At 71.1% G+C, this 57671-nt stretch carries 42 protein-coding genes and 2 pseudogenes (2 of these 44 cut by a window edge); 19 read left to right on the forward strand and 25 right to left on the reverse strand.

All coding sequences use genetic code 11. The annotated features are described in order from the left end of the window. The 9 genes from ABZ899_RS25825 to eccD form a co-directional block, all read right to left on the reverse strand. A protein-coding gene (locus ABZ899_RS25825; RefSeq protein ID WP_361350390.1) for a hypothetical protein crosses the window boundary here: on the reverse strand, positions 1–3571 show its start. The gene continues 15068 nt to the left of window position 1, outside the view; only the first 3571 of its 18639 coding nucleotides appear in the window; the start codon lies at positions 3569–3571; the stop codon falls past the left edge of the window. A gap of 72 nt (positions 3572–3643) precedes the next feature. Beyond that, positions 3644–4018: a hypothetical protein gene (locus ABZ899_RS25830; RefSeq protein ID WP_361350392.1), complete on the reverse strand. Its 375-nt coding sequence runs from the start codon at positions 4016–4018 to the stop codon at positions 3644–3646. After that, positions 4018–4473: a YbaB/EbfC family nucleoid-associated protein gene (locus tag ABZ899_RS25835; protein ID WP_361350394.1), complete on the reverse strand. Its 456-nt coding sequence runs from the start codon at positions 4471–4473 to the stop codon at positions 4018–4020. The genes ABZ899_RS25830 and ABZ899_RS25835 overlap by 1 nt, the downstream gene beginning before the upstream one ends. A 179-nt stretch (positions 4474–4652) precedes the next feature. Further along, positions 4653–7907, reverse strand: a complete 3255-nt coding sequence (locus ABZ899_RS25840; protein WP_361350396.1) for an AAWKG family protein — start codon at positions 7905–7907, stop codon at positions 4653–4655. Between the two features lie 27 nt (positions 7908–7934). Next, positions 7935–8405 carry a type VII secretion system-associated protein gene (locus ABZ899_RS25845; protein ID WP_361350398.1) on the reverse strand — a complete coding sequence of 157 codons (471 nt, stop codon included), beginning with the start codon at positions 8403–8405 and terminating at the stop codon, positions 7935–7937. A 122-nt stretch (positions 8406–8527) separates the two neighbouring features. Continuing rightward, positions 8528–8836, reverse strand: coding sequence for a WXG100 family type VII secretion target (locus ABZ899_RS25850; RefSeq protein ID WP_062672674.1), 309 nt, complete (start codon positions 8834–8836; stop codon positions 8528–8530). An 88-nt stretch (positions 8837–8924) separates the two neighbouring features. Beyond that, the gene (locus tag ABZ899_RS25855) at positions 8925–9260 is read right to left on the reverse strand and encodes a hypothetical protein (RefSeq protein ID WP_055620470.1); all 336 of its coding nucleotides are present in this window, start codon (positions 9258–9260) and stop codon (positions 8925–8927) included. 476 nt (positions 9261–9736) lie between these two features. Then, a complete protein-coding gene (gene eccB / locus ABZ899_RS25860) occupies positions 9737–11302 on the reverse strand; it encodes a type VII secretion protein EccB (RefSeq protein WP_361350401.1) in 1566 nt (521 codons plus the stop codon). Positions 11303–11342: 40 nt separating this feature from the next. Next, positions 11343–12749 carry a type VII secretion integral membrane protein EccD gene (gene eccD / locus ABZ899_RS25865; RefSeq protein WP_361350403.1) on the reverse strand — a complete coding sequence of 469 codons (1407 nt, stop codon included), beginning with the start codon at positions 12747–12749 and terminating at the stop codon, positions 11343–11345. A 449-nt stretch (positions 12750–13198) separates the two neighbouring features. Here eccD and eccCa point away from each other — a divergent pair, with 449 nt between their 5' ends. Continuing rightward, entirely contained in the window at positions 13199–17185 is a 3987-nt protein-coding gene (eccCa, locus tag ABZ899_RS25870; protein ID WP_361350405.1) for a type VII secretion protein EccCa, read from the forward strand. Between the two features lie 64 nt (positions 17186–17249). Here the strand turns inward: eccCa and ABZ899_RS25875 are convergent, their stop codons facing one another. From ABZ899_RS25875 to ABZ899_RS25890, 4 genes are all read right to left on the reverse strand, one after another. Next, positions 17250–18473, reverse strand: coding sequence for a S8 family serine peptidase (locus tag ABZ899_RS25875; RefSeq protein ID WP_361350406.1), 1224 nt, complete (start codon positions 18471–18473; stop codon positions 17250–17252). Beyond that, positions 18470–21784, reverse strand: coding sequence for a right-handed parallel beta-helix repeat-containing protein (locus ABZ899_RS25880; RefSeq protein WP_361350408.1), 3315 nt, complete (start codon positions 21782–21784; stop codon positions 18470–18472). The genes ABZ899_RS25875 and ABZ899_RS25880 overlap by 4 nt, the downstream gene beginning before the upstream one ends. Positions 21785–21934: 150 nt before the next feature. Next, on the reverse strand, positions 21935–23155 hold the full coding sequence (locus ABZ899_RS25885) for a ricin-type beta-trefoil lectin domain protein (RefSeq protein WP_361350410.1): 1221 nt from the start codon (positions 23153–23155) through the stop codon (positions 21935–21937). Further along, a complete protein-coding gene (locus tag ABZ899_RS25890; protein ID WP_361350412.1) occupies positions 23152–23898 on the reverse strand; it encodes a type VII secretion system-associated protein in 747 nt (248 codons plus the stop codon). The genes ABZ899_RS25885 and ABZ899_RS25890 overlap by 4 nt, the downstream gene beginning before the upstream one ends. Before the next feature lie 478 nt (positions 23899–24376). Here ABZ899_RS25890 and ABZ899_RS25895 point away from each other — a divergent pair, with 478 nt between their 5' ends. The 3 genes from ABZ899_RS25895 (at position 24377) to ppk2 (ending at position 27332) form a co-directional block, all read left to right on the forward strand. Further along, positions 24377–25639 (forward strand): mannose-binding protein, encoded by a 1263-nt coding sequence (locus ABZ899_RS25895; RefSeq protein ID WP_361350414.1) that lies wholly within the window; start codon positions 24377–24379, stop codon positions 25637–25639. 440 nt (positions 25640–26079) lie between these two features. Then, positions 26080–26322, forward strand: coding sequence for a DUF6411 family protein (locus tag ABZ899_RS25900; protein ID WP_283288574.1), 243 nt, complete (start codon positions 26080–26082; stop codon positions 26320–26322). Between the two features lie 44 nt (positions 26323–26366). Next, positions 26367–27332 carry a polyphosphate kinase 2 gene (gene ppk2 / locus ABZ899_RS25905; RefSeq protein WP_361350416.1) on the forward strand — a complete coding sequence of 322 codons (966 nt, stop codon included), beginning with the start codon at positions 26367–26369 and terminating at the stop codon, positions 27330–27332. A gap of 187 nt (positions 27333–27519) precedes the next feature. Here ppk2 and ABZ899_RS25910 read toward each other — a convergent pair whose 3' ends face one another. Then, on the reverse strand, positions 27520–31341 hold the full coding sequence (locus tag ABZ899_RS25910; RefSeq protein ID WP_361350418.1) for an ATP-binding protein: 3822 nt from the start codon (positions 31339–31341) through the stop codon (positions 27520–27522). 573 nt (positions 31342–31914) lie between these two features. After that, positions 31915–32460 carry a GNAT family N-acetyltransferase gene (locus tag ABZ899_RS25915; RefSeq protein WP_361350420.1) on the reverse strand — a complete coding sequence of 182 codons (546 nt, stop codon included), beginning with the start codon at positions 32458–32460 and terminating at the stop codon, positions 31915–31917. A gap of 129 nt (positions 32461–32589) precedes the next feature. Here ABZ899_RS25915 and ABZ899_RS25920 point away from each other — a divergent pair, with 129 nt between their 5' ends. The 7 genes and pseudogenes from ABZ899_RS25920 to ABZ899_RS25950 all read left to right on the forward strand — a co-directional run bounded on the left by ABZ899_RS25920 (position 32590) and on the right by ABZ899_RS25950 (position 40598). After that, positions 32590–33846: an ATP-grasp domain-containing protein gene (locus ABZ899_RS25920; protein ID WP_361350492.1), complete on the forward strand. Its 1257-nt coding sequence runs from the start codon at positions 32590–32592 to the stop codon at positions 33844–33846. Further along, positions 33843–34736, forward strand: a complete 894-nt coding sequence (locus tag ABZ899_RS25925) for a DUF364 domain-containing protein (protein WP_361350422.1) — start codon at positions 33843–33845, stop codon at positions 34734–34736. The genes ABZ899_RS25920 and ABZ899_RS25925 overlap by 4 nt, the downstream gene beginning before the upstream one ends. After that, positions 34715–35809 carry a cysteine synthase family protein gene (locus ABZ899_RS25930; protein ID WP_361350424.1) on the forward strand — a complete coding sequence of 365 codons (1095 nt, stop codon included), beginning with the start codon at positions 34715–34717 and terminating at the stop codon, positions 35807–35809. Before ABZ899_RS25925 ends, ABZ899_RS25930 begins: the two co-directional genes overlap by 22 nt. Before the next feature lie 53 nt (positions 35810–35862). Beyond that, on the forward strand, positions 35863–36912 hold the full coding sequence (locus tag ABZ899_RS25935; protein ID WP_361350426.1) for a dipeptide epimerase: 1050 nt from the start codon (positions 35863–35865) through the stop codon (positions 36910–36912). Further along, positions 36909–38124 (forward strand): annotated as a pseudogene (locus ABZ899_RS25940) (MFS transporter); the annotation flags it as partial. The gene ABZ899_RS25935 and the pseudogene ABZ899_RS25940, both read left to right, overlap by 4 nt. A gap of 102 nt (positions 38125–38226) precedes the next feature. Further along, positions 38227–38976 carry an ABC transporter permease subunit gene (locus tag ABZ899_RS25945; RefSeq protein WP_361350493.1) on the forward strand — a complete coding sequence of 250 codons (750 nt, stop codon included), beginning with the start codon at positions 38227–38229 and terminating at the stop codon, positions 38974–38976. Beyond that, positions 38973–40598, forward strand: a complete 1626-nt coding sequence (locus ABZ899_RS25950) for an ATP-binding cassette domain-containing protein (protein WP_361350428.1) — start codon at positions 38973–38975, stop codon at positions 40596–40598. The genes ABZ899_RS25945 and ABZ899_RS25950 overlap by 4 nt, the downstream gene beginning before the upstream one ends. Before the next feature lie 36 nt (positions 40599–40634). On the opposite strand, the gene ABZ899_RS25955 is transcribed toward ABZ899_RS25950, so the two are convergent. Continuing rightward, complete coding sequence (locus ABZ899_RS25955; RefSeq protein WP_361350430.1) at positions 40635–41006, reverse strand: helix-turn-helix domain-containing protein; 372 nt, start codon at positions 41004–41006, stop codon at positions 40635–40637. A gap of 76 nt (positions 41007–41082) precedes the next feature. Here ABZ899_RS25955 and ABZ899_RS25960 point away from each other — a divergent pair, with 76 nt between their 5' ends. Next, the gene (locus ABZ899_RS25960; protein WP_361350432.1) at positions 41083–41493 is read left to right on the forward strand and encodes a RidA family protein; all 411 of its coding nucleotides are present in this window, start codon (positions 41083–41085) and stop codon (positions 41491–41493) included. A 303-nt stretch (positions 41494–41796) separates the two neighbouring features. On the opposite strand, the gene ABZ899_RS25965 is transcribed toward ABZ899_RS25960, so the two are convergent. Continuing rightward, complete coding sequence (locus tag ABZ899_RS25965) at positions 41797–41982, reverse strand: hypothetical protein (protein WP_361350434.1); 186 nt, start codon at positions 41980–41982, stop codon at positions 41797–41799. A gap of 207 nt (positions 41983–42189) precedes the next feature. Further along, a pseudogene (locus ABZ899_RS25970) lies at positions 42190–42270 on the reverse strand (hypothetical protein); the annotation flags it as partial. A 242-nt stretch (positions 42271–42512) separates the two neighbouring features. Here ABZ899_RS25970 and ABZ899_RS25975 point away from each other — a divergent pair. Then, positions 42513–43868 (forward strand): MFS transporter, encoded by a 1356-nt coding sequence (locus ABZ899_RS25975; RefSeq protein ID WP_361350436.1) that lies wholly within the window; start codon positions 42513–42515, stop codon positions 43866–43868. 234 nt (positions 43869–44102) lie between these two features. Next, complete coding sequence (locus tag ABZ899_RS25980; protein ID WP_361350438.1) at positions 44103–44663, forward strand: NAD(P)H-dependent oxidoreductase; 561 nt, start codon at positions 44103–44105, stop codon at positions 44661–44663. Between the two features lie 420 nt (positions 44664–45083). Here the strand turns inward: ABZ899_RS25980 and secY are convergent, their stop codons facing one another. Continuing rightward, a complete protein-coding gene (secY, locus tag ABZ899_RS25985; RefSeq protein ID WP_361350440.1) occupies positions 45084–46391 on the reverse strand; it encodes a preprotein translocase subunit SecY in 1308 nt (435 codons plus the stop codon). Between the two features lie 712 nt (positions 46392–47103). Here secY and ABZ899_RS25990 point away from each other — a divergent pair. From ABZ899_RS25990 to ABZ899_RS26000, 3 genes are all read left to right on the forward strand, one after another. Then, positions 47104–47721, forward strand: a complete 618-nt coding sequence (locus ABZ899_RS25990; protein ID WP_361350442.1) for a TetR/AcrR family transcriptional regulator — start codon at positions 47104–47106, stop codon at positions 47719–47721. A 508-nt stretch (positions 47722–48229) separates the two neighbouring features. Beyond that, positions 48230–48808, forward strand: a complete 579-nt coding sequence (locus ABZ899_RS25995; RefSeq protein ID WP_361350444.1) for a TetR family transcriptional regulator — start codon at positions 48230–48232, stop codon at positions 48806–48808. Between the two features lie 363 nt (positions 48809–49171). After that, a complete protein-coding gene (locus tag ABZ899_RS26000) occupies positions 49172–49627 on the forward strand; it encodes a MarR family transcriptional regulator (RefSeq protein WP_361350446.1) in 456 nt (151 codons plus the stop codon). Positions 49628–49740: 113 nt separating this feature from the next. On the opposite strand, the gene ABZ899_RS26005 is transcribed toward ABZ899_RS26000, so the two are convergent. The 4 genes from ABZ899_RS26005 to ABZ899_RS26020 form a co-directional block, all read right to left on the reverse strand. Then, positions 49741–49935, reverse strand: a complete 195-nt coding sequence (locus tag ABZ899_RS26005) for a hypothetical protein (RefSeq protein WP_361350448.1) — start codon at positions 49933–49935, stop codon at positions 49741–49743. Between the two features lie 467 nt (positions 49936–50402). After that, complete coding sequence (locus tag ABZ899_RS26010; RefSeq protein ID WP_361350450.1) at positions 50403–50990, reverse strand: MarR family winged helix-turn-helix transcriptional regulator; 588 nt, start codon at positions 50988–50990, stop codon at positions 50403–50405. A 271-nt stretch (positions 50991–51261) separates the two neighbouring features. Beyond that, positions 51262–52287 carry an alcohol dehydrogenase gene (locus ABZ899_RS26015; protein WP_361350452.1) on the reverse strand — a complete coding sequence of 342 codons (1026 nt, stop codon included), beginning with the start codon at positions 52285–52287 and terminating at the stop codon, positions 51262–51264. 210 nt (positions 52288–52497) lie between these two features. After that, positions 52498–53100, reverse strand: a complete 603-nt coding sequence (locus ABZ899_RS26020; RefSeq protein WP_361350453.1) for a GPP34 family phosphoprotein — start codon at positions 53098–53100, stop codon at positions 52498–52500. A gap of 332 nt (positions 53101–53432) precedes the next feature. Between ABZ899_RS26020 and ABZ899_RS26025 the strand changes: the two genes are divergently transcribed. Then, positions 53433–53996 (forward strand): ABATE domain-containing protein, encoded by a 564-nt coding sequence (locus ABZ899_RS26025; RefSeq protein WP_361350455.1) that lies wholly within the window; start codon positions 53433–53435, stop codon positions 53994–53996. Positions 53997–54354: 358 nt separating this feature from the next. On the opposite strand, the gene ABZ899_RS26030 is transcribed toward ABZ899_RS26025, so the two are convergent. Beyond that, on the reverse strand, positions 54355–54648 hold the full coding sequence (locus ABZ899_RS26030; protein WP_361350457.1) for a muconolactone Delta-isomerase family protein: 294 nt from the start codon (positions 54646–54648) through the stop codon (positions 54355–54357). A gap of 348 nt (positions 54649–54996) precedes the next feature. Beyond that, positions 54997–55512, reverse strand: coding sequence for an NUDIX domain-containing protein (locus ABZ899_RS26035; protein ID WP_361350459.1), 516 nt, complete (start codon positions 55510–55512; stop codon positions 54997–54999). Positions 55513–55724: 212 nt separating this feature from the next. Here ABZ899_RS26035 and ABZ899_RS26040 point away from each other — a divergent pair, with 212 nt between their 5' ends. After that, a protein-coding gene (locus ABZ899_RS26040) for a glycoside hydrolase family 97 catalytic domain-containing protein (protein WP_361350461.1) crosses the window boundary here: on the forward strand, positions 55725–57671 show its 5' portion. Its footprint extends 663 nt past the window's final position; the window shows 1947 of its 2610 coding nt (coding positions 1–1947); the start codon lies at positions 55725–55727; its stop codon lies beyond the right edge, outside the window.

Genomic DNA, 57671 nt, shown 5'->3' on the forward strand with positions numbered 1-57671 from the left:
CGCAGGAGAACAGCACGAGGGGCCGCGACCGGTCACCGTCCCGCGCCCAGGACCGGAGCACCTCCCCGAGCTGCACACCGCTGACCTTCACGGCGGGGCGTGCGGCGTCGTCGGTGCCGAGTGTGACGGTACGCGGGGTGCCGTGCCCCACGAAGTAGTCGGCGCCCTCGTCGGTGCCCGCGCCGGGCAGGGCGGTCGGTGGGCCGGTGAACACCGTGCGGGTCGGACCGGACGGGGTCGGACCCGACGTGGTGCGCACCCCGCGGAAGGTGTCCAGGTCGAGCAGCGCCCGACGGCCCGTGCCGCGCGGCGTCCCGTCGTCGGCGGGGTCCTGCGAGACGGTCAGCGTCCGTACGGCACGTCCCGGTCGCGGTTTCGCGGCGGTCTCCGACACCCAGCGGCGCAGCTGGGCGAGCGGGACCGTGTGGCCGTCCAGGGTGGTGACCACGGCTTCACGGGCCGGGGTGCCGCCGTCGTCGGTGGCCTCCGCGTGTCCGGCGCCTTCCGCGGGCCGCACGATGACGCGTCCTCCCGGTGGCGGGGCCGCGGATGTGTCCGGTGTCGTGAGTGGAGGCGGGGGCGGGGTGCCTCCGGCGCCGGGGCCGCGTCCGCCACCGGGGCCGGGTGCGTCACCGCCGATTCCGTCGCTCTGCCCCGACTCCAGGTGCAGGTCGGTGACCGTGTCCGTCCAGGGGCGGGACAAGGTGGCGAACTTGGCCGCGGCGGGGACACCGGCAACGCCGCCGGGATCGAGGGTGGTTCCCGTGCCGCGCGGAGGCGTGGAGGACTCCGTGAGCACCTTCTCGGGGGGTGGAGCGGTGGTGGTGCTCACCGGGCCGCTGCTGTCGGTCGTGGCGGTCGTGGCGGTGCTCTGGGTGGCGGGGCGGGGTACCGGGCCGAGCGCGTCGGCGAGCGGCAGGAGGACGTCGGCTGCGGGAAAGGCCGTCTCCGTGGTGACCGCGCTCGCGGTGCGGCCGTCCGGCGTCGGCGGGGAGCTCGTGAGCGGACGGACGCGGACCGGAGCGCCCGGCCCCTCCCGCGTCAGCTCGACAGCGGTGCGGGTCGGCCGCCCCGCTCCGTCGGGCGTGACCGCCGGCCCCAGTACCACGGCGCGGTCGGCCCCGGCGCGGTTCAACAGACCGGCCGCCTCCGGCGAACCCGCCCCGGGCGGCGGCACCTCCGAGACGACGATCGTCACCGGCGGAGCCTGGGACACGTCGCCGGTGCCGGCGTAGGACCCGGTGGTGCTCACCTTCGGCGGGACGCCGGCGACGTCGGCGTCCGGGGTCAGGAGGTGATCGGAGGAAGAGGGCGGCCCGGCCGGGAACGCGACCTCAAGGGAGGAGGCGCTCTCCGGGGAGACGGTGCTGACCGGGACGGACGTCGTCTCCCCGGAGGCGGAGATATCCGAGGTCACGGCGGAGACGGAGGTTTCCGAGGTCACGGAGGGCCGTGCGGAGCCGTCCTGCGCGTGGTGCGGGCCGTCCTGCACCGCCGTGCTGTCCTGAGTGGCGCTTTGACCGTCCGACACCGTCGTTGTGTCCGAGGTGCGCGCGCCCTGGGACTGGGAGCCGGAGGGAGTCTGAGGGCCGGGGGCGGTCTGGGAGCCGGGGGCGGTCTGGGTGCCTCCTGCCGCGGGCGCACCACCGGGCCGGGCGCCACCGGTGCCTGGAGCGGGCGCCTGCTGGGAGCCGTTGGACGCGACGGGGCTGCCGCCGGCCCGGCCCGGCACCTCCTGCCCGGCCGGACCGTCGGCGTCACTCTGGACAGTCCCGTTCGAACCGCGGTTGACGTCGATGCCCGGCGACCCCGTCCCGCCGACCGCGTCCTCCACCGTCGTCGCCGTGCCGAAGCCGTCCAGGGCCCGCCGGACCTCGTCGGCGGCGACCTGGACCGCGGGCCCCTCCCCGAGGGGCACCACCCGGACCTCGGGCACCTGCGAGAGGGCACCGTGGAGGGTGTCGCGGACGTCGATCTCCGTGCTGCCGGGCGGTTGGGCGCCGCGCAGGGCGGCGATCTCGTGCAGGGCCTGTTCGCGGACGTCGGCGGGGCCGTTGTGGACCTGCTGCCACAGGGCGTTCTCGGCGGCCGTCGTGGGCAGCGGGCCCGGGGAGTACGCCGGGGGGTTCTGGGCGGCGTAGGGCGGAGGGTCCACGCTCGTGTACGGCGGCGGGCCGTCCGCGGTGCGGACCGGCGGGGGCGTGCGCGTGGAGCCGCTGTCGCCGGTGAGGTCCGTGTCCGGGGCGCCGCCGGCAGGGCCCGGCCCGTCACCGTCCCGGGTGCCGGAGGAGTCGGCGGTGCCCCGGGTGCCGGTGTCCCGGGTGTCGCCGTCGCCGGTGGAGACGGTGGGCGGCTGATGACGCAACTTGTCGATGACGTGGCGCAGTTCGGCACCGCTGTTGAGGGCGGTGTCGGTGAGCGTGGCCTCGACCTGGCTGCTGATGCCCGCGCCGACGAAGGTGGACCAGCTGGTGGACCAGTCGCCGTCGAAGGCGCCCTTGATCAGGATCTCCGCGAGCGCCTCACCGGCGCCGGCCGCCAGGAAGTCGGACGTGCCCTTGATGCCGTAGTGACCGGCCAGTGCGCCGGGACGGTCGGCGTTGTTGCGCAGGATCTGGCTGTTGCGCCACAGGTTCGGGTTGTTCCGGAAGGAGAGCGGGTCGTTGTTCCGGAAGGTCAGTGGTGGGGTGTGCGGGACGCCCGGGCCGTTCGCCTTCGGGCCGGGGTCCGGCCGGTCCTTCGGGGTGGGTCCGGGGCCGGGGTCCGGCTTGGGGCCGGGGCGGTGGTTCCCGAACTCGGGTTTCGGGGTGTTCCTGAGGTTGGGGTTGGGCTTGAAGTCGAGGTCGGACCCGTGCTTGAGGAAGGTGTTGTCGTAACTCTTGACGATCTTCTTCGCGATGTCGTCGAAGATGCTGGTGAGGAAGCCCGCGGCAGCACCGAACGCGGCGGACTTCAGGATGTCCTTCCAGTCGAAGCCGTCGGGGCGGCGGCCGTCCGGAGCGAAGTTCATCATCGCCAGCCGCACCGCGAAGGTGGTGAACGCCTCGGCGAACGCCTCTGTCAGCGAGGGCGCCAGGTGCAGCCGCTGGAGCAGGTGGCTAAGCGTGGTGAGGATGAGGAAGCGGCTGCGCAGCTTGGCCATCATGATCTGGCTGGCCGAGGCGCCGCCGGTGAAGAAGGACATCGCCAGGTAGATGGCGATCTCGATGAGCAGCCGGATGACCTCGGCGATGACCTGCCATTTGGACTCCATGATGTCCATGGAGGTCTTGCGCCGGCCCTCGGCGATCTTGTCGAGTTGTTCGGCGAACTCGCGCAGGTAGTTCTTGCCGCCGTCGTCGATGAGCATGCCCATCGCCTGGGCGTACGACTTGGACAGGTCGTCCGGCATCACCTCGGCGATGTCGTGGATGGACTTGTCGATCAGCGAGGACAGCCGGTCCACCTTGCGGCCCAGGCCGGAGTAGGGCCGCCGGCTCTCGTAGGCGAGGTCCTCGTCGGCGTCGATCAGCTTCTCCCCGGTGAGGATGAAGATCATCGCGTTGACCTCGGGCGATGCCTTGATGCTCATGGGCCGCCGTCCCGGAGGCAGGACGGAGCGGCCGCTCCCGGGGTGGTGCGGGGGCGGCCGGCGGTGCGCGGATCAGCGACGGCCATGCCCGCCCGGGCCGTCACCGTTCAGGCCGTCGGTCTCGATGCGCTTGTCGACCCGCTCGATGTCCTCGAGGTGGCGGTCGCGGGTGTCCTTCATCATCCGGACCTGGCTGACCGTGGCGTCGGTGATGCCCACGACCGCGTCGCGGATGGACATCATGGTCTCCTTGGTGGTCTGGCGCTCCTTCTGCTCCTGCGGCTTGGCCTTCTCCGCGAACTCGCCCTCCGTGCCGGGCCAGGTGACCGTGGGCGCCAGGTCGTCGAGGAATTCCTCGGTGATGTTCTTGGCCAGGGCGCCGATCTCCTCGAGCTGCCTGGCCAGGGCCTCGATGCGGTTCGGGTCGGCGTAGTACCGCTGTCCCATCAGTCCTCCCCGTCCTCGCCGAGCGCGTCGCGCCAGGCGGGGGCGGCCCCGCTGTCGCGGCTCGTGTCCCCGTCGTCGTCGCGGAGCACCTCGGGTCCGAAGATCCGCTCCCAGTCCAGCTCGAAGCCCTTCAGCTCCGGGATGCCGCTGCTGGGTTCGGTGAAGGGCGCCATCGCCTTCATCACATGGCGGTTCATCTTCAGGCGCGCCGCGTTCGCCGCCTCGAGAACGCTGGCCGCCAGCTCCTGGGGCGACATGTCTCGGTACTTGCTGTCCAGGAACTCGATTCCGGACAGCTCGCCCTGCGGACCCACCGTGGCGCGGACCGCGCGGTCGGAGGAGAGCACCGCGAACGACGCCTGGCGCAGCTCGCGTTCGGTGCGTGCCACCGCCTCCTGGGCGGCCTGGAGCTCTGCCATCGCCTTCTCGAGGCGCTTCTCCAGCGGTTCCGTCACGCCCGCTCCTTCCTTCCCCGGCCGCCGTGTGCGCCCGGTCGGGTCGCCGTGGGTGCCCGGTCGTGCTCGGTGGTCCGACAACTGCCTTGCTGATCTTGCCCGGTGAGTCCCCCGACGCGGAAGCGGGGGCAGGGTGTGATTCGTCTCCGTGCGGTGCCCGGGCCGCGCCCGTACGGGGTTCACCGTCCGATGACGGCGGGTGTGCCGCCCTCTTCGGTCCCCCACACGTCGGCGTCCTCCTCCAGGTAGTCGGAGCTGGTGACCCTGGTGCGGCCGGGCTGCGGCTCCTCCTCGGGGGAGTCTCCGCCGGTGGTCGCCACCCGGGAGGCGGGGGCGAGGAAGGTGTCGTCGTCCTCCTGACGGTTCCACGGGCTGCGCCGGCGGCGGTTGCGGCGTTCGCTCTCCTCGGCGGCGTCGACCAGTACGGCGCGCACCCGCTCGCCGTTGCCCTTGTCGCCGCCCCCTCCCATACCCCCGGCGCCCATGCCGCCCATCGGCATGCCGGGGCTGCCGGGCATACCGGGCGCTCCCGGGGCTCCCGCGGCCGGGGCGAGCGGTGTGCCCGCGCTGTCGGCGGCGCCGTCCGAGAGGGGTTCCGCCCCCGTTCCACCGGAGCCGTCCGCGGTGACGAGGCTGTCCCCGACACCGCCGCCGGACGCCCCGTCGCCCGCTCCGCCGCCGACGCCCAGATCGGAGAGCGACAGGTCCTGGACGGAGGTACCGCCCCCGGTGTCACCGAAGCCGCCGCTCTCCAGATCACCGAGACCGTCGAGGAGGTCCGAGGTGTCCCGCCCTCCGGGCGTGTTGAGGTCGTGCAGGTCGATCCGCTCGGTGTTGCCCTGCGGGTCGGTGACGGTGGCGATGCCGGTGTCCGGGTCGATGACCTGCTTGCTGCCGTCGGGGAACTCCGTGGTCAGCATGCCGTTGTCGAGGCTGGTCCTCGAGCCGTCCGGGTTGGTCACCGTCGCACCGTGGGTGAGATCGGTGGTGGTCGTGGTGCCGTCCGCGTCCGTGCTGGTGAGCAGACCGCTGTCCGGATCGAAGCTGATCCTGCTGCCGTCGCGGAAGTCGGTGGCGATGTCACCGTCGCTGAGCCGGGTGCTGCCGCCGGTCGGGGTCTCCAGACCGCCGCGGTCGCTGTTGAGGTTCCCCAGGTCGCCGAGGTCGGTCTCCGACTGGGTGGGCAGGTCGGAGTCGATGTCACTCAGGTCGCCCAGGTCCGCGTCGGTGTTGCGGCCGTTGAGGTCGCCCAGGTTGCCGAGGTCCTGCGTGGTCGTCGTTCCGTCGGGGTCGGTGGTGCTGACCTGCCCCGTCGAGGGGTCGACGGTCTGCACGCTGCCGTCGGGGAAGGTGGTCGTCAGCCTGCCGTCGTCGCCGAGGCTGGTGACCGAGCCGTCGGGGTTGGTCACCCTGGTGCCGTCGCCGAGGTCCTGCGTGGTGACGCTGCCGTCCGGGTGGGTGGTGGTGAGCACCCCGCTGTCCGGGTCGAAGCTGGTGCTGCTGCCGTCGGGGAAGTCGGTGGTGAGCTTGCCGCCGTCGAGCTGGGTCGTGCCACCGCCGGGCGTCTTGACCGGACCGCCGCCCGCGTTCAGGTCGCCGAGGTTCCCCAGGTTCTCGGTGATCGCGTCGTTGGCCGAGTTGTTCGAGTTGTTCGTGCCGCCCGGTCCCGTGTTCACCGCGCCGAGGTTGCCCAGGCTGGTGATGCCGGGGGGCGGGGTGGACGTGAAGGCCTCCTGGTCGCCACCCTGGCCGTTCACGTCACCCAGGTCGCCGAGGCTCTCGGTGACCGGGTTGTTCTGGTTCAGCAGGTCGTCGAGGCCGTCGAGGTTCTGCTGGGTGACGCCGTTGGGGTCGTTGATGCCCCCGAGGCTCTCCTCCATGGCCTTGGCCTGCTCCTCGGCCAGGCGCTTGGCCTCCTCCTGCTCGCGCCGCTGCTCCTCGCGCAGCTCGTCCTGGTACTTCTTGTCCTCTTCGCGCTGGCGGTTCTGCTCCTCGCGCAGCTCGTCCTGGTACTTCTTGTCCTCCTCCCGCTGGCGGTTCTGCTCCTCGCGGAGTTCGTCCTGGTACTTGCGGTCCTCCTCGCGCTGCCGCTCCTGCTCGGCGCGCAGCTCGTCCTGGTACCGGCGGTTCTCCTCGTTCTGCCGGTTGATCTCCTCCTGCTCCTCCTTGGCCTTCTTCTCCTGGTACTCCTCCGCGGCGGTGCTCGTCGACTTGGGCTCGGGCACGTTGCCGGAGAAGTCGCCGCCCAGGTCGAGGAAGTGGTTGTTCAGGCCGGCCTGCACCTCGGCGGCCGGCTTGCCCAGGTACTCGTTGACGCCCTGGCTCCAGATCTTGACGGCCGCTTCACCGACCTTCGCCCAGTTCGCGATGTCGGTGAGGTCGCCGTACTCGGGGTGCACCTGGGTGAAGCCGGCCTGCGGGCTGTGGCTGACGGTCGTGCGGGAGCGGCTGGAGTGCACCTTGATGTCCGTCTTGGCCACGTTGTTGGCGTCCACCCACTGGGCGAGGTCGTCCAGGACGTAGCGCAGGACCTGATGGGGGTCGTAGTACGGCGACTTGGCCCAGGCCAGCCATGCCTCCAGCAGCTTGTTCGCGGCGTCCTCGAGGTACTTGCGGCCGAGCGACAGGGCGCGGGAGTACACGGTGCCGCCGGTGCCGGTCCCGTCGCCGGCCGTGGGGCTCTCGTCGAAGGTCTCGATGTAACTGTCGTAGTTCTCGCGGATCTTCTTCAGCAGGCTGCGGAAGACCTCCGCTGCCTCGCCCTTCCAGCTCGCGTCGTCCCGGCCGAAGCGGTCCTCCCAGTCCTTCAGCACGACCGCGTGGTCCCTGAAGAACTTGGCGGCGAAGTCGAAGGACTCCCCGGTGGTGTTGAAGGAGTTCAGGTCCACGACGTCGGCCCCGGGCACGCCCAGGTTGCTGAACCGGGCGTCCGCGGTGTTGCCGCCCAGGAGGGCGAGGAGCGCCGCCCGCGGCCCGTTCATGTACCGGGCGAGCGGGATCGTGCTCATCTTGTCCTTGTTGTAGTCCGTGAACTCGTTGCCCTCACGGACCTGCGCGTCGTGGACGTTGTCCGATCCGGGACTGGCGAAGATGATCTCCTCGCCCGCCTTCACCCGGCCCTCGAAGACGATCCGGGCCTGCCTGATGGAGTACTTCTTGCCGCTGTCGAAGAACCAGATGTCGTAGTCCTCGCCCTTGTTCGTCAGGAACCCGGAGTCCTTGACGAGCAGGCTGAGGCTGCGCTCCTTGATGTCCATCCGGAACAGCTTGCCGCCGTGCTCGGAGCGGAGGGAGTCGAAGATCGTGTTGCGGTCGGGCACCGGATAGCCGGTGATGTGGGTGACCAGAGTGGCCCAGGTGTCGGTCGACGGGTCGCCGGCGTTGTCGAACTTGTCGAGATTGGCGACGGAGTTGGGATCGTACCGATCTGCCACCGGTGGCGCCCTTTCTGGTCGGTGGGGTCAGGACTCTTCGTCCGGGTCGCCGGTGCCGCCGGCGGTGAGGGTGTCGACCTCGTCGAAGGTCTGGAGGAGTGTCTGGGCGTCGATCGCGTCGAGGTTCTTGTCCTTGGTCTTGTTCGCCTCTTCGATCGTCTCGGTGAGGGCCTCCTTCAACTCCTTGAAGAGGTCCATCTGGTCGCCGAGCAGTTTGTCGATGGCCTCGGCCGCGGTGCGGATGTCCTCGATCAGCTTCGGTCCCGAGACCAGCGGCTCGGTCACCATCTTGCCGATGCGCAGGAGTTGATTGTCCTGGGCGAGGTTGTCCGGTGTGATGTAGCCGTCGATCAGGTGGCCGAGCGGACGGATGTGGGACCCGTCGCCCTGCTCCTTGTGCTTCTTCGCGGCGGTGTGGACCGGCTGTACCTCGTTGTCCCGGAAGTTCTCCATCTGCTTGAGGTCGAAATGCCTGACGTCGGCCTTCTCACCGGCCATGGGACGCACTCCTGACGCTTGGTGCCGGACGGGGACACGGGGGCCCGGCAGACGCCCCCTTCACGGACGACGGCCGGGCCGCGCCGCCGAACCCGCGACGAGGAGGAAGCTCCGGCGATGCCCTAACGGGCCCGCACGTTCCCCCAGTTGTCGGCGCTCCTGCGCTCGTCGCGGGAGTGGTTGTCGTGGATGGTCTGGATCAGCTCGCCGTTGTCGCCGAGGAGCTGGGCCATGTTCTTGGTGGCCTGGTCCCACTCCGCCTGGACCTGCCGGTAGGTCTCCTGGTCGGAGCCCTCCCAGGAGGTGACGAGCGGCTTGAGCTCGTCCTCCAGGTTGTTGAGGGTGGTGATGATCTGCTGGGTCTGCGCCATCAACTCCTCGATGGCGTTGCGGACCACGGGGTACTGCACGTCGATGATGCCGTCGGCCATGACGTCTCCTCTCGTACGGCCGGGCGCCGGCCCGGGAAGCTCAAGGGGGTCCGGCCTCACCGTGGCGGGGCCGGTGCTGCCGGTCGGGTCAGCGCAGCGCTTCGAAGACGCCCTGGCTGGTCTTGCTGTTGAGGACCTCGGTCAGGTCCTGGTTCTCCTGCGCCAGACGGTTGGCGGAGGTCACGTTCTCCTGGAGCGCGTCGACCATTTTGCTGATCTGGATGACGACCTTCTGCGCCTCGGCGTTCCAGCTGCGGAAGAGCTTCAGCAGGGCCTGGCCCTCGTCGCCGCCGACACCCGAACGCGCGGCGATCTCGGCGACGTTGTTCTGGATCTTCTCGACCTGGTTCCGGGCCGACTCCAGCGAGGAGACACCCCCCAAGCCCTTGGCATAGTCCGCTTTCCTCGCGGCGCTGTCCGCCATGTCGCGCTCCCTTCGTTCAGCCCTGTCTCGTCACGCGGTTGCTCGCCGAGGCTAAAGAGAAGCCGGTGTTCGGCGCAACGCGCACAGGGAAGATTTGAGCTTCTGTCGGTTCGCCCTGGAATTCTTGCGGGGCATGGGAGTTGAGGTCAGGTTTCAGCGCTGTGAACAAGCCTTCCCGGCCGACCGGACATTCGGCCGCGAACCGTGTGCGGGCGACGCGAGGCGGGCGTGAAGCGGGCAGCGGAGGAAGCCGAACGGGCATCAGGAGGAGCCGTATCCGGCATTGCAGGCGCTTCCCCGGGATTCCCGCGGACACGACCGGCCCGAAATATCTGAGCTTTCTTTGAGGTTCACGCCGTTGGGCCGTTCCCTGACTGCGCGACGAACTTCACACCGTCGGCGACGACTTTGGCCGAATACTTCCGTCGTCCCCGCCCTTTTCCTTTCATCGGCACCGAATGCGCTCCTTGCCATGATCAGCGCGGGGTGTCCGCCTTGTCCCCGACGGCGCTCGCCGCGCCCGGTTTCCGCTCCGGGGGCGGGGAGCACTGCGGAGCCGTCACCGTGGGCTCGACGACGCCCGACGCGGCGGCCGCGTCGAGGTCCGCGCCGGTCGGGAGAGCCGCGAGCAGCGGCGCCGGGACGGAGGCGATGTCCGCGGCCTCGTAACCGAGCGCGGTCAGCGCCTTCTTCGACGGGAGGCGGTATTTGACGCCGTTCTCCGCCACCAGGTAGCTCGTCCCGGCGTGGGCGGCGCCGCTGGCGTTGAGGGCGCGGACCAGGGCGCCCCGGCCGGGCCGGACCACCGTGGCGTCGGTCGGGACGCAGGCCGGCTTCAGCGGCTGGGCGGTGCCCTCCGACACCGCGACCGGGGCCAGGCGGGTCAGCGGCACGAGTACCGACCTGATCCGGACGCCGCCGTCGTCGCCGTCGACCTGTGCGCACAGCGCGGTGCCGCGCGGCACGGACTGCGGCACGGGCGGTGCGTCGGGCAGCTCCGGAGAGGCGGCGGCGCCCTGCGCCGTGGCCCGGTGTTCACGCAGCGCGTCGGCGCCCACCGTGCGCACCTCGGGCGAGCGCCCCTGGTAGGCGTCCTTCTGGGTGGCCGGGTCGCCCAGGACCAAGGCGGCGCCGAGCCGGGTCAGCGGCACCAGGCCGTCCTTGCGCAGCAGGTGGTAGGTGCTGTCGCCGCCGGGGACGCTGACCTTGAACAGCTGACCGATCCGTGTGGCCTGCCCGCCGAGTTCGGGGCCGGCCTCACCGCGCCCCTCGACCGCGGGCGGCCTCAGGACGGGACCGGGGGCCAGGGCGTCCAGGAAGGCCGCCGAGACCGGCATCGGCTGCACGGAGCCGTAACCGAGGGCGTTGCGGGCGTCCGACCCTCGGTCCAACGGCAGCCGGCTGCCGCGCCAGACCAGGTACTCGGTGCCGTCGGGCCCCTTGACCAGCGCTCCGCGACCGCCGCCGATACCGCCGGCGTCCAACGGTGCCCCGGCCACCAGGGTGGTCGCGCCCGGCTTCTCCACGCCGGTGCTCGCCACGGCGCCGGAGGTGTCCGGCAGCGCACCGTCCGGGCCCGTGACGCACATGTGCCAGGCACCGGCGTCGAGTCGGCCGGGCTCGGGCACGGCGTCGGGGGCGCCCGGGATGCCTGCCGGGGCTCCCACCGGGACGTCGCCCAGCGACGCCGAGGAGACGTCCACGGACTCCAGGTCGGAGCCGCCGATGAGCCGGGCGGAGGCGTAGTTGCGCACCGGGTGCAGTACGCCGTCGGTGTCGGTCCACAGGTAGCGCGCGCCGGTGTCGCGGTTGACCACGAGGTGCGCCTCGTCGCGCCAGGCGTCGTTGCCGCCGGGACGCAGCAGGCCATAGACGGTGGCGCCGGCCCCGACCAGGACGGTGACGAGCACTCCGAAGACCACGCCGCGTGTGGTGCGTCCCAGCGGGCTCTCCGGGGCGTCCGGGTCGGCCATCAGCAGGCCCGAGCTGAGCCTGCCCATCATGAAGGTGTGGGCGTGTACCTGGTCGCGTTTGGACTGCACGGCCTCTCCTCGTCGTTCTCGTGCCGGAGTGCGGTGGGGCTCAGCCGAACAGGCCGCGCAGCCAGCCGAAGAGGCCCGCCACCCACAGGCTGAGCGGCAGCAGCGCCACCGCGATCCCGGTGTGCGCCACCTCCGCGGCCCGGCCCCAGTAGGGCAGCATCCGGCGGCCGGGCACCGTCCAGGCGGCGATCACCAGCGCGGCGGCCGCGCCGAGCAGGACCGCGAAGACCACCAGTCGCCCGTCGCCTTCGCTGTCCACCGCCCAGCTGCGGGCGAGCAGCAGCAGCCCCCAGATCCCGGGCACCGCGAGGGTCAGCCGCTGTCCGATGTGCACCAGGCCCCGGGAGTGCAGGAGCAGCAGCAGGCTCAGTGCGAGCGCCGTCAGCACCTCGGGCAGGTTCGGGCGCTCGGCGAGGACGGCCAGGGCTCCCGCCGCGATGACGCCGGTGACGGCGAAGAGCGCGGTGACCCAGCGTCCGGCCAGCTCGGTGCGCTCGGCGACGTCGCTGCCCGCGTAGGGCTCGATGCCTTCCTGGAGCTGGCTGGCGGAGGAGGGCAGGGCGGGCATCCGCATCCCGGCCAGCTTGAAGGCGAACGGTGCCACCGCCCCGGCCGCGAGCACGAACACCGTGGCGACCAGGGCCACGGCGGCCGGCACGTGCAGGTCCGTGTAGCCGATCAGGGCGCCGGAGGTCGCGAGGGCCACCGACACGACCGCGGTGCCCAGCAGGGCCGGGGCGCCGACCGCGGTGGCGGCCAGCGCGAGGACGGCGCCGCCCGCACCGGCCGCGCCCGCCGCGAGCAGCCGCGCGCCCGCGACCCGCGCCGCGTCGGGGCCGGTCAGATCACCGCCGGGCAGCACCCAGCCGGCCAGTGCCAGGCAGGGCGCGACCAGCAGGCCGAGCGCGGTCGCGGACAGCCGGTCGCCGACCGCGCGGCTGGCGGTGCCCGCGCCGGCGAGCAGCAGGAGCCCCGCCACGGCGGCGCAGGCGGCCCTGACCGAGCCGGAGCCGGCCGCTCCCGGCCAGAACACCAGCGCCAGGGCCGCCGTGACCGTCGCCACCGTGGCGCCCACGAGCAGTCCGCGGGCCGCCTCCGGGTGCCAGGTGTGCAGCCTGCGGCCGGCGGTGTCGGCTATCCCGTCCACCAGGTCGTCGAGCCGGGCCTCGGGCAGGGCCTCGGTGTGGGGGCGCAGATAGAGCACGTCCCCGTCGGCCAGCCCGGCCCGCGCGAGGGTCGTCTCCTCGTCGAGGGGGGCGTCGCCCAGCCGCTGGAGCGCCCAGCCCGCGTGGTCGAGTCCGGCCTCCTCGGCCTCCTCGCCGACGTAACGCAGCAGCGTGGGCAGCAGATCGGCGACGGGCACGTCGGCGGGCACGGCCAGATCGACGGAGACGCCCGGCGCACGTACGGTGAGGCGGCACAGTTCGGCCACCGCGCTGTCGGTCATCAGCTGAACTCTCGTCTTCCGTGGGGGTTTTGACAGGAGGACTTCCCCGCGAACGGGACAGTGCGAAGAGTACGGAAGGTCCGTACGGGCCCGAACAGGGGGGTCCGACAAGACAATTGGGTCCGCGTGACCGGCAACCACCGCTCCCGCGTGGACAGGTCGCGTTTCGTGAATGCACACTACTGCCTATGCTCGCCGGAAGGTGCTGGGGACCGGGCTGCTTGTCCGGTATGCAGCCGAACGGTGGGGAGCCGACCGTTCCCTGCATTCCGCTCACATCGTTCAACCGGCGTTCACCGCGTACCCGGCTCCCCGGAAATGAGCGGTGCGGTCTTTCCGGCTACCGGTGTCCCGGTATTCGGCGCGGGCCGGAAAGCCAGTGAAACCGGAGGTTCTGTTCCTTGAGTGTGGTGCTGTTTCGCCGGCCGGCGCGCAGGCGCGGTCCCGAGATGCCCGAAGGGCAATTGACCCTCCAGGAGCCGCCGGTCCTCGCCGAGACGGTGCCGGACACCTCGGCGATATGGACCTATCTGCCGATGGCGCTGATGTCGGTGTCGATGATGCTGATGTTCCTGCGCCCGGGCGGCGGCAACGGCGTCTTCATCTACCTGGCGATGGGCGTCATGGCGCTATCCGCCGGCGCGATGCTCCTGGGTCAGCTGATGCGCCGCTCCAGCGAGCGCAAGCACCGCCTGAAGGGCGAACGCCGCGACTACCTCCGCTATCTGGCGCAGATCCGCAAGCGGGTCCGGTCGACCATCGTGGAGCAGCAGCGGGCGCTCGCCTGGCGCCATCCGGAGCCCTCCTCGCTGCGTTCGCTGGCCCGCACCTCACGGCTGTGGGAGCGCCGCCCCGCCGACGAGGACTTCGGCGAGGTCCGTCTCGCGGTCGGCGAACAGCAGCTCGCCCTCACCCTCAACCCGGTGTCCACCCGCCCCGTGGAGGACCTCGAACCGCTCTGCGCGCACGCCCTGCGCCGCTTCATCCGCGCCTACTCCACGATTCCCGAACAGCCCCTCGGCCTCTATCTGCGGTCGTCGGCGCGCGTCCTGCTGCGCCCCGCATCGGGCGAGGAGTCCGCGGCCTCGGCGACGGCACCCGAGGGCGCCGGCGACGACGCCGTACGCGCTCTGCTGCGGGCCGCCCTCGGCCAGCTCGCCGTGTTCCACGCGCCGGAGGAGCTGTGGATCGCGCTCTGCGTGAGCGACGATCGACGGGCCGACTGGGAGTGGGTCAAGTGGCTGCCGCACGCCCTGCATCCGCACGAGGAGGACGGCGCCGGGCAGGTCCGCCGCATCACGTCCGACCTCACCGAGCTGGACGACCTGCTCGGCGCCGAGTTCGCCGAGCGCCCCGGTTTCGACCCGGACGCCCGGCCGGGCCGTGACGAGCCGTACACCGTGGTCGTCCTGGACGGCGTCACCGTCCCGGAGGGGCATCGCTGGGAGGGCCACGGCTACCGCAACGCCGTCGTGCTGGACGTCTCCGGGGCGCTGTGCTGGCGGCCCGGCCGCAACACGCTGCGGCTGACCGTCGGGCCGGACCAGGTGAACCTGGTGCGCACCGACCGCAGCCGCAAGGAGCGCTCGGTGCCGCTCGGCCGGCCGGACCGGCTCGGCCCGCTCGGCGCGGAGTCGCTGGCGCGACTGCTCGCCCCCCGCCGCATCAGCCTGGGCACCGACATCGCGCAGCCGCTGGACAGCGACGTGGAGCTGACCACACTGCTCGGCATCCCCGATCTGCACCGGCACGACACCAAGGCCCTGTTCGCCCGGCACACCGGCTCCGCACGGCTGCGGGTGCCGATCGCCGTCGGCGTCGACGGCCGCCCGGTGGAACTGGACATCAAGGAGTCGGCGCAGGGCGGCATGGGCCCGCACGGCATGCTCATCGGCGCCACCGGATCCGGCAAGAGCGAACTGCTGCGCACCCTCGTCCTGGGCCTCGCCCTGACGAACTCCTCGGAGACCCTGAACTTCGTCCTGGTCGACTTCAAGGGCGGCGCCACCTTCCTCGGCCTGGAGGAGCTGCCGCACACCTCCGCCGTCATCACCAACCTCGCCGACGAGGTCGCCCTGGTGGAGCGTATGCAGGACGCCCTGCACGGCGAACTCATCCGTCGTCAGGAGCTGTTGCGCGCCGCCGGCAACTACACCTCGGCCCTGGAGTACGAACGCGCCCGGGCCGGCGGCGCCGACCTCACCCCGCTGCCCAGCCTGTTCGTGGTGGTCGACGAGTTCAGCGAACTCCTCTCGGCGCACCGCGAGTTCATGGACCTGTTCGTGATGATCGGCCGCCTCGGCCGCTCGCTCGGTGTGCATCTGCTGCTGGCCTCGCAGCGCCTGGACGAGGGCCGGATGCACCAGCTGGAGAGCCACCTGTCGTACCGGATCGGCCTGCGCACGTTCTCCGCCATGGAGAGCCGTGGCGTGCTCGGTGTGCCGGACGCCTACGAGCTGCCCGCCCAGCCGGGCAGCGGCTATCTCAAGTCGGGTGTGGAGGCGCTGACGCGCTTCCGTGCCGCCTACTCCTCCGGCACCTACCGCCGTCGCACCGGCGCCGTCGTGCAGGCCCGGGTGGCCAGCCAGGTGGTGCCGTGGACCAGCGGCTGGGTGGTGCCCCGCACGCTCGACCCCACGCCCGTCCCGGAGCCGGAGACCGAGGAGGGCGGGGACGAGGAGACCCTGCTCGACGTCGCCCTCGACCGGCTGCGCGACTCGGGTCCCGCCGCGCACCAGGTGTGGCTGCCGCCGCTGGACGAGCCGTCTCCACTGGACGCCCTGCTGCCCGGCATCGCCCCCGACCCCGAGCGCGGCCTCAGCGCCGCGGGCTGGTCCGGCACAGGCAGGCTGAGGGTCCCCGTCGGCCTGGTCGACAAGCCCTTCGAACAGCGCCGCGACCCGCTGGTCGTGGACCTGTCCGGAGCCGGCGGCCACGTCGCCATCGCGGGCGGGTCGCAGAGCGGCAAGTCCACCCTCGCGCGCACCCTGATCGCGGCCCTCGCCCTCACCCACACCCCGGCCGAGATCCAGTTCTACTGCCTCGACTTCGGTGGCGGCGGCCTCTCCCAGTTCGCCGCGCTCCCCCACGTCGGCGGCGTCGCGGCGCGGCTCAACCCGGAACGGGTGCACCGGGCCGTCGCCGAGGTGATGACGCTGCTCGCCCGCCGTGAGCAGTTCTTCGTCGACCACACCATCGACTCCATGCAGTCCTACCGACGGCGCCGCGCCGCCGGTGAGTTCCCCGACGAGCCGTTCGGCGACGTGTTCATGGTGGTCGACGGCTGGTCCACGGTCCGCCAGGACTACGACGACCTGGTGCCGAAGTTCAACGAACTGGCCGCACGCGGCCTGAACTACGGCATCCATCTGCTCATCACCACCACCCGCTGGGTGGAGCTGTCCGCGCAGGTCCGCGACCAGGCGGCGACCCGCCTTGAGCTGCGCATGGGTGATCCGATGGACTCGGAGATCGACACCCGCAAGGCGCGCTCGGTGCCACGCAGCGGGGGCCGGGGCATCACCGCCGACAGCAAGATGCACTTCCTCGCCGGCCTGCCCCGGCTGGACGGCAGCGGCTCCCTGGACGACCTCGGCGACGGGGTGGCCCACCTGGTCGGCGAGGTGGCCAGGCACTGGCCGGGCCCGGTCGCCCCGCAGGTGCGGATGCTGCCGCACCGGCTGCCGCTCGCCGAACTCCCCGCGCCCGAGCCCACCGAGGGCGGCGGTATGCGGCTCCCCCTCGGCATCGACCAGGACGCCCTGGAGCCGGTGTGGCACGACTTCAGCCGCACCCCGCACCTGATCGTGGTCGGTGACACGGAGAGCGGCAAGACCAACCTGCTGCGCCGGATCACCGCGGGCATCACCGCCCGCTACGCCCCGCACGAGGCGAAGATCATCGCGGTGGACTACCGGCGCACCCTGGTGGACGGCATCCCGGAGGAGTACCGCATCGGGCACGTCATCTCCCTGGACAACCTCAAGGAGACCGTCGACGGCGCCGCCCGCGCGATGAAGACCCGCGTCCCCGGCGCGGACATCGCGCCCGCCCGGATGCGCGCGTGCGACTGGTGGTCGGGTCCGCGTCTGTTCATCCTGGTCGACGACTACGACATGGTCTCGAGCAACTCGTTCCAGAGCCCCTTCGAGCCGCTCTTCGAGCATCTGACGCTCGGTTTCGAGATGGGCCTGCACGTCGTCGTCGCCCGGAGCGCCATGGGTGCGGGCAGGGGCCTGAGCGACGCCCTCATCCGCCGGATGGACGAGGCGAACAACCCCGCGATCCTGCTCTCCTGCCCGCCCACGGAGGGCCGTCTCTTCGGCAACGCCAAGCCCGTGAACCTCCCGCCGGGCCGGGCCCTCCACATCGCCCGCCGCAAGGCGCGGTTGATGCAGACGGCGCTGGTCGAGCCGGCAGCCGGACAGCAGGGCTGAGGCACGACGGCGACGGCGGGGGTCACCGGGATGACCCCCGCCGTCGCCGTCCGCGTCCGGACCGTCAGTCCTGTGCCGGTCCCCCGTCCCCGGCCCGCGCCGGGCGCCAGCCGCGGGCGCGGGCCCGGGGCACGGCGAAAGCGGCCCACAGGACGGCCAGGACGACGGCGGAGCCGACGAGGACGAGAAGCGTGGCCCGGTCGGTGGCGGAGTCGGCGTCCGAGGTGTCACGGACGGCGACACGTTCCGCGGCACGGTGGCCAGCGGCGGGTGCGTCCGGGCCGCCGAGAACGGTGGTCACGGCGGCGTACGCGTCCAGCTGCGGGATGTCGGCGGGGTACGCGGTCGCGGTCAGCCGGTGGGTGACGGCCTCGGGCGAGTCGTCCGGGTGGGCCGCGCGGACCACCGCGGCCGCCCCGGCGGCGTAGGCGGCGGCGACCGAGGCGCCGGCTCCCAGGTAGTGGCCGTCACCGCGCGGGCCACCGGACACCACCCCGGCCCCGGGGGCGGCCAGGTCGATGCCCGTGGTGGGCAGGGCCCGCTCCGGGCGGAGGCCGCCGGGGAGCATGTCGGCGACCGAGAGGACCCCGGGTTCCCCGGCCGGCCAGTACACGCGGGACGGGATCGCGTCGATGTCGCCGCGCGTCGGCGGGTCGGGGGTCGCCGCGGCGACGACGACCGCGCCGGCGCGGCGGGCGTCCGCGACGGCACGGGTCAGTTCCCTGTCCCGGCGCGGCAGGGCCACCGTGACCGCGATGACATCGGCCCCGGCCTCGGTGGCCTCACGTACCGCCGCCGCGACGAGCGCCGAATCGGCCCGGCCGCGCCGGTCCGTGCCCCGCAGGGCGAGGATCCGCGCACCTGGGGCGACTCCAGTGAGACGGGAGTCCGTACCGGCGATCAGACCGGCCAGGAAGGTGCCGTGCCCCACACAGTCCTCGGCGGCCGTGCCGTCGGCGACGACACGGCCGTCGAGGCCGTCGGCGCCGGGGGTGACACCGGTGTCGACCAGGGCGACGGTCACCCCCGCGCCGATGCCGTGCCCGTGCATCCGGTCCAGGTCGAGGCGCTGACGCGACCAGTCCTGCTTCTTCGCCCTCTCCCGCGAGGGGGCGGTGCACCCGGCGTTCGCGTCGAGCGCGGAGGGCATCGCCGGCAGTTCCTGGCCCTTGTTCCCGTCGGCCGCCGGGAGCCCCGAGTGAGGTGCCGTGTGAGCCGTGACGGCCGTGGGCAGCAGCAGTGCGGCGGCGAGGCCGGCGCCGGACAGCAGCCGGGCGGCGGGCTTCACAGTCCGGCCGCCTTCGGGGCGGCGGCCACATCCTCGGGAACGAGGATGCGCAGGTCGTCCAGGGTGGGCGCGGACAGCGAACTGAGCCGCCCCGCCTGGCGGGTGACCATCGACTCGAGCACCTGCCGGGCCAGCCGGGCATTGCCGAACGAGCGGTCCCGGGGCAGCGCGTCGAAGTACGACTTGAGCACCGGCCCGGTGCCGGGTCCGCACTCGTAGCCCATGCTCGCGGCCTGGGCGCGCACGATGGTGACCAGTTCCTCGGAGGAGTAGTCGGCGAAGGTGATCCGGCGCGGGAAGCGGGAGGACAGACCCGGGTTGGAGGCCAGGAAGCGTTCCATCTCCTCGGTGTAGCCGGCGACGATGACGACCACCTCGTCGCGGTGGTCCTCCATCAGCTTCAGCAGGGTGTCCACCGCCTCCTGGCCGAAGTCGGCGCCGCCGCCCTGCGGGGTGAGGGTGTACGCCTCGTCGATGAACAGCACACCGCCGCGCGCCCGTTCGAAGACCTCGCGGGTGAGCTGCGCGGTGTGCCCGATGTAGCGCCCGACGAGGTCGGCGCGGGCGGCCTCCACCAGCTGGCCCCGCTGCAGGATGCCGAGCTGGGTCAGGATCTCGCCGTAGAGGCGGGCGACCGTGGTCTTGCCCGTGCCGGGCGGACCCGTGAAGACCAGGTGGTGGCTCAGGGACGGCACCGGCAGTCCGGCGGCGGCGCGGTGGCGGGCCGTGGTGATGAGGTTGACCAGATCCGCGACGTCACGCTTGACCTCGGCCAGGCCGATCATGTCGCCGAGGCGGGTCAGCGGGTCGTCCTGCGGGGTGCCGGTCTCGGCGGCCTTCGCGGCGGCGGTGGCGGACACGTCCTCCGGCAGCAGCAGCCTGAGGTCGTGCTCGCCGACCTGGGCCTGCGCGGCGAGCCGGACGGCCTGGCGGTCCACCATCTCCTCGAACACCCCGCGCGCGGCGCGGCCGTTGCCGAATCCGGCGTCCCTGGGCATCGCCTCGAAGTGCGCCGCGAGCGCCTGCGCGGTGCCCTCGCCCAGCTCGTACTGGTGCTGGGCGCACATGTTCTCCATGATGGCGACCAGTTCGGACACGGAGTAGTTCTCGAACTCGACGGTCCGGGAGAAGCGTGAGGCCAGACCGGGGTTGGAGCCGAGGAAGGACTCCATCTCGCGGGAGTACCCGGCCGCGACCACGACCACGTCGTCGCGGTGGTCCTCCATCAACTTCAGCAGGGTGTCGACCGCCTCGCGGCCGAAGTCCGCGCCGCCGTTGCCGCTGTCCGCGGTGAGTGTGTACGCCTCGTCGATGAACAGCACGCCGCCGAGCGCCCGTTGGAAGGTCTCGGTGGTCTTGATCGCGGTGCCGCCGACGACCTGGGCGACGAGGTCGGCGCGGGAGACCTCCACCAGGTGGCCGCTGCGCAGGGAGCCCAGTTCGGCCAGGATCGCCCCGTAGAGGCGGGCGACGGTGGTCTTGCCGGTGCCCGGCGGGCCCGCGAAGATCAGATGTCTGCTCATCGGCGGGGCGGACATGCCGAGCTGCTCGCGACGCTGGGCGAGCTGGGTGAGGTTGACCAGGGTGCCGACCTGCTGCTTGACGTTCTCCAGGCCGATCAGCGCGTTCAGGGCGCCGAGCGGGCCGTCCGCGCGGTCCGGCGGGGGCGCGTCCGCGGCGCCGGATCCGGCCGGGTCGGTGTTCTCGGCGCTGCCGCTGCCCCACGCGTCCCGTTTGCCGTTCCCGGTGCTCTTCAGGCCGTCCACGGCGAGCCGTTCGCCCGGTGTCGTCTGGACGAGCCCGCCGCCCTCGTTCTCCCGGGCCAGGCAGTTCACGAGCGAGACCGGCGCGGTGGACTCCACCCGGAAGCCGTCCTGGGCACCGCCGGAGACCTCGCAGCCGCTGAGCGAGGCGAGCGCCCCCTCCCGGAGCAGGAAGCCGTGGCCCTGCGGCGCGTGGACCGTGGTGCGGTTGGCGGTCAGCTCACCGCCCGCCGCGACCACCACTCCATCCTCGCCGGACATCTCGACGCGGAAGTCCCGGACGGTGACGTTGCCACCGTCCTCCACGACCAGGCCGCTGGTGGCGGTGTCGGAGACGCCGCCGCCGGCCAGGTAGAGGGTGCTGCCGGCGGCCACGCGCACGCCCGCGCCCTTCGGCCGGACGATCTCGCAGTCCTCGGCCCGGCCGCGGGCGTCCTTGCCCGCCGCGATGCCGTCTCCGGAGGGCTCCACGAGACGGGCCCGGCGCAGTAGCGGGTTGGCCCCGCCGCGCACCGATATCGCGGGCGAGCCGCCGATCACCTCCAGGCGGTCCAGCTCCGGCGCCGAGTCCTCCTCCAGCAGCAGTCCCGTCTGCTCGCAGTCACGGACCGTGAGACCGGTCAGCGCCGGGGACGCGGCTCCCGCCACCCGGAGCGCCGCGCCCTGCGCGCCGTCCACCCAGCAGTCCTCGAAGGTGCCGCGGGCCCGGTCGGTGATCACGACGCCCTGGCCCCGGGTCCGCGAGACCCGGCACCGGCGCAGCACCGGGTCGGTGCCCCCGGCCAGCGCGATCCCGTTCCCGGAGGCCCCGGTGACGCGGACGTCCTCAAGCGTCGTACGGCCCGCGCTGCTCAGGTGCACTCCGGTGCTGGTGTCGTGCACGACGGTCCGCACCACCGTGACGGAGCAGTTCTGCTCCAGGGCGATGGACGGCTTGTCCGTGGAGGAGATGTCGCAGTCCTCGACGCTGCCGGTGGAGTCGCCGTTGGCGAGCAGGCCGTTGCCGCGTGCGGCCCGTACCGTGCAGCCGCGCAGCCGCGCCTCACCCTGTTCGGCGAGGACGAGTCCGCTGGTGCCCAGGTGCTCGAACGTGCAGGACTCCACGGTGGTCGGCGTGGTCGAGGTGACGACGACGCCGGCGCCCTGGGGGTTGCTCACCCGGCAGTCCCGCAGCGCGAGGGAGCCGGTGCCCCCGGCCAGCACCGCCGTCCAGGCGGCGCCGACGATCTCGCAGCCGTCGAGCGCGGCCTGCCCGCGCCGTACGTCCACGGCGGGCAGCTCGGCGTCACCGCCGCGCAGGGACAGCTCGGAGAGCATCACGGCGTCGGCGCGCAGGGCGAGGACGCTGCCCGAACGCGGCCGGATCTCCACCGTGCCCCGGCCCTCGGCGGCGGTGAGGGTGACCCGGGTGTGGATCACCAGGTTCTCCGCGTAGGTCCCGGGCCGGACGCTGATCAGCGCGCCGGTACGGGCAGCCGCGAGTGCCTCACCGATCGTCCGGTAGCGGTCCCGCTCCCCGGGGCCGACCGTCAGTACCTGGCGCGACACGCACCAACCTCCTTGTGGGACAACGTTCTCAGCGGGTGCCCCCGATCGTCGGGGACGGTGTCGGCGAGCCGACGGTGCCATCATGCCCCGCTGCCGGGGCAGCCGGGGCCCGGGAGCGAAGCTCTCGGCCGGAAGGCGTCGGGAGCGCGGTCAGACGCTCCACTTCTGGTTGTCGGTGCCCGCGCACGTCCACAGCTGCAGCCAGGCGCCGTTGCCCCTGTTGTTGTCCTTGATGTCGACGCACTTGCCGACGACGGTGTTCACGAGGTCGTGACGCTCGTTCAGGACGAACTTCTGAGCCGCGTTGCCACTGCACCGGGCGATCTGGATCGGAGTGCCGTCGTTGTAGTTCGCGTTGGCCACGTCCAGGCACAGGCCCTGGATGCGCAGGGTGCCGTCGGAGGCGAACTGCCATTTCTGCGCGACGCCGTTGTTGCAGTCCCACACGAACAGCTTCTTGCCGTCGCCGAAGTCGGCGTTCGGTACGTCGAGGCAGCGGCCGGAGAGATGGCTGCGCAGCGAGACCGGAGCACTGAACGTCACGCCCGAGCCGGAATCCGAGGGCCGGCCGGCGCCGCCCCCTCCGGTTGTCCTCCCGCCGCTCGACTTCGCGGGTTCGTTCTTCGTGCCCGTGCCGCCCCTGGGCCGGTCCTTCCCGCCGCCGTCCTGTTTCGGCGTCTCCTTGCCCGAGTCCTGCTCCGCGGGCGCTCCAGGGGCTTGCTTCACCGGCTTGTCGGGCTTGCCGGAGCTCTTCCCGTGGTCGTCCGGAGCGGAGGTGTCGGGTTGGGTGACCACGAAGTCGCCGGGCGCCTCCTGCGCACCGCCACCGAGGACGGTGCCTCCCGCCGGCGCGGCCTTGGCGTCCTTGTCGTCGCCTCCGGTGAGCACGAGGAACGGCACCGACACGAGCAGTGCCCCGGCGACGGCCGCGCCGGCCAGCGCCGCCCTGCCCGGCCGCCCCACGTGAGCGGCCTGCTGCTGCGGCCGGTCGATGGCGGTCGCGGTCATCGTCCGTACGAGTGCGGGGAGCCGGCTCTTGGCCTCCGCGGCGGCACCGGGGTCGGACTCGGCGTCGGAGTCGGAGTCCGCGTCGGAGTCCGGCTCGGCCTCGGACCCGGTCCGGCCGCCGGGAGCGGTTCCGGCCACGGGCACGGCTGCCGGAGTCCGACCCACCGTCGCCGTCTCCTCGGCCTCGGAAGTCGCCTGCGAAGCCTGGGACTTGGCCCGGGCCGCCTCGCCCGGGACGTGGGAGGACTCCGCCTCGGGCCGGGGCCCGGGCTGGGCGGCGGTGGCCGTCGGGGCCGTCTCCTCACCGGCTGAACCGGACGTCACCTGCGAGGAGGCGGAGGTGTGCTGGGCCGGACGCGTCACGGGGTCCTCCCTGTGGTGTGGGGCCAGGGTTCAGAGGAGCGGTGGGGCTCGGCCTCGTGGGAGGCCGGGCGCGCCCGCTCGACCTCCGGTTCGGGTAAGGCGTCCAGGAGCGTGTCCACCGGGACGAGCAGGGGTGCCGCGGCACCGGCGTTGACCATCACCTGTGTTCCGGAGCCGCGCAGTGACCGGGCGAGTTCTTCCGCCGGGACCCTGTCATGCCGAAGTGCCGCGGACATGAACGCGTGCGCCGGCGAGGTGAACGAGAGGATCACCGGCGCTCCGTCCAGACCGGCGGCCGTCAGCGGCCCGCCGTCCGGTCCGCGCACCACCGTGATCTCCGCTCGGGCGAGCGCCACGATCGCCTCGTCCACCGAGCCGTATCCGGTGGCGGCCCGCTGGGCGGCCGCGTCCACCGGATCGGTGGGCTCCGGCCAGCCGAGCACTTGGGCCGAGGGCCGGTAGGCCGGGTTGGGACGGTAGTCCCCGACGTCCCCGCTCTCGTCGGACTGCCACTCCCCCACCACCGCCCATGCGGGCGGCGTACGGTCCTGGGTCCAGTCGGGGTCCACCATCCCGATCCAGTGGCCGGGCGCCCGGCGTGCCGCGTCCCGTACCGCCGCAGGTATCTCGGGGGTGTCGGTGGCCCCGGCCTTGTCGGAGCCTGACGACTCCGCGGAGCCCGGCCCGGAGTCGGCGGGCGCGTCGGGCTCACCCTCCAGCCGCTGTCCGGGCCGCATCTCCATCTGAACTCTTCGGTCGCTGCGAACACTTGGATGCCGTCGGCCTGCTCGTGTGCCGACGATGATCAGATCAGAAGCCCCAGGATGCCACACGAGCATCGCCCGTTGGGGGGCGGGCACGGTCCGAATCACGTGGTCACGTGCCCGTTCACTGCCCGGGTCGGGAACTTTCCGGGAGCAGCGAGGCGTGAGCGGACAAAGCGACGGGAGAGTTGGGAGGGGTGGTCGGTCGATCGCCGTGCATCCGGGCTAAGTTGGGGCGCACGGGAAGACCTCATGGCTCGGGGCGGCGCCGGACCGGCACCGCGGCCGCCATCGCGGCGGGCCGACGCCCCTCGACGACCGGGACCGGGCTTCGAACCGGTCCGCCCCGCGCGGCGCGTCCGACCAACGCCCGCCGGACTTCCCGGCGTTCGTCCAGCCGACCACTGCACGGGCCCCGGCCACAACCGACAGCTCCGCCACCGAGGAGGAGTACCGCATGTCCCCCCAGCACCCCACCCCCGACGCGAACGCGGAGGCGGCCGCCACCCGCGCAGGGGGCACCGGTTCACCGACCACCGCCTCCGCGCCGGACGACCCGGCACCGAGCCGGGGTTCCGCTCCGGAGGCCGAGTCCGAAAACGCCGGGCAGGAATCCGGCACCGGCGGGACGAAGCCGCCCGCCGGGACGGAGCAGGGCGGACGGAAATCCGGAGACGCGGACGGGCAGGCCGACACCGGGACGGCGAAGTCCGGCCCCACCCGAGCCGGTGATCCCCCTGCCACCGGGGCCGAGGAGCCGACGGCTCCCGGAGCCGGAGCGGCAGAGACCGAAAGCGCCCTCACCGGCACGGAGGAGCCCGAAAGCGTCACGGCCGGCACGGCGGAGACCGAGAGCACCACCACCGGCACGGCGGAGACCGAAGGCGTCACCGCCGGCACGGCAGAGACCGAGAGCACCACCGCCCCCGGATCACCCGCCGCGGCGGGCACATCCACCGCGTCACCCGAGGCACGCGTCGCCGTGGCCGCGGCCGTCGGCACCATGCCGCCCCACGCCCGGACGGGCACCGGCGTAGAGAGCGGACGCCCCCGCAAGCCGATCCTCGCGGGAGCGGCGGTGGCCGGCGCCGCCCTGATCGCCATACCGCTGCTGCTCACCGGCAGCGCGAGGGACGACGGACCTCCCGACTCCGCCAAGGGCTTGGCCGCGGGGGGCTCCGACACCGTTCTGAATCCGACGTCGGCCCCGGCCGCCCTCGACGACTACGTGGCCGAGAAGCCCAGTCCGTCCCCGAAGAAGGCGAAGGCGACGAAGAGCGCGCCACCGAAGGTCGCCCCGCCCCAGCCCGCCACGCCCGCGGCGAAGCCCAGCCCGAGCGGCGAGCCGGACCCGAAACCCAAGGCGAAGCCGAAGCCGAAGCCGAGCCCGAAGCCGAACTGGAGCACCGAGACCGTCTACGCGCCCAGTGTCCTGGAGGTCAACCAGGCCTGGACCACCAACCGCATCCGGATGGTCATGCAGACCGACGGCAACCTGGTCGTCTACAACGAGCAGCGCAAGCCCATCTGGGCGTCCATGACCTTCGGCCCGAACCACCGGGCGATCTTCCAGCCGGACGGCAACCTGGTCATCCACAACGGCGAGGACCGCCCCATCTGGGCCTCGCAGACCTGGGGTCACGAGGGCGCCCAACTGGTCCTGCGTGCCGACGCCAAGGTGGTGATCGTGCAGAACGGCGGGGTGATCTGGTCGACGTGACACCCTGCGGCGGGGCCGCCCTTGGCCGGACCGAGAACGCGCTGATGGCCTGGACATGCGGGCGTACGCCTTCCGGGCCGGATGGATCCAGCCCGTCCACGGGGAGACCTCGGCCACCCGGTGGTACCGGCTGGCGTACCGGCTCACCTCCTGGCTCTATCCGCTTCTGCGCCGTGTGACGCCCCGCTATGTGACCAGCACCGCGCACCTGGGGCGCGCGATGATCGCGGTCGCGCGGCTCGATGGTTCCGGACCGCGCGTGCTGCGAACCGAGGGGCATAGACCCCCCGCGGACGCGACGTCGCACCGCGCCGGCGGCACGCCTGCGTGCCGAGACGACGGCGTGCCGCCGAAGCCGGCGGTGACCTTCGTCTCGGCCCTCCGTCACATAGGTCGGGCCATGGGGGGCATCCGGGTCCTACCAGCGAAGGGAGCCCACCATGGTGGTTGTCGGCGTGATCGCCGTCTGTGTCGTCCTGGCCGTCCTCGCATTCTTCATCCCCCGCCTGTCCCGGCACCCCGAACGCGGCACGCAGCGGACGCTCGGCGCCGGAGCACGGGCCGGTGGCAAGGCGCCCGGCCCGCTGGGCCGGCTCTTCAGCAAGCCCTTCCACAGCAGCTCGCGGGCGGTGGGCCGCAGCGGTTCGGCCGGCCGCCGGTTCCGCGGCCGTATGCCCTTCTGACCGACCGCGCGAACGAGCGGATCAGCGCACGAGCGAGGAGCTGGATGACGAACACCGAGGACGAGGCCAGGCTGCTGGACGGGCTGACCGTGGACGACAGTCGGCGAGAGCAGCCGATCGTGCTGGACGCGGACGGACGTCCCCTGCGCACCTGGAGGGAGAACTATCCCTACGACCGCAAGGTGAGCCGCAGGGAGTACGAGCAGACCAAGCGCATTCTGCAGATCGAGATGCTCAAGCTCCAGCGGTGGGTCAAGGACACCGGGGCACGACTGGTCGTCGTGTGCGAGGGGCGTGACGCGGCCGGCAAGGGCGGCACGATCCAACGGCTCATCGAGCGGCTCAACCCACGCGGCGCGCGCGTGGTCGCCCTGGACAAGCCCACCGAGCGCGAGGCGGGGCAGTGGTACTTCCAGCGGTACGTCGGGCAACTGCCGACCGCCGGGGAGATCGTCTTCTTCGACCGCTCCTGGTACAACCGGGCCGGCGTCGAGCGGGTCATGGGGTTCTGTTCCAAGGACGAGTACGAGCTGTTCCTCGACCAGTGCCCGACCTTCGAGCGGATGCTGGTCGCCGACGGCGTCCTGCTGGTCAAGTTCTGGTTCTCCGTCTCCCGCTCCGAGCAGCGCACCCGCTTCGCGATCCGGCAGGTGGATCCGGTGCGTCAGTGGAAGCTCTCGCCCACCGACCTGGCCTCGCTGGATCTCTGGGACGACTACACAGAGGCGAAGATCGACATGTTCCGTGCGACGGACACCGAACACGCCCCCTGGACGGTCGTCAAGAGCAACGACAAGCGGCGAGCCCGGCTGGAGACCATGCGCAGTCTGCTGGCCCGCATCGACTACACCAGCAAGGACGTCGACGTGGTCGGCACACCCGACCCCCTCATCGTCGGCGCCGCGGACACTCTGCTGGAGGCCGGCGAAGAGGACACCGCGCTGTCACCCACACCCCTGTTCCCCGGCGCAGGGGGGCCGGGGAAGCACCCTTCGCCCGGTGACGACTGACCGCCGTCTCACGGCGGGCCCGCCGGTGACCCCGCTGTTCGTCGCAGGTCGGAGCCCCCTGCCCGGTCGATCACATGTGGCGTACCGCGATTCAAGACAATAAGGTCGCCACGGCCAGTCCACGGCGGTGACAGTCGTGCTGACCATGCTCGGCTGGTCGGTGGGGACCGGCTTGATGGCGACGGCGTCAGGGCGGCTCACGGTCGGAGAAGGTGTTGTCCGCCGTCGTCTTGCGATTTCGCTTGGCCATCTCCTCCCAGAAGACGTGCAGTTCCCGGACGGGGATGCTCACCCAGGGGGCAGTGTGCCGGATCAACGTCGGGCGGCGCAGCCGGAAACCGCTGTGAAGGAGTTGCTGCTGGTGGCGGCAGAACGGCTCCTCCATCTCCGTCTGCGCCTTCCCGGTCTTGGGCGGGTACGGGCACAACCGGAAGTGACAGGTGGGCAGGCAGGTGGACCCGGACTCATCCGCCTTGTCGGCGCTGGCGACGCTGCGCTCCAGGTGCAGGGGGGTGCGGTCCTTTGTGAGGCAGGGCGGGAGGGTGGCTTTGTTGGCGCGTCTCAGGCGTTCCTCGATGTCGTCGGGGCTTCCGTTGTGCTCGGTGAGGTTGATCATGATGAGGACGTCGGCGAGCAGGCGTTGCGCGCGCGGGTGCAGGATGCTCCAGCCGACGGAGGGAGCGATCCACAGGTTGTGCTTGCGGTAGCGTTCAGGGTCGGCGGGGGTGGAGCCGACGTTGTCGTTGGCGCCGTTCTCGTCGATCCAGATGAACCGCTCCGGATGCCCGGTCTCCAGGGCCAGGGTCACCAAGTCGCCCGCTTCGGCGACGAACGGATGGAGGAGCCTGTTCCCCCGTTCCCGCGCGGTCCCCCCTGGCGAGTCGGGATCGTGCGCGGTGCCCGCCATCGCAAGCCAGCGACTCACGGACTGCACAGGGTCGGTCGCATTGCCCGCTTGAGCCGTTCCCCCATCGCCGCCGGGAGCGGTGGACGTGCGTGCGCGGTGGATGCGCCGGTGTCCGTCCGTCTCGGCCGGCGCCGGTGCGCAGCGGATGCCGTCGGGGAGTGCCCACAGGCACAGCGCGTGCAGCAGGCTCAGTTGCGCGTACCAGTAGCGGCTGCAGGTGAGCATCTTCTCAGCCTGTTTGACCAGGTAGGGCCGGGTCTGGTCGCAGGCGTTGGGGTGCCGCCTGCGTCGGTTTGCGGCGTTCTTGAAGCCCTGCGCGAGGGCGTTCTCCATGGAGAGCGGCAGGTTCGGCTCGCCGCGTGCGGCGCGGGGCATCAGGGGGTTGGGCTGGCGGGCGGCGGGGACGAGGTGCTGCAGCCAGATGGCGAGCCGTTCCTTCGCCTCGTCGCGGTACGTGTCGGAGACCGAGCCGACGAACATGGGGACGAGCCAGGCCCGCATGGCGAAGTACCGCCACGACTCCGCACGCTTCTTCTCGAACTCCTCTTCCAGTTTCCTGTGCTGTTGCCGTCTGTCCTCTTCGTGCTGTCGGCTCGCCGGGAGATAGTCCTCAACCGTCAGCCAGGCGGTGTACGCGTCATCCATGTGCTTCTTGGCCTCGCGGGTCTGCCGCAGGTACTGGAGCACCGGGTCGCTTCCCCGCGGGAAGGCCCGGCGCAGGGCGTAGAAGGCGCCGTCGCCACCCGCGGCGATCTGGTGGGTGATGGCGGTGCGGACGGGGTGGGAGGGCTCGTGGGTGCCGATCTGGAAAAGTTCCCAGTAGGGGAGAAGTGGCCGCTTCGGCGTCCCACCGGTCCGCTCAGGTGGAGCTGCTCCGAAGTTCCGCACAAAGTGAAGTTTGGAGTCCGCGCGGTAGCGGAGGAGAGGCTGCTGCGGATTCCGCCCGGGGGAAAGCCGTGCTCTTTCCACGCTGCGGTCCTCGCGCTCGCGCAGGGCCGCGCCGAAGCGACGCACCAGGCGAAGCTTGGCGTCCAGCAAGGTCCGGTGATCCCCCCGGATCTCCTTGTTCGGCCACAGCTCGGCGAGTTCGCGAGCGATGCCGTCCTGTTCGGTTTGCGGGTTGACGCTGTCGATTTCCAGGGCGGCTGCGTAGAGGTCGAAGAATTTGGGGTCCTGGCGGCACTGCGCCTCTGTACGGAGCAGTTGGGTGATTTTCGCGGAAGGCCCCCGGCCGGGCGGGCCCGGCGCCGGCTGGCGCCCGGGCGTCGCATAGGGTGCGTCCACCGCTGCGCCCCGGGGGGCGGCCCGTCGGCGGGAGAGCAGGACCAGGGCGATGAGCAATTCGCGGGACGGGCCGGGGCTGCGGAGCGCTGGTTTCACGATGTCGCAGATCTGATCGGTGTCCATGTCGCCCAGAAGGCAATAGCCGAGATACGCCTGGATGATGCTGTGCGGGAACCGGACTTTCCTCTCGTAGCCCTTCACCAGTCCGAGAAGTTGCCCGTTAGCGGCATAGCGGGCAAATTCCGTCTGGCACTCGTTCGGATAGTCCTTGACGTTCAGCCAGCTCGGCTCGCCGAACCGGCGGCGCAGCACCCGCCAGATCGTGTCGCGCTGCGCCCTGGACACCGTGAGCCCGCTGGCGTGGGCGGCGCCCGATGCGGATTCAAAGTGTGTTGCTGCCTCTCTGGAACGTCGTGATGACTCGTCGTCGGCCCGGTCGTCGGCATAGGTCCTGATCAAGTCGTCGAACGTGACCTCCAGGTTGTCCTGCAGCAGGCCCAGGCAGGCCAGTGCCGACGCCACCCAGACTGTCTGCCGCCGCTCTTCCGGGTCGATGACGAGTCTGTCGTGAATGCGGCCGTCTTCCAGCGCTCTGCGGTAGGTCTCCAGCAACCACAGCCTGAGGGTGGAACAGTCGTGGCTGCGGGTATCCACGCGGTCGGGCTCCTCGCGCAGCGTCATGTGTTCCAGCAGCCCGCGCTGCTGAAGCAGTCGGGCGATCTGCAGGTAGATAGGAGACTCGGAGACCTCGGCCGTTTCCACGATCCAGTCGAGGCGGCGCTCGTCCACCTCCCCGGATTCCCTCATCAGATATTCCAGCGCCGCCTCCTCGCTGAGCGGCTCCAGATCGGCGATCACGGCCCGGGTGCCCTCCAGGGGAGCATGCGGGCGCGAGGCGATGACCAAGGGGAGTTTCTGACGGTCGGCGCGGTCTATGGCGCGGCGGATGATGTTGTCGCGGTCGTCCCGGTGCTTGTCGTCCAGTAGTGCCTCCTCCAACCCGTCGGCGAGGACGACGGCCTTGTCGTCGAGACGGAGCTGCCGCCATGTCTTGTCGATCTGGCCGCTGGCCAGTACCCCCTGATCCGCCTCCTCCGCGAAACGGCGCCGGGCCATCTTCTCGAAATCGAGTTCGCCGTCCACGTCCATGTCGCGCAAGTGCAGCGGGACCGGGACGGCGGACTGTTGGGCGAGCATCCGGGTGAGTTCCACCAAGACGGCGGTCTTCCCGACCCCCACGCCGCCAACAAGTAGATACGGCCTGCGGGTTCTGTGATTGCGGAGGGTCTGCGCTATGACCTGGGCGAGCTCCCGGCGGCCGACGATCCGGTCGATGAGCGTTCCTGCGGTGGGGACCAGGTCGTGCGGCGAGTGTCTCGCCTTGTCGACGATCGGTTTCTTGGTCCTGTGGTACCAGTAGAGCAGGAAGAGGCTTGTCACGAACCCGGCCACCAGGACCGGCCCCAGAAAGCGACTGACCGTGACAAACCAAGCGGTTGACTGCATGGCTTGGAACCACGACTGCTGTCCGGGAGGCGGATGCGAATAGTAGATGCCCAGGACCAGCCAGGCAAAAAGCAAGGCCGCGCAAAGATAGGCGTACACCCGCATGCACCGGGCAAAGTTGAGCCGAAAATACCTTCGCCAGCTCAGATTGGGCACGATACTTCTGCGGGCCTCTCGGCCGGTTCTGAACGTACGCCAGCGCCTACCGAGTGCCGCAAACACCGACATCGCCCACCGCCGCGGATACAGCGTGTACCAGGGGGCGTCTCGCGGGCGTTCCTTGCCTTCAGGATGGCGAACGACCTTGGTCATGAGGTCCTGTTCCCTCCACCCTCGCGCCGGACGAGGCCTACGCGACGTGGCCTGTCGTCGGCGCGGGACTTCCTGTGCCCGTGGGCATATTCCTCTTTCCATGGAAGCACCATTGGCGACAGTTGCAACACGGCTGCCAAGGCGGAAGGGCAGCCACGTGCGCCCGGTTCCCGCCCCGGGCGTGGACGCCGGCGTAGTAGCGCGGGCCAGCCGGTTCGTGGCGAGGAGGTCCATGCGGCCGTTGTGCACGCGGGCGTCCGCGCCGGGGACTTCGGCCGGCAGCACCTGCCCGTCGAGGGAGCGCCGGCGGAGCCTCGATCCATGTCGACGGCGGCTTCACCGCCTGACGGCCCGCGCGAGGTACATCACCGCGTGATCACCGCGCGGGGCCGTCACCTACGACGGTGAGCTGCGTCAAGCCGGAAGGCACGCCGGGACGTCCGCCGTGGACGAAATCACCTCGGCCTGGAGCCAGCCGCTCGTGGGGTAGCCGTTCACGGTCGTGACGACGAGGTAGAAGATCCCGTCGCCGACCGGGCTCTGCACGGTGCACGCGGCGGAGCTGCCGATGTCTCAGAGCGGGATCTCGAAGTGGACGGTGGCGACACCCGGGCCGTGCTCCCCCGTGGTGCGGGCGTCGAAGACCTCCTTGGCGACGCCGCGCCAGAAGGCCTCCGCACCCGCCACCCGCGTGTTGGTGTGGAGGTAGAGGCGGTCGTAGCCCGGAGTGCCGGCCACGAAGTCGCGGGCCCTCTCGACCAGCGTGCGCGCCAAGCACCGGCGCCGGTGCTCCGGCCGGACGTAGACGCGGACCAACTGGGCGGTGGTGCCGGACGGATAGCGTTCGGCCAGCCGGCGGGGATGCGGCGGATGGGCCGGGCCCGTCGAGTGCACGCCGGTGGTGGCGACCACCTCGCCGCCGTGGAGGGCCACCAGCAGGACGTGGCGGGGGTCGTCGAGGTACGTCCCCTCGATGTCCATGACGTCCCGGTGCCAGCGGGGCACGTAGCCGTACCCGAACTCCTCGTAGAAGGTGTCGAGCATGACGGCGCGGGCACCGTCGACGTCCTCGCGGGTCGCGGGACGCACGGTGTAGCCGGCGGGTGTGGTGCGGGTCATCGGGAAGATCCTTCCTCATCGGGGCCCTCACGCTACCCAACAATGAAAATGATTACCGATATCGTGTCGACGACGTCGCGGTCCTGGTTCCAGGGCCGCGTCCTTCGCGACGACACGAAAAGGGGAGCCGTGGCCCATCTGCTGGTGGTCGAGAGCTGGGTCGGATCGATGAGCAGGCTGTTGCCACGGGCGATCCGGGAGGGTGGCCACGAGTTCACCTTCCTCACCCGCGACCTGCACCACTACCTGCGCGCCGCGCCCGAGGGCGCCGCGCACCCGCTGCTCGGGGCGCGCAACGTGATCACCGCGGACACCAACGACACGGAGACCCTGCTGCCCGAAGTGGAGCGGCTGCACGGCGTGTTGGGGTTCGACGGGGTGCTCACGTCGTGTGACTACTACCTGCCGGTGGTGGCGCGCACGGCCGCCCGGCTCGGGCTGCCCGGACCGGCTCCCGACGCGGTCGAGGACGCCTGCCGCAAGGACGCCACCCGCCGGGTGCTGGCTCAGGCCGGGGTGCCCGGGCCGCGGTTCGCGGTGCATGAGGAGTGGGCCGAACTCGCCCGTTCCGCGCGGGACATCGGCTATCCGCTGGTGGTCAAGCCCGTGGACCTGTGCGCCGGCATGCTCGTGCGGCGCGTGGACGACGAGGAGCAGCTCGCCACCGCCGTCAAGGCGCTGGCCGACTTCCCGGTCAACACGCGCGGACAGCGGCGGGCGCCCGCCGTGCTGCTCGAAGAACTCCTGGACGGCCCGGAGGTGAGCGTCGAGTCGGTCTCGCACGCGGGCGCGGTGCACGTCGTCGGCGTGACGGACAAAAGCGTCGGTGGGGAGCCGGCGTTCATCGAGACCGGTCACATGTTCCCCGCCGCCCTGTCCGCCGCGGACGTCGAGGCCGTCGAGCGGACCGCGCTCCGCGCGCTCGAGGCGCTCGGGCTGACGGACGGCGTGGTGGCGCACACCGAGATCAAGCTGACCTCGGCCGGGCCGCGCGTGGTCGAGGTCAATCCGCGGCCCGCCGGGAACCGCATCACCGAGTTGCTACGGCATGTCACCGGCATCGACCTGGCCGCCGCCTTCGTGGACGTCAGCCTGGGCCACTCCCCCGACCTGCGGCGCACGGACACCGGCCTGCGCAGCGCCGCCATCGGCTTCCTCGTACCGGAGGCCACGGGCACCCTCGACGCGCTGGACGGCGGTCGGGTGCGGACGGCGCCGGACGTGCTCGAGGTGGAACTCGCCAGACCGGGACGGCAGGTGAAGGCGGCGGGCAGCAACAACGAGTATCTGGGGCATGTCATGGCGGGCGACCCGTCGGGCGCCGGCGCCCGCGCCCGCGTCGAGTCGCTCCTCGGCGAGGTGCGGTCCGGGATGGTGATCCGATGAGGCCCGCCGGCACGGCCTCTGCCACCCCAGCCCCCGCCGGTCCGGTCTCCGCCGCCCCGTTCGCCGGCAGCGCGACGGCGTTCGAGGAACTGCTCTCCATCGCCCGTGCCGGAGAACTCGGCCCGGATCCGGCCGGGCTGCTGATCTCCGTGGCCTTCACCACCCGGCAGGCCGTACGGCACGAGGGGCGCGGCACCGGATACCGCAACGAGGTGCTCAGCCTGCGGCTGGCCGAAGCCGTCGGCAGCTGTGCGGTCGAGCCCGGTGCGCTGCCCGACGGCGCGGTGTCGGACTGCGCCGGCGCCGATGTGGCCCGGCTCCTCGGGCATCCGATGCAACCGGTGCGGGTCGCCGCGCTCGACGCCTACCTGATGCACGTCTCCCCGCACACCCCGGAGAACGGAGCGGGGCCCGTGGTCCTGCCGGCCGGGACGTCACTGGAGAAGTCGCGGGTCCGGGCCGGCGCGGTCGCCGGGCTGCTCGTGCTGCCGCCCGGGTCGACCGTGCTCGTGGTCGGCGTGGTCAACTCCCTGCTGGAAGCGCTGCGTTCACGAGGGTTGCGCTACATCCCCTGCGACCTGAAGGGCGGGGTCACCGAGTGGGGCGAGCCGGTCGTCACCGATGCGCTCGGCTCGGCCGGCCGCTGCGACGCCCTGCTCGTGTCCGGGATGACTCTGGGCAACGGGACCTTCGAAGCGCTGCGGGAGCACGCGCTGCGGCACGACAAGCAGTTGGTGATGTTCGCCCAGACCGGCAGCGCCGTACTCCCCCGGCTGCTGGGGCACGGGGTGAGCGCGGTGTGTGCGGAGCCGTACCCCTTCTTCTGGCTGGACGGCGGCCCCGGCACCGTCCACCGCTACCGCGCCGCATGTCCGGGAGGCGCCCCGTGACCACCGCCCTGCGGACCACCGCCCGCCCGGAACTGCTCACCCTGCTCGGCCGCACCCCGGTCCTCCGCGTCACCGCCGACCTGCCCGGTCCCCACCCCGGTTTCTGGGCCAAGCTCGAAGGGCTCGCCGCGGGCGGCATGAAGGCGCGGGCCGCGGTGTCGATGCTGATGGGTGCGCGGGAGCGCGGTGAACTGCGCCCCGGCGCCCCCGTGGTGGAGTCCACCTCCGGAACCCTCGGCATCGGGCTCGCCTTCGCCGGACAGGCCCTCGGACATCCCGTCGTCCTGGTCGGCGACAGCGAACTGGAGCCTTCGTTGAAGCAGTTGCTGCGCTCGTACGGGGTACGACTGGAGATCGTGGACCGGCCCGCGACCCGGGGCGGCTGGCAGGCCGCACGCATCGCGCGGCTGCGCGCCCTGCTCGCCGTGCTGCCCGACGCCTACTGGCCCGACCAGTACAACAACCCCGACAACACGGCCGGTTACGCCTCGCTGGCCGCCGAACTCGCCGCCCAGCTCGACCGTGTGGACGTACTGGTGTGCAGCGTGGGCACCGGTGGGCACAGCGCCGGTGTGATCGGCCCTCTGCGGCGGCACTGGCCGGCACTGCGGCTGATCGGTGTCGACTCGACCGGCTCCACCATCTTCGGCCAGCCCGCCCGTCCCCGCCTGATGCGCGGCCTGGGCAGCAGCATCCATCCGCGCAACGTCGCCTACCACGCGTTCGACGAGGTGCACTGGGTCGGACCGGCCGAGGCCGTGGACAGCTGCCGGGGGCTCGCCCGAGACAGTTTCGTCAGCGGTGGCTGGAGCACCGGCGCCGTCGCCCGCGTCGCCGCCTGGGCGGCCCGGGTCCACCCGGGTGCGGTCGTCGCCACCGTCTTTCCCGACGGACCGCACCGCTACCTCTCCACTGTCTACGACGACGACTTCACCACCGCCCACGGCGTCGATCCCGCCGCCGCGGCCACCCGTCCCGTGGAGATCCCGCACCCGTACGCGGCCGAGGCCACCGGCTGGGCGCGGTGCACCCGCGTCACCGACCCGCTGGCGACGCGTGAGGAGGACGGATGAGGGCCGGCCCGCGTGCCCGCGTCACCGATCCGCTCACGCCCCGAGGAGGACGGATGAGGGCCCGCCTGTGCACCGTACGCCTGGAGCTCGCCGAGCCGTTGCGCATCTCCCGCTCGACCATGACCGCCCGTGACGCCGTCCGGCTGAGCCTCGAGCACGAGGGCGTGACCGGTCACGGCGAGGCCGTCAGCAGCGTCTACTACCGGCTAGACGCGGTGGGACTCGCGCGGCACTTCACCGCCGTCGGCGCGGACCTGGACCGCTTCCCCGACCCCGAGACCGCACTGGAGGCCGTGCGTACGGGGGAGTTGGCCGCCGACGGTACTCCCCCGGCCGTGACCGCCGCCGTCGAGGCGGCCCTTTGGGACCTGGTCGGCAAGCGCGCGGGCAGCCCCGTCCACCGGCTCCTGGGCACCGAGGACACCCCGGTCGCGGCCACCGCACGCACCATCGGCATCACGTCGCCGTCGCGTGCCGCTGCGCAGGCCCGCGCCCTCGCGGCGAGCGGCTTCCAGGTGTTCAAGGTGAAGGCGGGGGCGGCCGATCCGGAAGAGGACATCGAGCGCGTACGGGCCGTCCGGGACGCCGCGCCCCACGCGCGGCTGCTCCTCGACCCCAACGGCGCCTGGACCGCCGGGCGGGCGCGGGCCTTGCTGCCCCGCTTCGCCGCACTCGGCGTCGAGGCCGTCGAACAGCCTATCGTCCCCGGCGACCCGGAGGGGCTGGCCGCTCTGGCCGAGCGGTCACCGCTGCCCGTCATCGCCGACGAGGACGCCGTCGACCTGGAAGACGTGCGCCGCCTGGCCGGGCGCGTCCACGGTGTCAACGTCAAGCTCGCCAAGTGCGGCGGGGTGCACGCGGCCCTGTGCATCGCCGAGTTGATCGACGGCAGCGGCACCGGGCTGATGCTGGGCTGCCTGGCCGCCAGCACGCTGGGGATCGCACCCGCCGTGCACCTCGCCGACCGGGCCCGCTGGGCCGATCTGGACGGGCACCTGCTGCTCGCGCACGACCCGTGGACCGGCATCGGCGGTGAGGACGGCCTGGTTCGGGCGAGCGGATCGCCGGGGCTGGGCGTCGCACCGCGGGACGGGTCGCCGTGAAGACCTGGCACGAGATACGGCGCCTGCCGCCCGCCGTTCGGCTCCTGCTGGTCAACCAGCTCGGCGTCAACACCGGCTTCTACCTCCTCATCCCCTACCTCGCCACCCACCTCACCGAGAACCTGGGCCTGTCGGCCGCCGTCGTCGGCATGGTCCTCGGGGTCAGGAACCTCAGCCAGCAGGGTCTGTTCGTCATCGGCGGCTCCGCCTCCGACCGGCTGGGCGCGCGAGGCGTCATCATCGCCGGGTGCGCGCTGCGCACCGCCGGGTTCGCGCTGTTCGGGCTCGGCGACCACCTGGCCGTCCTGCTCGCGGCGTCCGTCCTCAGCGGGTTCGCGGGCGCGCTGTTCAACCCCGCCGTCCTATGTCGCGCAGGAGGCCGAGGGACGCAGGGCCGAGGCGTTCGCCCTGTTCAACGTCTTCGCCACCACGGGCGCGCTGATCGGCCCGCCGCTGGGCAGCGCGCTGCTGCTGATCGACTTCCGCACCTCGGCGCTGACGGCCGCCGGGATCTTCGCGGTCCTGACGGTCGCACAGGCCCTGCTGCTGCCCGCCCGGCCGGTCGAGCCGAGCGGGGGCGGTGTGCTCGCCGACTGGCGGGAGGTGCTGGGCAACCGCGCCTTCCTGGCCTTCGCGCTCGCCATGTCCGGCCTGTTCACCCTGGAGAGCCAGCTGTACCTGCTGCTGCCCGACGAGGCACGGCGGGCCACCGGCTGGGACGGCGCCGCCGGCCTGGTCTTCGTCGTCGGCGCCCTCGCGAGCCTCCTGCTCCAGCTGCGCCTGACCCGTGCGCTCAAGCGGCACGGGGACCGGGCCCGCTGGGTCGCGACGGGGCTGTGCCTCATGGCGTCGGCGTTCCTGCCCGTCCCGGTCGCCACGGCGTCCGGTGGCCCGGACGACCCGGTGCTGCGGGTACTGCCCGTGCTGGCGGGTGCCCTGCTGCTGTACCTCGGGGTGATGGTCGCCCAGCCGTTCGTGATGGACATGGTCCCCGCCTTCGGCCGCCCCGGGCTGACCGGCACCCACTTCGGCCTCTTCTACGTCGTCTCCGGTGTCGCCGCCGCGATCGGCAACGCGGTCGTCGGCTGGGCCATGGACACCGGGAGGCACGGCGACGCCGCGTGGCTGCCGTGGGCGTGCTGCGTGCTGACCGGGCTCGCCTCAACGCTCGGCGTCCTGCGGCTACGCCGCCTGGGATCGCTGCCCGCGCCGCCGTGTCCCCCTGTCTCCGCCGCCGTACGAGGAAGGACCCCGGCATGTGCGGGCCGCTTCACCCTCGGCCTCGCCGTTGTCGCCGTACCGCTCGTCCTCGCGCTGCTCGGCCCGGTGTTCGCGGGTGATCCGGGTCCGCGGGCAGCGTCCTTCACGCTGGGTGAGGGCCACTGGCTCGGCACCGACTTCGTGGGCCGGGACGTCTGGCGGCAGGTGCTGCACGGCGGGCGGCCGGTGCTGCTGACCGCGCTCGCCGCGACCGTCCTGACGTACCTGGTCGCCCTCCCGGTCGGTCTGTGCGGCGCGCTCACCCGGCACCGCTGGCTGGAGGAACTGCTGCTGCGCCCCCTGGACGTGCTGCTCGCCGTGCCGTCCCTGCTGCTGGTCCTGCTGGCGGCCACCGTGTTCTCGCCGGGCGCCGTGGGTCTCGCCCTGCTGGTCGCGCTGGCCAACGTGCCCGACGCGGCCCGGCTGGTGCGCGCCGCCGCCGCGGAGGCCGCCGCCCGGCCGGCGGTCGAGGCACTGCGTATGCAGGGCGAGACGTGGTGGCGGACGGCCGTCGGCTATGTCGGCCGCGCCATGCTGCGTCCCCTGGCCGCCGACGCCGGCACCCGGCTCACCGGCGTGCTCTACCTGGTCGCCACGGCCGCGTTCCTCGGGGTCGGCGTGGCGCCCGACGCCGCCGACTGGGCGGTCATGGTGGACCGCAACCGGACGGGGCTGTTCGTGCAGCCATGGGCCGTGGTCGTCCCCGCCCTGCTGATCGTCACGCTGACGACGGGGACGAACCTGCTCTTCGACGCCGCGCTGGACGAGGGCGGACGGCGGCCGAGGAAGGAAGGACGTCCGTGAACGGCCGGGACACGGCGGTGGATCCCGTCGCCGAGATCCGCGATCTGCGCGTCGTCGTGGAGGGTCGGGCGATCGTCGACGGGGTGAGCCTGCGGGTCCGGCCCGGCAGGGTCACCGCGTTGATCGGCGCGTCGGGCAGCGGCAAGACCACCACCGGCCTCGCCCTGCTGGGCGAGTACCCGGAGGGTGCCCGCGTCACCGGTGAGGTACGGGTGGCGGACGGGGGCCCGGTCGGCTACGTCCCCCAGCATCCCGCTGCGGTCCTCAACCCCGCCCGTCCCATCTCCGCGCTGCTGACCGACATCGCCGGCACGCAGGTACGCCGGCTTCCACTACGGCAGCGCCGGGCGGCGGCCCGCGACCGCGTCCTGCGTGCCCTGACCGAGGCCCAGCTCCCGGACGCCGAAGCCCTGCTGCGGCGCTATCCCCACCAGCTCTCCGGCGGCCAGCAGCAACGCGTCGTCCTCGCCCAGGCGTTGCTGCTCGGGGCGCGGGTCGTCGTGGCCGACGAGCCCACCACGGGCCAGGACGCCCTGACCAAGAGCCGTGTCGTCGAACGGTTCCGGGCCGTCGCGGCCCGCGGTATCGCGGTGCTGCTGCTCAGCCACGACCTGGACATGGTGCACGCCCTCGCCGACGAGGTGGTGGTGCTACGGGCCGGCCGGGTCGTCGAATCCGGCCCGGCCGGGCAGGTCCGGACCTCCCCGCGGGACCCATGGACCCGTGAACTGCTGCACGGGCACGCTGAGTCGACGGACGCCCGGTGCCAGGTCTCCAGGCGTGAGTCACCGAGGTCGCGCGCATCGCCGCCCGGCGTACCGACCGGCGGCGGCGAGCCGCCACCCGTCCTCCGGGTGCGCGGCCTCACGGCCCGGTACCGCGACGGCGCACGCGGCGCCGCGGTGGTGTTACGCGTCCCCGAACTCACCCTGTACCCGGGCCGGTCGCTCGCCGTGGCCGGCCGGTCCGGCAGCGGCAAGACCACCCTGGCCCGCTGCGTCGCCGGCCTCCACCGGGACCACGACGGCGAGATCCTCCTCGGTGACCATCCGCTGGCACGGAGTCTGCGCGACCGCAGCCGGGCTCAGTTGGCAGCGGTGCAGTACGTCTTCCAGGACCCGCGCGCCGCCTTCGACGAGCACCGCCCCGTCGTCCAGCAGGTCGCCCGGACCGCCGTACGCCTCCGGGGCGCCGACGAGGACACGGCGATGCGGGAGGCTCTGACCACTCTGGCCGGCCTCGGTCTTCCGGAGGACCCGGCCCACCGGCGTCCGGGCAGGCTGTCCGGCGGCGAGCTCCAGCGTGCCGCCCTGGCCCGTGCCCTGCTCGCGCGTCCCCGCGTCCTGGTGTGCGACGAGATCACCTCGGGCCTGGACGCGCTCACCCGTCGGGGCATCCTCGACGTCCTCACCGGACTGGTCGAAGACCGCGGCGACCTGTCCCTGGTCCTGATCACCCACGACCTGAGCACAGCCGCGCTGGCCCATCGCGTCGCCGTCCTGGACGGCGGGGAACTCGTCGAGGAGGGTCCGACGCGTCAGGTTCTGGCGACCCCCGCTCATCCGTTCACCATCGCCCTCACGGGGGCGGCCGCCCGGCCGGTGACAGGGACGACCCGCTGACCGCGGAGCGGAGGGATGCACCGGCGGGCCGTTCTCTCAGAGCCGCGCTTCTTCCCGCCCGTCGAAAACCTCGCGTGCGCGTTCGATGGCCGGCATGTTCTGCGCGGCCCACGCCAGCAGTACCTCGACGGGGTGCCGGAGCGTCTTGCCGAGGGGCGTGATGCGGTACTCGACCGCGACGGGGCGCGTGGAGACGACCTCGCGCTCGACCACACCGTTGCGTTCCAGCCGCCGGAGTGTCGCGGTCAGGGACTTCTGCGTGACCTGGGGGATGGCCCGGCGCAGTTCGTTGAAGCGGCACGGGCGTTCGCAGAGTTCGTTGAGGACGCCGAGCGACCACTTGTCGAGGACCTGGTCCAGCAGTTCGCGGTGCGGGGCGTCGATGCGGAGTTCGTCGTCGGTGTCCAAGGCGAAACCTGGTCTCGTTGAAGTGTCCTTCTGCCACTAGGTAGCTTACGGATACTTCCTGAGAGGAGAAGACGCCATGACTGTTCAGTACGTCACGCCGGAGGGCATGCTGCAGCCCGTCCCCTACCATCACGTCGCCGTGGGCACCGGGACGAAACACGTCCACGTCAGCGGACAGATCGCGCGCCAGGCCGACGGGACCGCCGTCGCGCCCGGCGACCTGGCCGGGCAGGTCGCCCAGGCGTTGCGCAATACGGCCGTCGGGCTGTCGGGCGCGGGTGCGACCTTCACGGACGTGGTGCGCCTGACGTTCTACGTGACCCGATGGAGCCCGGAGAAGATCGGTGACTTCATGGGCGGTGTGGAGGCCGTCGCCGACGAGATCGGGCTCCCGCTTCCCCTGCCGCCAGCCTCACTCATCGGGGTGGAGCATCTCTTCGAGCCGGACGTTCTCGTCGAGGTGGAGGCGACCGCACTGCTGGACTGAGCTGCGAGGCGATGCCGCTCGCCGCACCCGGACGCGGCCGGCGGGGCAGCCGAGCACTTTCCCCGGCGGTACGGTCCGCTGCCCGCGCCGTCGGGGCCGCCGCGCACGCTGTCGCGGTGGCCCGGGCGGCACAGCCCCTGTAGCTCCGGCCGGTTCAGCCGTGGTCGACCGCCTCGCCCCATCAACCAGGCGGGGGTCGCCGTGACACCGCCCCGTGCGACGTCACCTCGCCGTACTCCTGGCTGCACACGTGTGATCAGAGACAGGTCCACCGGGCGGCCCGAGGGTGATGCCCAGCGCGGCTCAGGTGTGAAGCCGTGGGATCTCGCCGGGGCGGACCTTCACCACCTTTACGTGCGTACAGCCTGAGGCCTTGAGTGCACGCCGGCGCTGGAGGGCGGCCGTCTTCTCGAACAATTTTGCCGACGCCTGCGACGCACCGTCGGGGTCGGTCCAGATCAGACCGTAGCTCTGCACCGCGCTCGTCATGAACCCATTCCCTCTCCGCCCGGCCTCCGGGCCACCGACGCCATACAGACCATGACTGTCCGGCCACGTCGGCAGCCTGGCACGAGGGAGGCGGGAACGTCGAGACCACGCCCGCCAGGACCTCCACCTTCGCTCATGGTCGGCGTGCTGCGGGGCGGAGCCGAGGGTGGGGTGCCCGGCGAAGGGCCGCTCACCCTCGGGTGTGAAGATCCGCAGCCGGTAGCCCGCCTCCGGGACGGTGGTCGCCAGGACGAACGTGGTGTCGGACAGATTCGTCCAGCGGGCCAGTTGTTACGTCTGCTCATCGCTCAGGTCTGTTCCAACCAGGATCACCGCGTCCGGGTTGCCGGAGTAAGAGGCGGTGGCCGAACGGTCGTTGGAGGGGCCGTGAGGTGCGTCGGCGGGTGAGGCCGCCTCATTCCCGGCGGCCGCCGAATCCGCTGCGAGATGTCTCACGGGGCCGCAAGCCGCTACGAACAGACAGATCTGTCTAGTATGGGGTTCCCAATCCGCCGAACGGGAAGTACCGCATGCGCTCCGCATCCCGCACACCCCGGTCCGTCTCGCTGAGCACGTCCAAGAGGCGGGCACCCGCCCACGCGGCCCCGCGCCGGGGGCGGCTCGGACCCACCGCCTCCATCGGCGTGCTGGCCTCGATCCTGATCTCCCTACTCGCGGCGTCGAGCGCGCCGACCCCGCTGTACGCCATCTACCAGCAGCACTGGGGGTTCTCCCCCATCACCGTCACCGTCGTCTTCGGCATCTACGCACTGGCCGTACTCCTCTCGCTCCTGGTCTTCGGGAAGATCTCCGACCATGTGGGCCGACGGCCTGTGCTGCTGGTCGCCCTGCTCGGCCAGGCACTGGCGATGGTGGTGTTCGCCGAGGCCGGCGGGGTGAACTCGTTGCTCGCCGGGCGCGTCCTGCAAGGGATCAGCACCGGCGCCGCGGTCGGTGCTCTCGGCGCCGGCATGCTCGACATCGACGCGCGCCGGGGCGGCTTCATGAACTCCCTCGCGCCCACCCTCGGCACCGCGGGCGGCGCCATGGTCTCCGGTGTGCTGGTGCAGTACCTCCCGGCCCCGACCCGCCTGGTCTACCTGGCGCTGCTGGGCGTGTTCGCGCTGCAGGCGCTGGCGGTGCTCGCGATAGGCGAGACCGTCTCCCGCGAACGCGGTGCGCTGGCCAGCATGGCTCCCGAGTTCAAGCTGCCCAGGACGGCCCGGCCGGCGGTGGCCATCGCCGCGCCGGTGATGTTCGCCGTCTGGGCGCTGACCGGCCTGTACGCCGCGCTGGGTCCCGCCATCATCCGGACGCTGGTCCGCTCCGACTCCGTGGTGTGGGGCGGCCTGCCCCTCTTCGTCCTCGCGACCTCCGCCGGGCTTGCCGTGCTGCTGCTGCGCGGGACGGCGACGCGCAGGGTCATGTTCACCGGCATCGGGTCGCTGATCGTCGGCGTCCTGATCACGCTGGCGTCCTTGACCTCGAACGGCGGATCCCTCGCCGTGACCACGTTCTTCGTGGGTGCGGCGATCTCGGGCTTCGGGTTCGGCGCCGGCTTCCAGGGAGGCATCCGACTGGTCGTCCCGCTGGTCGAGCCGCACGAGCGGGCGGGCGTGCTGTCGCTTCTGTACGTCGTCTGCTACGTGGGCCTCGGCGTCCCGGCCGTGATCGGCGGGTTCCTGGTGGTGCACGGCGGCGGCCTGGTGCCGACCGCCCGCGAGTACGGCGGGGCGGTCATCCTGCTGGCCCTGGTGGCACTGGCCGGGCTGCTGCGCAGCGGTCACCGCGTCGAGCACACGGCAGTCGTGCGGTCCAGCGACTTCCCGGCCCGGTCGGAACTCGCCCCCGAGCCGGCGCCCGCGGCGCAGATCGCGGAACGGTGACTGTCGCGCAGACACTCAGAGCAGACAGGTCTGTCTTCTCTGCTCGAGGGCTCCATGACCTGAGAGTTGCCCGCAAGGCCCCTGGAGGACAGGCGGACACGACGGGCACGCCTTGACGGGTTCGACGGGCGTCACCTCCGGATTTGCTTGACGAAGCAATCTTTCGAATGTTTACTTGCCTCAGCAACTACATCTCGGATCTGTTCCCGAGATGGCCTTCCCGAAAGGTTCAGCATGCCCAAGATCGGAATCATCCTCGGCAGCACCCGCCCCGGCCGCAACGGCGAGGCCGTGGCGCGCTGGGTGCTCGACATCGCGTCGAAGCGCAGCGACGCGGAATTCGAGCTGGTCGACCTCCTCGACTACAAGCTTCCCCACCTGGACGAGCAGCTTCCGCCCTCGATGGGTCAGTACTCCCAGCCGCACACCCAGGAGTGGGCCCGCAAGATCGCCGGCTTCGACGGCTTCGTCTTCGTGACGCCGGAGTACAACCACTCGACGTCCGGCGTTCTGAAGAACGCGATCGACTACCTCTACGCCGAGTGGAACAACAAGGCGGCCGGGTTCGTCAGCTACGGCGCCATGGGTGGCGCCCGCGCTGTCGAGCATCTCCGTCTGATCGCCGGTGAGCTGCAGATGGCCGACGTCCGCGCCCAGGTCGGGCTGTCGCTGTTCCACGACTTCGAGAACTTCAGCGTCCTCAAGCCCGGCGAGTTCCAGGTCGACGCTCTGAACGCGACCCTGGACCAGGTCGTGGCCTGGAGTCAGGCGCTCGCGCCGCTGCGCGCCGCGTAGCCGGCCCCCGCGTTGTCTGCGCGTGCGAACGCGCAGACCAACGGGTCTCGTAGCCCCTCACGTCGGGGGCCGGGAGGGCCGTCTCGCCGTACGCCCCCTGCCGTGTGGGGTGAGACGCCGTGAGACACGGCCGTACCAGGGCCGGGGAGTGCGCAGCCTTTCGGTCGCGGTCATACCTCGCCCCGCTGCCGCAGTCCCGCTCCGGGCCACCCGTCGGTCGATCCGCCCGACCGGCATGCCCCTCGGGCGGGTCGCCCGACGGGTGGCGCAGCGCCCGCCGCCGTGGGCGGCATCGCCCGTTGACGCGGTACCCCCTCCCGGCCGGACCGGGACGGCCGGGATCCGTCGGAGAGGCCGGACCGAGCAGGGCGCGCCCCGCCGAGGCCCCCTGCCGCAAGGCTGCCCACACAGCCGGCGCGTTCAGCGCAGGAAGCCTTCGTAGCGGTGCTGCTCGACCTGACTGCTGATCTGCTTCACGGTCTCCAGCCCCACGCTCACGATGATCAGGATGCTGGTGCCCGTGAGCTGGTTGGAGCTGCCGAAATTGCCGAGCGCCACCGTAGGGACGAGCGCGATCAGCCCCAGGTAGATCGATCCGGGCCACGTGAGCCGGTTCAGGACGTACCTCAGGTACTCCGCGGTGGCCTGGCCGGCCCGGATTCCCGGTACGAACCCTCCGGCCTGCTTGATGTTGCTCGCGATCTCGTCCGGGTTGAACGTGATCGCCACGTAGAAGAAGGAGAAGAAGACGATCAGGAGGAAGTAGGCCACCACGTAAAAGGGATGATTCCCCTTGGTGAAGTTGTTCATGACCCACGCCGACCAACCCGAGCCCGATCCGGCGAACTGTGCGATGAGGGCCGGAATGTAGAGAAGGGACGAAGCGAAGATGACCGGGACCACACCGGCCTGATTGACCTTCAGTGGAATGTATGTGGCCGTACCCCCGTAGGATTTTCGGCCGATCATCCGCTTCGCGTACTGGACGGGAATACGGCGCTGTGCCTGCTCCACGAAGACGACCAGGCCCACCATGGCGAACCCGACCAGCAGAACAACTGCAAAAGCCAGCCATCCATCGGCGATCGTGCTTTCCTGTTTCACCGCCCAAATGGCCGCCGGAAGCGTGGAGGCGATGGAGATGAAGATGAGCATGGACATTCCGTTGCCGACGCCGCGCTCGGTGATCAGCTCCCCGAACCACATGACACATGCCGTACCGGACGTGATCGTGATGACCATGACCACGGTCATGAAGACGGACTGGTCGGGCACGATGTTCGAGGCTTCCGGGCAACTGGGGAACAGCGCGCCGTTGCGCGCCGTCGCGACGAGTCCGGTCCCCTGCAGGACGGCGAGCCCCACCGTGAGATAGCGACTGTACTGTGTGATCTTCGCCTGCCCGGACGGCCCTTCCTTCTTCAGCGTGTCCAGCCTCGGAATCACCACGGTGAGCAGCTGAAGAATGATGCTGGCCGTGATGTACGGAAGGATGCCCAGCGCGAATACCGTGATCTGCAGAAGGGCCCCGCCACTGAAGAGGTCGACCAATCCGAGGATTCCCTCCCCCTTCGACACGGAATCCACGCACCTCTGAACCGTCCGGTAGTCCACGCCTGGAATCGGCACATGTGATCCGAGTCGATACAGCACGATGATGCCGAGGGTGAAGATCAGTTTCTTGCGCAAGTCGGGGGTCTTGAACACAGGGCTCAACGCGTTCAGCACGATGCTTCCTCTACAGCGGTGCCCGATAGGGCGGATGCAAGGGGAGACGGCCGCGTGCGGCACGGGGCGATCACTGCGCACGGACACTCACCGGCGGCACGGCACGAGGGGCCGGGCGCCGACCCGGGGGCTCCGCAGCCCACGCCGCGCGATCCCGTCACGACGACCCGCCTGCCGAGGCGGCCGCCCACAGCGCGGCAGTCCCGGCATCGGAGGGCACCGGCCGCGGCCTGGCGTCCGCCGGATCGATCACGCCGCGCAACCGACCGTGGAAGTCCATAGGCCCGAACCGTACGGATCAGGGCGCAGCCAGTACGACTACACGCCGGTCAGGTCCCCCGGAACGACCAAGGGCCGTGGGCCCCGGCTCCCGGACGCGCTCGGCGCGTCTCCCCTGCCGCGGACGCCCGGCCCGACGGCCGCATGCGCATCGAAAGCCTGGCGTGTCCGCTTGCCCGGCCGACCCGGCTTCCCGGCAGTCGGTGGACGATCCCGCGCATTGGGATCCCCCTCCCCGGAGTAGCACTTCGTCGCGGGTGACCGCGCAGGGCGCTCCTGACCGCGCAAGGAGCGCGAGCCGTACGGCGCACAAGGCACGGGTGGCGAGGTCGTGCGGGGGCGCGGGACCGGTCCTTGTCGAGGTCGCGAGGGCATCCGGGACCGTTCATCGAAGCGCCCGGCATAGTAGCCGATCGGTCGTATACTCCCCCTTATGGGGCGCACGAGCGATGCCAGGAACAGGATTCTCACCGCTGCTCGGACACTGCTCGAGCAGCGGGGATACTCGGCGCTGGGTGTGGCTGAGATCTGCAAGACGGCCGAGGTACCCAAGGGCAGCTTCTACTACTTCTTCGAGTCCAAGGAAGCCCTTGCCCTCGCCGTCATCGACGAGCAGTGGGCCGCCGAGAAGCGGGACTGGGAAGGCGTTCTGAACGGCGACGCCCAGCCCCTGGAGCGGTTGAGGCAGCTCTTCGAAGCCACCGAGAACCGCCAGCGGGCCGGCCAGGACAGCTGCGGAGTGGTCTCCGGGTGCATGTTCGGCAATCTCTCTCTGGAGATGAGCAATCAGACGGACGCCGTACGTGAACGCCTCCAGCAGATCTTCGAGGCGCAGGTGGACATGGTCGAGGCGACCGTCACCGAGGCCCTTGGGCGCGGCGAGATCTCGGTGGCCGACCCACGCGAAGCCGCTCGGTCCGTCGTCGCACAGCTCGAAGGCCAGGTCCTCTTCGCCAAGCTCTACAACAGCACCTCGCAGTTGAGCACTCTGTGGTCCAACTGCCTCGCCCTGCTGCGCGCCCACGACACCCGGGTCGCCGAAGCCGCCTGAGTCGGGACGCCTCTGCAGCGGGTCGGGTCACCGCTGAGACCGGGCAGCCCGGACACTGCGGAACCGTGCCGCCGGTACCGTGATCAACTGTCCGACCGCGGCCGCCCCGCCGACTCCGGGTCCGCGCAGGCCGGCTCACTTCTTCGGGTCAGCGAGACCCGAGGAGCTGAGCAAAGGGACCGGACCGTTCCGGGCAGGCGGACACGACGGAGACGTGGCCGGGGGTATGTGCCGTCCGAGCGCTTCAACGGTTCTCCCATAGGTACGTCACCAAGATGTGCGCACCGCACAGGGCGGGCGGCACATCGCATGATCAAGAAGAACCCGAGAGCCAGGCGTCGCATTCCGCCCCCGGAAAAGAGGTCGAACCCGCCGCCGTGGTCGGCGATGCGGCCGTCGAGCGAGACGCCGATGGAGTACACAAGCTTTCGCGCAATACCCCTGCCCCACACGCGTAGTACTCTGCTTGAAGTGGTTTCAACGTAGTACTGCATTCGGAGTGGTGTCGATGGCGAGACGGAACGACCAGCGGCGCGCGGCCCTCGTCGACGCGGCGATCGAGGTGCTGGCCCGGGAAGGCGCGCGCGGCCTGACGTTCCGAGCCGTGGACACCGAGGCGGCCGTTCCCACGGGTACGGCGTCCAACTACTTCTCCAGTCGCGACGACCTGCTCACTCAGGCCGGCGCCCGGGTCTACGAGCGACTCCAGCCCGACGAGGCCACGATTGCCCGCCAGCAGGCGGCGGGCCGCGACCGGGACACCTACGTGAAACTGATGCGCGAACTCGTCGGCCGCGTAGCTTCCTTCCGAACCGGCTACCTCGCACTGCTGGAACTCCGCCTGGAAGCCACTCGCCGCCCCGAACTGCGCAAGGTCCTCACAGAGCGAGTCCGGGCCGACGTGGATGCCAATGTCGCCTACCACGAGGCTTCCGGGCTCCCCGGCGACACCACGGCGGTCAAGCTGCTCATCCTGACGTTGAACTGGCTGATCGTCGAACAGCTCACCCTGCCGGACGTCTTCACGGCGTCGGAGCGTGAGCAACTCATAACGGCCGCCGTGGAGCGCATCATTACGGCGGAGTAGCCGCCCGACCCAGGGAACATCGGCCCCTCTGTCCGGCCGGAAGCCGCTGGCAAACACGAGAACGTCTCTACCGCACACGCTTGCTGTGAACGGTACGGTCACCGCGCACCTCCGACAGCAGTCGACCGCCACGCTCCGAGCGCGGTACATCGAACAGGCACGTCGCCGCTCACCGACGGCAACAGGAGGAACTGGCCGAGGGTGTCGAGCGGTTGAAGCAGAAATGGACACCGCACGCGTCATGTGTTTGCCGGTCGATCGATTGATTGATCGCCAGTGTCCTGTTCAACGTTGTGTGCGAGCACTTCACACCAGCGCAACTGGCCGTCGTTCGAGGACTGGTGTGCCATTTAGACTGTGCTCATGCCAGACGCTACGACGATCATTCCGCTCAATCCGGACGAGGAGAAGTTCCTCCGGGCTCTCGGCAAAGTGATGGCCTTCTTGCCCCGGGTCGTCGATGCGGACATGCTCGAGGAACTTCCGATTTCCGGTACCGAATACACGGTCCTGGTCCACCTCTCCGAGGCTCCGGACAACCGGATGCGCATGAGCGAATTGGCCAACGCGTGCGGGCTTTCCCTGAGTGGGATGACCCGGGTCGTGAACCGTCTGGAGTCGCAAGCACTCGTCACCCGGCAGAAGTGCCCCGAGGACGGAAGGGCGTGGCTGGCCCTGCTCACCAATACGGGATGGCAAATGCTGGAGCAGGCGTGGCCCACGAACCTCGCCAGCGTGCGCCGTCACATCTTCTCCCGTTTGGAAGGCTGCAACGTGGCGGCGGCCGCGGAGGCGCTGCAGCGCATAGCGGCACCCTGAGATCCGGCCCGTCGGGCCGCCTTCCGTTCCCGACGGGCCGGAATGACCCGTGCGTGATTCCGGGGGCCGCGTCACGACGCGTCGCGTACCTCAGCTCCGACCGGCCGACTCCGTCAAAGGCCCATGTCCAGGGCGAGGCACGAGAAGTAGTTCCAGGACCTCTCGGGGTTGTAGGCATCGACCACCGTCCCGTCGGGCGTGGCCACCTTCGATTCGGTCATGTCCTCGATGCGTATGCGCTCCGGCAGCCGGCCGAATCGCTCGAGCCGAGCAGCCGTCGCGGCGTCCATCGCGCCTTCAGTGCTCATGATGTCTCCCTCTTCCGCCATGCCTGTTCAGCCGTACAGGGACCGGTGATCACAATGTCGCACCCACCCCGTCACCCGTCAAGCCGGTGACGCGATCGGCTGCGGCACCGTCTTTGCGACGCGGGAACGAGATGACGAGATGACCCCGATCAAGTGCGCGGCGCCATCTCGTCATCCATGGGGGGGGGAGGGAGACGTCCGGCGCGGCCGTGGCGGGCAGCGGCACATGGAGGCCGTACGGACTGTCGCGCAGGAGGAGCCTCCTCCTTGAAGTCATCCTCCCCTCCTCGTCGCACACGGCTCGCCATGACGGCGGGCGCCGCCCAGCCGGCAAAAGGGGCCTTGGCCGGCAGTGAGGGAGGTTCTTCTGGTCGGAGCTGACGCACGCTGCCCACGCGCGCCTGGCGCTCACTCCACCCGCGCCGGAGAGCGCCTGCGCGTCGCCGAACAACGCCGGCGAGCCCCTCTCACGTGGCGATGTTCCGCAGGGCCGCCGCGAGCTGCCCGAGGTCGAGGCCCGTCAGGTGGTCGAGGAAGTGACGGCGCACGGACGCCAGGTTCGACGGCCACGCGGCTTCGAGACGGGCGAAGCCCTCGTCGGTGAGGATGGCGTTCGAACCCCGGGCATCGAGCGAGGACTTGACTCGCTGGACGAGTCCCTGGCTCTCCAGCCGGGTGACCAGTCGTGTCATGCCGCTGAGCGACATCTCGACGGCGGCAGCGAGGTCGCCCATACGCATCTGCCGGTCGGGGGCCTCTGAGAGGTTCGCGAGAGCGAGGTACTCGATGAGGGACAAGCGCTGCTCGCGCACCATGTCCGCGTCAATCGCGCGAGGCAGGGCGTAGATCACACGACTCAGTGCCCTCACCACGGCCTCCTCGTCGGCGTCGAGAGGTCGCGGTTCTCTCTCATCCGGGTCCGACTGCTCTGCGATGCCTGGCATGACTCCACACTTCTGTTCGTCGAGGAAAGCGATCAAGAGGTTGCCTACCACAAGGATGAGCTGGTCCGGGAACCCGTTACAGGCATCCGGAGACGTGAACAAGTAGGACACTTCAGCATGAAAATCACAGGAAACGCAGCATGACATGCGCAAGCTTGCTTCGTCAAGCAATTGATGGATGGCGCGATGACGGCCCGGTTCGCGACGGCCCACCCAGCGGTGACCCGACCCACGGACATGCTCCAGAGCTCGCCGGATGGGGACGCGGCTCGGCCGCTGCCACGCCTGCGGGAGTACGCGGCGAATGGCAGCCCTGCACTACTCGCGGTCCCCACCGTGCCGTTCCGGACCGGTGCCGGCCCGGACGCCCTCGCGCGGGCGGTCAGCCGTTGGCGAGGACCATGCGGAAACGGGCCGCACCGGAGAGCATCCTCTGGTAGGCGGAGTCCGCCTCACTCAGGGGCACGGTCTCCACCATGGGGCGGATGCCGTGCAGGGCGCTGAAGTCCATGGTGTCCTGCACATCCTGCGCGGTGCCGGACGGATGGCCGCGCACCACCCTGCCCGGCAGGATGAGCTGGAGCGGTGTGATGCCCAGAGGTTCGGGTGAGACCCCGATGACCACGAGTTCGCCCCGCGACGTCAGCCCATCGACGGTGGCCGTGATGGCTTCGGAGTTCCCGGCCGTGGCCAGCACCACGTTGACGCCTCCCAGGGCTTGCAGCGCTTCCGCGACCGGAGTCGCCCCCGTGCTGTCGATGTAGTGGTGCGCCCCGAGGCGCGTGGCCAGCTCCGCCTTCTCCGAGCCGCGGGCGACGGCCACGGTCTCGAAACCCATGGCCACGGCGAACTGCACGGCCAGATGTCCCAGACCGCCCAGGCCCACCACGGCCACCCTGTCATCCGGTTGAGCGGAGCTGCGGCGCAACCCGTTGTACGTCGTGACGCCCGCGCAGGCCATGGGCCCCGCGTCCGCCGCCGACAGGGCATCCGGAATCCGCGCCAGGGCATCGACCGGCGCGATCATGTTCTCGCCGTAGCCCCCGTCGTACGCATAGCCCGGGATCTTGAGGTTCTCGCACACGATGAAGTCACCCCGTCGGCAGGCAGGGCAGTGCCAGCAGCTGCCGCCGAACCAACCGACCGTCACCCGGTCGCCCGCCTTCCAGCCGAAGGTCTCGGCGCCCTCGCCCAGTTCCTCGATGCGTCCGGCGACCTCATGTCCGGGGACCAGCGGGAAACGCGTGTTGGGCATGCTGCCGGTCACGAAGGCATCATCGCTGTGGCAGATGCCGCATGCCTCAACGGCCAGGCGCACGTGTCTGGGTCCCGGCCGGGGCACCTCGCGCTCGACGACCTCGAAACGCCCGCTCGGAGTCGTCACCTGAGCGACACGATAGGTATGCATAGGTGTCTCCGTCGTCAGAAAGGCCGCCCGCGAACGCCACCATCAGGGACTGGCTTCCGGGTGGCTGGGTCCGTGGCGAGCACCTCGTCGGGCGGCAGTCGCGGTCACCGGCGTCCGGCGCCGGTGACTGTCTTCCATCCCACCATCACCCGGGCGACCCGGCAAAAGATGCTGCCGGCACCGCCGTGCGCGGCCGCCCGGACGGCGCGGTCAGAAGCCCCGCGCGATGTTGTCGAAGCCTCTTCCCTCGACCGATCTGCGCTGCCGTTCCGCGGCCAGCTGCGTGATGGCCTGCTGGACCGCGGCCACGACGGCCACTTCGTCCTGGTCCAGGTCACCGAGCGTCTCGTCCGTGACCTCCGCGATCCCTGCGGCGGCCGCGAGAGCGACGAGAACGGGCTCTCCGCCCTTCATGTGGTCGATCGCACGGTCCACCGCGGAGAGGTCGACGGGCAGGGTACCGGCCCGGCGGAAGGGATGCCGGTAGGGGCGTGACGGTGTGCCGTCCCCGGTCGGCACAAGGGCGGCTCGGTAGCGTGCGGCCAGGTCACGGCCCCGGCGCCAGAGCCATTCCTCCACGGTCTCGTAGGGGGAATCCCGGACGATCGCCGAAGCGGCTTCGAGCAGTACGGCGTCCTCGGTGCGCGGCGAGGCGGCGGGCAGGAGCCGGTCGGCATGGAGGAGTACGGCCTGAAGGCCGACAAGGTCGACCAGTTCGGCACCCGCCAGGGCGAGGGAGAGGTCACCCGGCTCCAGACGGAGATCGGTGCCCCGGACGGCGGCGAAGGCGGACAGGTCCTGGGCTGTGGTCATGTACGGCTCCAGATCGGTCGGAGAGGCGATCGTCATCGACGACGCCGACCAGCTGAGAAGGCACATACGACTCAAGACGGAAATACTTCTGGAAAGGGTGTGAAGCGCCCTCCATCACGATAGACGCAGCACCAGGCTCGCCGCCGGATCGACGGCACGATCGACGGTGCCGGGCCTCGACGGCACTCGCGGTCGGCGCCCGAAGTCGGGGAAGGGGCGACAGCGGGAGCCCGTGACGGGCTGTGCACACCACCGGCTTGCCACCCACCCGGCTCCCCTACCGGATCGGCCGTCCCTTGCTGCCCGCGAGAGTCACCTGACAAAGTGGTGATGTGAATCTCGACCACGTCTTCGTCTGCGGTAGTCCACCGCTCGACTTCGCCGCGACGCTGCGCGCGCGGCGTTCGGTGCGGTTCGAGATGTTCGCCTCACCGGACCGGCTCGAGGCCTGGTACGTGGAATCCGGGCTGATCGACCGGATCGAGCCCTGTGGTCAGGAGGATGTCGAACAGGCCATAGCGGTGCGCGAGGCGATCTACGCGCTGGTCACCGCGCTGCGCCAGGGGCAGGAGTACGACACCGGGCCACTGCGCGCGCTGAACGACGCCGCGCGCAGACCTCCGGCGGTCCCTCAGTTGACGGCGGCCGGGCGCCACACGGAGGCGGCTCCGGAACAGGCCCTGTCCTCCGTCGCCAGGCTCGCGGTCGAACTGCTCGCGGGTACCGATGCGCCGTTGCTCAAGGAGTGCGGCAACCCCGAGTGCACCCGCGTCTACATCGACCGCTCGCGCGGCACGCGTCGGCAGTGGTGCGGCATGGAATCCTGCGGCAACAAGATCAAGGCGGCGGCCTATCGCGCTCGCAAGAGGAGTGCGCCCGCCGCCGTCGGTCGGTAGCCGCCCGTCACCGTCGTGGAGCCGAGCGGTCACGCGTCCTCGGGGGCCGCGCGCACCCGGCGGGTGACCGGCGCGGGTGCAGTGCGGCCCGTCCTCCGGAGGCGCCCGGACCCCTGCGCCGGCTGGCTCAGGTGCGGCACGGTTCACCCGCCGACGGGAGGCACTACACCTCCCTCGGCAGTGACCGTCAGGCGAGCTTGGACACCTGGCAGTGGCTGACGAGTCACGCGCGACCGACACGCTTGAGAACAACGCCGAGACGCACGGAGACGGTCGGGCGGTCGACGAAGGAGAAGTCGACGCCGAGGTAGCCGGACACGAGGGCGTCGGCGAGCTCGCGCACCTCCGTGCCGAAGGCTCAGGCGGCCCGGCCCGGATCGTTCGGGTGGGACTCCAAAGGTGTGATCACCGCGGTCATCCAGGGCCACAGGGGAAGGCTGCCGAGCACCTTCGCCCGCAGCTCCGCCTCGTCGTCGGCACGCCAGACACCGATGCTGCGCAGCTCTCCGACCGGGCGCCACAGCCTGTACAGGTGCCCCTGCGCCGTCAGTTCCTTGGCCCGTACGGCCTCGGCGGCGCGACGCTCGTCGACGACCGCCCGGTCGGTTCCCTCGGGGACGGTGGTGGTCAGTTCGACCAGGAACTCCTTCATGATCTTTCCCTTCTCAGCGGGTGCCGGGGGGCAGACCGACTCCGTCAGCGGAACGACCTCGTCCCGTCGCCTGCGCCGGTAGCACTCGACAACCACATGATTCGTCGGTCGTCGCCGGACGGCGAGTCTGAGTGCGAAGGTGCCGGACATCGAGAGCCCTGCCCATCGGGCCCACGTGCCCCTCCGTGGGCCCGCCGTCGAAAGGTGATCTCGGCCGACGGCGCGGTCACCCGGACCTACCCGGTCGGGTTCCGGCTCACGGGTCGCGACGACCGGCCTGCCGCCGCCGGCGGCAACGTGCGGTGACCGCGGGGCGACAGGAGGAGCGCGCCGGCGCATCGAAGGTCTTCATCGAGAGCAGTACCGATCGAAGACTTCCCGACTGTCAGGGGTGAAGGTCCATTGCCGCAATGTCCGCCGCACCTCTGACTCGGTCAGCCAGCCGTGCCAGGCCACTTCACCCGGATCGGAGACGATGGACTCCGCGAGCACGGCGTCGCATACGCCGAGCCAGTGGGGGCTGAGCCCCGCCCGGTTGAGGAACGTGAACCGAAGGCGCACGGTCGCCCGCACGCCCAGCTCCTCCGCCAGCTCACGGGCGGCGGCCTGCACATATGACTCGCCGACTGCGGCAGCGCCTCCGACGCCGAGTTCGTAGTGTCCCGAGAAGCGGGAGAGGTGCTCGGCTCGCCGATGGACAAGGAAGCGACCTTGCCCATCGCGGCACACCACCACACCGACCCGGTGCAGCCAGCCGTTCCGGACCGCTTCCGACCGGCTGACCACTCCCAGCACCCGGTCGTGAACGTCGAGACGTTCCACGAGTTCATCCACGACGCACACAGTGTCAGGACTCACTGACATCGTCTGGTATGCGGCAGGAGACCTGTGCTGTCCGTCCCAAGTCCCCCACGGGCAGGAGCGGTTGTGCGCACTCGTATGGGGAAGGGATGTCCACGGTTCCACAAGGAAGACAACGATGTCGAACCCGGATGGAGAACCTCGTGCGCGCATCGCCCAGCACGTCACCAAGCGGATCGCACCGAAGATTCTTATCAGCCTCTCTCACACTGCTGTTGAGCGCCTTGCTCGCGCTGGGCACCCTCGCCACGCCGACGCACGCCGCCGACCGCGGCGGGGAGAGCTGGACCGTACGCCAGCCCGGCCATCGACCGACCGGACTCAGCGCCGTCGTCCGCCTGGACGCCGCCGACGGGACCCTCACCCTGGCCGCCCGCCGTGGTTCCAGCACCGTGCTCGAACCTGCCCCGCTGGGTGTCGTCACCAAGGACGCCGATCTCACTTCGGGCCTCCGGTTCACCTCCAGCGCCACACGTCAGGTGACCGAGCACTACACCATGACGACCGGCAAGCAGCTGCGTCGCAGCGCGTGGATGACCGAGTCCCGGTTCTCGTTCACCGGCAAGGGCGGCGCCGAACTCGACCTGCTCGTCCGGGTGGCGGACGACGGTATCGCCTACCGCTACGTCCTGCCGGTCGACGGCGAGATCACCGTGGTGCGCGAGGCGTCCGCCTTCCGGCTCCCTGACACCGCACAGGCTTGGCTCGCCCCGTACACCCCTTACTACGAGGGGGAATACAAGCAGACCAGTGTAGCCGATGCCGGCGACGGCTCATACGCCCATCCCTCCCTCTTCCGAATCGGCGAGACGTACGCCCTGATCACCGAGTCCGATATCGACGGGCGCTACGCCGCCGGCCACCTGGTCCATCGGAAGGGCGACGGTCGCTACGACGTCCAGCTGGCCAACGGCGCCGCCGTCACCTCCACGGGCCCGCTCGCGACGCCTTGGCGGACGGTCGTCGTGGGCGACCTCGCCACCGTCACCGAATCCACGCTGGTCGACGATCTCGCAGCGCCGTCCCGTATCAAGGACACCTCCTGGATCCGTCCCGGCAAGGTCGCGTGGTCCTGGCTGGACGGCTTCGCCCCCGCTCAGCGCAGCCTCACCACCCAGCAGCGCTTCGTCGACTACAGCGCTGCGCACGGCTGGCAGTACGCCCTCGTCGACGACGGCTGGAAGACGACGAACTGGATGCCCGAGCTGACCGAGTACGCCCGTCAGCGGGGCGTGGGCGTACTGCTGTGGGTGCACTGGACCGACCTGGACACGGCGGTGGAAAGAGCCGAGTTCCTGCCCCGCGTGAAGAAGTGGGGCGTGGCCGGGCTGAAGATCGACTTCATGGATTCCGACGCGCAGGAGCGCTTCCGCTGGTACGACGACATCCTGCGGGACACCGCGCGTGAGAAGCTGCTCGTCAACTTCCACGGGGCGTCGGTGCCCAAGGGCATCCAGCGGACCTGGCCGCATGTGCTGACGGTGGAGGCAGTACGCGGCGCCGAGTACGGCACCGTCCCCGCGGCCGCTGTGACCGCCCTGCCCTTCACCCGCAATGCCGTCGGTTCCATGGACTACACGCCGATGGCCTTCCAGTTCGGCACACGCACCATCTCGGACGCCGCCGAGCTCGGTCTGTCCGTGGTGTTCGAGTCCGGCCTGCAGCACTTCGCCGGGTCGATACGCGCCTACCGGGACCGTCCGGAACTCGAGCGGTTCCTGGAACAGGTCCCCACCGTGTGGGACGAGTCGCGGCTGCTGGGCGGCCACCCAGGAGAGAAGGCGACGTTTGCCCGTCGTCACGGGGACCGCTGGTTCCTCGGCGGCGTCAGCGCGGGACCGAGGGGGACCGAGGACGTCTCCTTGGACTTCCTCGGTGGCGGACGCTGGCTGGCGGAGGTGATACGGGACGGTGACGAGGGCCTCGTCCGCGAGCGCCGGACCGTCACGCGCCGCGACACCCTCCACGTACCCACCGCTGAACACGGCGGCTTCGCGGCGCTCGTGTGCGAGGCCACCGCGGGACGCAAGACGTGTGACCGACCGGTGACGCGCCTCCCGCTGACCTCGCTGACGGTGGACCCGCCCCGAGCCGAGGTGGACTCGGGCTCGTCCGTCGACGTCACCGGCCGATTCGCGGTCGAGCAGTCCGGGCCCGCCTCG

Source organism: Streptomyces sp. NPDC046859, from assembly GCF_040645135.1.
Lineage (GTDB): Bacteria > Actinomycetota > Actinomycetes > Streptomycetales > Streptomycetaceae > Streptomyces.

Bases quoted from the DNA above. Each gene is read 5' to 3' on its own strand.
- ABZ899_RS25965 (WP_361350434.1), bottom strand. From the start codon at position 41,982: ATGACGAGCGCGGTGCAGAGCTACGGTCTGATCTGGACCGACCCCGAC.
- ABZ899_RS25910 (WP_361350418.1), bottom strand. From the start codon at position 31,341: ATGACCAAGGTCGTTCGCCATCCTGAAGGCAAGGAACGCCCGCGAGAC.
- ABZ899_RS26015 (WP_361350452.1), bottom strand. From the start codon at position 52,287: ATGCATACCTATCGTGTCGCTCAGGTGACGACTCCGAGCGGGCGTTTC.
- ABZ899_RS25845 (WP_361350398.1), bottom strand. From the start codon at position 8,405: ATGGCCGGTGAGAAGGCCGACGTCAGGCATTTCGACCTCAAGCAGATG.
- ABZ899_RS26020 (WP_361350453.1), bottom strand. From the start codon at position 53,100: ATGACCACAGCCCAGGACCTGTCCGCCTTCGCCGCCGTCCGGGGCACC.
- ABZ899_RS25980 (WP_361350438.1), top strand. From the start codon at position 44,103: ATGCCCAAGATCGGAATCATCCTCGGCAGCACCCGCCCCGGCCGCAAC.
- eccD (WP_361350403.1), bottom strand. From the start codon at position 12,749: ATGACCGACAGCGCGGTGGCCGAACTGTGCCGCCTCACCGTACGTGCG.
- ABZ899_RS25995 (WP_361350444.1), top strand. From the start codon at position 48,230: ATGGCGAGACGGAACGACCAGCGGCGCGCGGCCCTCGTCGACGCGGCG.
- ABZ899_RS26005 (WP_361350448.1), bottom strand. From the start codon at position 49,935: ATGAGCACTGAAGGCGCGATGGACGCCGCGACGGCTGCTCGGCTCGAG.
- ABZ899_RS25890 (WP_361350412.1), bottom strand. From the start codon at position 23,898: ATGGAGATGCGGCCCGGACAGCGGCTGGAGGGTGAGCCCGACGCGCCC.
- ABZ899_RS25830 (WP_361350392.1), bottom strand. From the start codon at position 4,018: ATGGGACAGCGGTACTACGCCGACCCGAACCGCATCGAGGCCCTGGCC.
- ABZ899_RS25850 (WP_062672674.1), bottom strand. From the start codon at position 8,836: ATGGCCGACGGCATCATCGACGTGCAGTACCCCGTGGTCCGCAACGCC.
- ABZ899_RS25935 (WP_361350426.1), top strand. From the start codon at position 35,863: ATGAGGGCCCGCCTGTGCACCGTACGCCTGGAGCTCGCCGAGCCGTTG.
- ABZ899_RS25895 (WP_361350414.1), top strand. From the start codon at position 24,377: ATGTCCCCCCAGCACCCCACCCCCGACGCGAACGCGGAGGCGGCCGCC.
- ABZ899_RS25915 (WP_361350420.1), bottom strand. From the start codon at position 32,460: ATGACCCGCACCACACCCGCCGGCTACACCGTGCGTCCCGCGACCCGC.
- ABZ899_RS26000 (WP_361350446.1), top strand. From the start codon at position 49,172: ATGCCAGACGCTACGACGATCATTCCGCTCAATCCGGACGAGGAGAAG.
- ABZ899_RS25855 (WP_055620470.1), bottom strand. From the start codon at position 9,260: ATGGCGGACAGCGCCGCGAGGAAAGCGGACTATGCCAAGGGCTTGGGG.
- ABZ899_RS25900 (WP_283288574.1), top strand. From the start codon at position 26,080: ATGGTGGTTGTCGGCGTGATCGCCGTCTGTGTCGTCCTGGCCGTCCTC.
- ABZ899_RS25930 (WP_361350424.1), top strand. From the start codon at position 34,715: ATGTCCGGGAGGCGCCCCGTGACCACCGCCCTGCGGACCACCGCCCGC.
- ABZ899_RS26030 (WP_361350457.1), bottom strand. From the start codon at position 54,648: ATGAAGGAGTTCCTGGTCGAACTGACCACCACCGTCCCCGAGGGAACC.
- ppk2 (WP_361350416.1), top strand. From the start codon at position 26,367: ATGACGAACACCGAGGACGAGGCCAGGCTGCTGGACGGGCTGACCGTG.
- ABZ899_RS25960 (WP_361350432.1), top strand. From the start codon at position 41,083: ATGACTGTTCAGTACGTCACGCCGGAGGGCATGCTGCAGCCCGTCCCC.
- eccCa (WP_361350405.1), top strand. From the start codon at position 13,199: ATGCCCGAAGGGCAATTGACCCTCCAGGAGCCGCCGGTCCTCGCCGAG.
- ABZ899_RS25990 (WP_361350442.1), top strand. From the start codon at position 47,104: ATGGGGCGCACGAGCGATGCCAGGAACAGGATTCTCACCGCTGCTCGG.
- ABZ899_RS25975 (WP_361350436.1), top strand. From the start codon at position 42,513: ATGCGCTCCGCATCCCGCACACCCCGGTCCGTCTCGCTGAGCACGTCC.
- ABZ899_RS25925 (WP_361350422.1), top strand. From the start codon at position 33,843: ATGAGGCCCGCCGGCACGGCCTCTGCCACCCCAGCCCCCGCCGGTCCG.
- ABZ899_RS26035 (WP_361350459.1), bottom strand. From the start codon at position 55,512: ATGTCAGTGAGTCCTGACACTGTGTGCGTCGTGGATGAACTCGTGGAA.